Source organism: Bordetella flabilis (assembly GCF_001676725.1).
Lineage (GTDB): Bacteria > Pseudomonadota > Gammaproteobacteria > Burkholderiales > Burkholderiaceae_B > Bordetella_C > Bordetella_C flabilis.
The window spans coordinates 167,667-223,594 of the sequence record NZ_CP016172.1 but is presented as its reverse complement, the minus strand read 5'-3'; the positions used below and the strand labels follow the sequence as shown (position 1 = coordinate 223,594).

51 protein-coding genes and 2 pseudogenes (1 of these 53 only partly in view) are annotated in these 55,928 nt (G+C 66.1%); 15 read left to right on the top strand and 38 right to left on the bottom strand.

Annotated elements, in window-relative coordinates:
* Positions 1-874, bottom strand: partial view of a tripartite tricarboxylate transporter substrate binding protein gene (locus BAU07_RS01055; protein ID WP_066664486.1) — the 5' portion only. 92 nt of this gene lie to the left of the window's left edge; only the first 874 of its 966 coding nucleotides appear in the window; the start codon lies at positions 872-874; its stop codon lies beyond the left edge, outside the window.
* A 216-nt stretch (positions 875-1,090) separates the two neighbouring features.
* Complete coding sequence (locus BAU07_RS01050) at positions 1,091-2,137, bottom strand: hydroxyacid dehydrogenase (RefSeq protein WP_066652848.1); 1,047 nt, start codon at positions 2,135-2,137, stop codon at positions 1,091-1,093.
* Between the two features lie 372 nt (positions 2,138-2,509).
* Between BAU07_RS01050 and BAU07_RS01045 the strand changes: the two genes are divergently transcribed.
* Positions 2,510-3,892 (top strand): MFS transporter, encoded by a 1,383-nt coding sequence (locus BAU07_RS01045; protein WP_066652846.1) that lies wholly within the window; start codon positions 2,510-2,512, stop codon positions 3,890-3,892.
* A 49-nt stretch (positions 3,893-3,941) separates the two neighbouring features.
* Here the strand turns inward: BAU07_RS01045 and BAU07_RS01040 are convergent, their stop codons facing one another.
* The 3 genes from BAU07_RS01040 to BAU07_RS01030 all read right to left on the bottom strand — a co-directional run bounded on the left by BAU07_RS01040 (position 3,942) and on the right by BAU07_RS01030 (position 6,955).
* Complete coding sequence (locus tag BAU07_RS01040; RefSeq protein ID WP_066652843.1) at positions 3,942-4,928, bottom strand: tripartite tricarboxylate transporter substrate binding protein; 987 nt, start codon at positions 4,926-4,928, stop codon at positions 3,942-3,944.
* A 304-nt stretch (positions 4,929-5,232) separates the two neighbouring features.
* On the bottom strand, positions 5,233-5,673 hold the full coding sequence (locus BAU07_RS01035; protein WP_066652832.1) for a GNAT family acetyltransferase: 441 nt from the start codon (positions 5,671-5,673) through the stop codon (positions 5,233-5,235).
* Positions 5,674-5,977: 304 nt separating this feature from the next.
* A complete protein-coding gene (locus BAU07_RS01030) occupies positions 5,978-6,955 on the bottom strand; it encodes a DUF2242 domain-containing protein (RefSeq protein WP_232338219.1) in 978 nt (325 codons plus the stop codon).
* A gap of 259 nt (positions 6,956-7,214) precedes the next feature.
* Here BAU07_RS01030 and BAU07_RS01025 point away from each other — a divergent pair, with 259 nt between their 5' ends.
* Complete coding sequence (locus BAU07_RS01025) at positions 7,215-8,204, top strand: Bug family tripartite tricarboxylate transporter substrate binding protein (RefSeq protein WP_066652827.1); 990 nt, start codon at positions 7,215-7,217, stop codon at positions 8,202-8,204.
* Between the two features lie 60 nt (positions 8,205-8,264).
* On the opposite strand, the gene BAU07_RS01020 is transcribed toward BAU07_RS01025, so the two are convergent.
* On the bottom strand, positions 8,265-9,452 hold the full coding sequence (locus BAU07_RS01020; RefSeq protein WP_066652824.1) for an alpha-hydroxy acid oxidase: 1,188 nt from the start codon (positions 9,450-9,452) through the stop codon (positions 8,265-8,267).
* Between the two features lie 85 nt (positions 9,453-9,537).
* Between BAU07_RS01020 and BAU07_RS01015 the strand changes: the two genes are divergently transcribed.
* On the top strand, positions 9,538-10,446 hold the full coding sequence (locus BAU07_RS01015) for a transcriptional regulator GcvA (RefSeq protein ID WP_066652821.1): 909 nt from the start codon (positions 9,538-9,540) through the stop codon (positions 10,444-10,446).
* 42 nt (positions 10,447-10,488) lie between these two features.
* Here the strand turns inward: BAU07_RS01015 and BAU07_RS01010 are convergent, their stop codons facing one another.
* A complete protein-coding gene (locus BAU07_RS01010; protein WP_066652819.1) occupies positions 10,489-11,268 on the bottom strand; it encodes an enoyl-CoA hydratase-related protein in 780 nt (259 codons plus the stop codon).
* Between the two features lie 191 nt (positions 11,269-11,459).
* Between BAU07_RS01010 and BAU07_RS01005 the strand changes: the two genes are divergently transcribed.
* The 3 genes from BAU07_RS01005 to BAU07_RS00995 all read left to right on the top strand — a co-directional run bounded on the left by BAU07_RS01005 (position 11,460) and on the right by BAU07_RS00995 (position 14,967).
* Entirely contained in the window at positions 11,460-12,740 is a 1,281-nt protein-coding gene (locus BAU07_RS01005) for a CaiB/BaiF CoA transferase family protein (RefSeq protein WP_066652817.1), read from the top strand.
* A 134-nt stretch (positions 12,741-12,874) separates the two neighbouring features.
* On the top strand, positions 12,875-13,840 hold the full coding sequence (locus tag BAU07_RS01000; RefSeq protein ID WP_066652813.1) for a tripartite tricarboxylate transporter substrate binding protein: 966 nt from the start codon (positions 12,875-12,877) through the stop codon (positions 13,838-13,840).
* Between the two features lie 128 nt (positions 13,841-13,968).
* Positions 13,969-14,967: a Bug family tripartite tricarboxylate transporter substrate binding protein gene (locus BAU07_RS00995; RefSeq protein ID WP_066652810.1), complete on the top strand. Its 999-nt coding sequence runs from the start codon at positions 13,969-13,971 to the stop codon at positions 14,965-14,967.
* A gap of 62 nt (positions 14,968-15,029) precedes the next feature.
* Here the strand turns inward: BAU07_RS00995 and BAU07_RS00990 are convergent, their stop codons facing one another.
* The 4 genes from BAU07_RS00990 to BAU07_RS00975 are packed head-to-tail and all read right to left on the bottom strand — an operon-like array spanning position 15,030 to position 18,238.
* The gene (locus BAU07_RS00990) at positions 15,030-15,419 is read right to left on the bottom strand and encodes a RidA family protein (RefSeq protein ID WP_066652808.1); all 390 of its coding nucleotides are present in this window, start codon (positions 15,417-15,419) and stop codon (positions 15,030-15,032) included.
* Positions 15,409-16,545 carry a DSD1 family PLP-dependent enzyme gene (locus tag BAU07_RS00985; RefSeq protein ID WP_415830249.1) on the bottom strand — a complete coding sequence of 379 codons (1,137 nt, stop codon included), beginning with the start codon at positions 16,543-16,545 and terminating at the stop codon, positions 15,409-15,411. Before BAU07_RS00985 ends, BAU07_RS00990 begins: the two co-directional genes overlap by 11 nt.
* A complete protein-coding gene (locus BAU07_RS00980) occupies positions 16,545-17,552 on the bottom strand; it encodes a tripartite tricarboxylate transporter substrate-binding protein (RefSeq protein WP_066652801.1) in 1,008 nt (335 codons plus the stop codon). The genes BAU07_RS00985 and BAU07_RS00980 overlap by 1 nt, the downstream gene beginning before the upstream one ends.
* Positions 17,549-18,238 carry an HAD family hydrolase gene (locus tag BAU07_RS00975; RefSeq protein ID WP_066652798.1) on the bottom strand — a complete coding sequence of 230 codons (690 nt, stop codon included), beginning with the start codon at positions 18,236-18,238 and terminating at the stop codon, positions 17,549-17,551. The genes BAU07_RS00980 and BAU07_RS00975 overlap by 4 nt, the downstream gene beginning before the upstream one ends.
* A gap of 70 nt (positions 18,239-18,308) precedes the next feature.
* Between BAU07_RS00975 and BAU07_RS00970 the strand changes: the two genes are divergently transcribed.
* Both BAU07_RS00970 and BAU07_RS27765 read left to right on the top strand, forming a co-directional pair.
* Positions 18,309-19,277: a LysR substrate-binding domain-containing protein gene (locus tag BAU07_RS00970; RefSeq protein WP_084025053.1), complete on the top strand. Its 969-nt coding sequence runs from the start codon at positions 18,309-18,311 to the stop codon at positions 19,275-19,277.
* 5 nt (positions 19,278-19,282) lie between these two features.
* Positions 19,283-19,402, top strand: a pseudogene (locus tag BAU07_RS27765) (HD domain-containing protein); the annotation flags it as partial.
* 75 nt (positions 19,403-19,477) lie between these two features.
* On the opposite strand, the pseudogene BAU07_RS27760 reads toward BAU07_RS27765, so the two are convergent.
* From BAU07_RS27760 to BAU07_RS00945, 5 genes and pseudogenes are all read right to left on the bottom strand, one after another.
* Positions 19,478-19,549 (bottom strand): annotated as a pseudogene (locus BAU07_RS27760) (hypothetical protein); the annotation flags it as partial.
* Positions 19,550-19,626: 77 nt separating this feature from the next.
* A complete protein-coding gene (locus BAU07_RS00960; RefSeq protein ID WP_066652792.1) occupies positions 19,627-20,604 on the bottom strand; it encodes a tripartite tricarboxylate transporter substrate binding protein in 978 nt (325 codons plus the stop codon).
* 165 nt (positions 20,605-20,769) lie between these two features.
* On the bottom strand, positions 20,770-21,579 hold the full coding sequence (locus BAU07_RS00955) for an N-acyl homoserine lactonase family protein (protein WP_066652789.1): 810 nt from the start codon (positions 21,577-21,579) through the stop codon (positions 20,770-20,772).
* A 45-nt stretch (positions 21,580-21,624) separates the two neighbouring features.
* Entirely contained in the window at positions 21,625-22,332 is a 708-nt protein-coding gene (locus BAU07_RS00950; RefSeq protein WP_066652786.1) for a GntR family transcriptional regulator, read from the bottom strand.
* A 67-nt stretch (positions 22,333-22,399) separates the two neighbouring features.
* Positions 22,400-23,443, bottom strand: a complete 1,044-nt coding sequence (locus BAU07_RS00945) for a TRAP transporter substrate-binding protein (protein ID WP_066652780.1) — start codon at positions 23,441-23,443, stop codon at positions 22,400-22,402.
* A gap of 149 nt (positions 23,444-23,592) precedes the next feature.
* Between BAU07_RS00945 and BAU07_RS00940 the strand changes: the two genes are divergently transcribed.
* Together BAU07_RS00940 and BAU07_RS00935 are read left to right on the top strand one after the other, a co-directional pair.
* Positions 23,593-25,689 carry a TRAP transporter large permease subunit gene (locus BAU07_RS00940; protein WP_066652778.1) on the top strand — a complete coding sequence of 699 codons (2,097 nt, stop codon included), beginning with the start codon at positions 23,593-23,595 and terminating at the stop codon, positions 25,687-25,689.
* The gene (locus tag BAU07_RS00935; protein ID WP_066652776.1) at positions 25,686-27,068 is read left to right on the top strand and encodes an MmgE/PrpD family protein; all 1,383 of its coding nucleotides are present in this window, start codon (positions 25,686-25,688) and stop codon (positions 27,066-27,068) included. Before BAU07_RS00940 ends, BAU07_RS00935 begins: the two co-directional genes overlap by 4 nt.
* Positions 27,069-27,187: 119 nt before the next feature.
* Here BAU07_RS00935 and glmS read toward each other — a convergent pair whose 3' ends face one another.
* Positions 27,188-29,020 carry a glutamine--fructose-6-phosphate transaminase (isomerizing) gene (glmS, locus tag BAU07_RS00930; protein ID WP_066652774.1) on the bottom strand — a complete coding sequence of 611 codons (1,833 nt, stop codon included), beginning with the start codon at positions 29,018-29,020 and terminating at the stop codon, positions 27,188-27,190.
* 160 nt (positions 29,021-29,180) lie between these two features.
* On the opposite strand from glmS, the gene BAU07_RS00925 reads away from it, so the two are divergent.
* Positions 29,181-29,663 carry an Lrp/AsnC family transcriptional regulator gene (locus BAU07_RS00925; protein WP_066652771.1) on the top strand — a complete coding sequence of 161 codons (483 nt, stop codon included), beginning with the start codon at positions 29,181-29,183 and terminating at the stop codon, positions 29,661-29,663.
* A gap of 87 nt (positions 29,664-29,750) precedes the next feature.
* Here the strand turns inward: BAU07_RS00925 and BAU07_RS00920 are convergent, their stop codons facing one another.
* The 6 genes from BAU07_RS00920 to BAU07_RS00895 form a co-directional block, all read right to left on the bottom strand.
* Positions 29,751-30,839 (bottom strand): glycosyltransferase family 4 protein, encoded by a 1,089-nt coding sequence (locus BAU07_RS00920; protein ID WP_066652769.1) that lies wholly within the window; start codon positions 30,837-30,839, stop codon positions 29,751-29,753.
* The gene (locus tag BAU07_RS00915; protein WP_066652766.1) at positions 30,836-32,158 is read right to left on the bottom strand and encodes a UDP-glucose dehydrogenase family protein; all 1,323 of its coding nucleotides are present in this window, start codon (positions 32,156-32,158) and stop codon (positions 30,836-30,838) included. The genes BAU07_RS00920 and BAU07_RS00915 overlap by 4 nt, the downstream gene beginning before the upstream one ends.
* Positions 32,159-32,324: 166 nt before the next feature.
* Positions 32,325-33,764 (bottom strand): MFS transporter, encoded by a 1,440-nt coding sequence (locus BAU07_RS00910; protein WP_084026007.1) that lies wholly within the window; start codon positions 33,762-33,764, stop codon positions 32,325-32,327.
* Complete coding sequence (gene glmU / locus BAU07_RS00905) at positions 33,761-35,131, bottom strand: bifunctional UDP-N-acetylglucosamine diphosphorylase/glucosamine-1-phosphate N-acetyltransferase GlmU (protein WP_066652763.1); 1,371 nt, start codon at positions 35,129-35,131, stop codon at positions 33,761-33,763. The genes BAU07_RS00910 and glmU overlap by 4 nt, the downstream gene beginning before the upstream one ends.
* A 53-nt stretch (positions 35,132-35,184) precedes the next feature.
* Complete coding sequence (locus tag BAU07_RS00900) at positions 35,185-36,177, bottom strand: PhaM family polyhydroxyalkanoate granule multifunctional regulatory protein (protein ID WP_066652762.1); 993 nt, start codon at positions 36,175-36,177, stop codon at positions 35,185-35,187.
* 107 nt (positions 36,178-36,284) lie between these two features.
* Positions 36,285-36,989 carry a glycine zipper 2TM domain-containing protein gene (locus tag BAU07_RS00895; protein ID WP_066652760.1) on the bottom strand — a complete coding sequence of 235 codons (705 nt, stop codon included), beginning with the start codon at positions 36,987-36,989 and terminating at the stop codon, positions 36,285-36,287.
* 175 nt (positions 36,990-37,164) lie between these two features.
* On the opposite strand from BAU07_RS00895, the gene BAU07_RS00890 reads away from it, so the two are divergent.
* Complete coding sequence (locus BAU07_RS00890; RefSeq protein ID WP_066652758.1) at positions 37,165-37,407, top strand: DUF3717 domain-containing protein; 243 nt, start codon at positions 37,165-37,167, stop codon at positions 37,405-37,407.
* Between the two features lie 55 nt (positions 37,408-37,462).
* On the opposite strand, the gene BAU07_RS00885 is transcribed toward BAU07_RS00890, so the two are convergent.
* The 5 genes from BAU07_RS00885 to BAU07_RS00865 form a co-directional block, all read right to left on the bottom strand.
* Positions 37,463-38,068: an SCO family protein gene (locus tag BAU07_RS00885; protein WP_066652752.1), complete on the bottom strand. Its 606-nt coding sequence runs from the start codon at positions 38,066-38,068 to the stop codon at positions 37,463-37,465.
* 20 nt (positions 38,069-38,088) lie between these two features.
* Entirely contained in the window at positions 38,089-38,982 is an 894-nt protein-coding gene (cyoE, locus tag BAU07_RS00880) for a heme o synthase (protein ID WP_066652750.1), read from the bottom strand.
* A gap of 24 nt (positions 38,983-39,006) precedes the next feature.
* Entirely contained in the window at positions 39,007-40,035 is a 1,029-nt protein-coding gene (locus tag BAU07_RS00875) for a COX15/CtaA family protein (RefSeq protein WP_066652747.1), read from the bottom strand.
* Between the two features lie 4 nt (positions 40,036-40,039).
* Positions 40,040-40,666 carry an SCO family protein gene (locus BAU07_RS00870; protein WP_232338218.1) on the bottom strand — a complete coding sequence of 209 codons (627 nt, stop codon included), beginning with the start codon at positions 40,664-40,666 and terminating at the stop codon, positions 40,040-40,042.
* 85 nt (positions 40,667-40,751) lie between these two features.
* The gene (locus BAU07_RS00865) at positions 40,752-41,546 is read right to left on the bottom strand and encodes an SURF1 family protein (protein ID WP_066652744.1); all 795 of its coding nucleotides are present in this window, start codon (positions 41,544-41,546) and stop codon (positions 40,752-40,754) included.
* A 36-nt stretch (positions 41,547-41,582) separates the two neighbouring features.
* On the opposite strand from BAU07_RS00865, the gene BAU07_RS00860 reads away from it, so the two are divergent.
* A complete protein-coding gene (locus BAU07_RS00860) occupies positions 41,583-41,783 on the top strand; it encodes a twin transmembrane helix small protein (protein ID WP_066652741.1) in 201 nt (66 codons plus the stop codon).
* A gap of 42 nt (positions 41,784-41,825) precedes the next feature.
* Here BAU07_RS00860 and BAU07_RS00855 read toward each other — a convergent pair whose 3' ends face one another.
* The 5 genes from BAU07_RS00855 to coxB all read right to left on the bottom strand — a co-directional run bounded on the left by BAU07_RS00855 (position 41,826) and on the right by coxB (position 46,014).
* Complete coding sequence (locus BAU07_RS00855; RefSeq protein ID WP_066652739.1) at positions 41,826-42,701, bottom strand: cytochrome c oxidase subunit 3; 876 nt, start codon at positions 42,699-42,701, stop codon at positions 41,826-41,828.
* Positions 42,702-42,735: 34 nt separating this feature from the next.
* The gene (locus tag BAU07_RS00850; protein WP_066652737.1) at positions 42,736-42,960 is read right to left on the bottom strand and encodes a DUF2970 domain-containing protein; all 225 of its coding nucleotides are present in this window, start codon (positions 42,958-42,960) and stop codon (positions 42,736-42,738) included.
* Between the two features lie 12 nt (positions 42,961-42,972).
* Positions 42,973-43,095 carry a cytochrome oxidase small assembly protein gene (locus BAU07_RS27445; RefSeq protein ID WP_232338217.1) on the bottom strand — a complete coding sequence of 41 codons (123 nt, stop codon included), beginning with the start codon at positions 43,093-43,095 and terminating at the stop codon, positions 42,973-42,975.
* A 36-nt stretch (positions 43,096-43,131) separates the two neighbouring features.
* On the bottom strand, positions 43,132-44,745 hold the full coding sequence (gene ctaD, locus BAU07_RS00845; protein ID WP_066652735.1) for a cytochrome c oxidase subunit I: 1,614 nt from the start codon (positions 44,743-44,745) through the stop codon (positions 43,132-43,134).
* Between the two features lie 111 nt (positions 44,746-44,856).
* Entirely contained in the window at positions 44,857-46,014 is a 1,158-nt protein-coding gene (gene coxB, locus BAU07_RS00840) for a cytochrome c oxidase subunit II (RefSeq protein WP_066652732.1), read from the bottom strand.
* 273 nt (positions 46,015-46,287) lie between these two features.
* Here coxB and BAU07_RS00835 point away from each other — a divergent pair, with 273 nt between their 5' ends.
* Positions 46,288-47,118, top strand: a complete 831-nt coding sequence (locus tag BAU07_RS00835; RefSeq protein WP_066652729.1) for an NUDIX hydrolase — start codon at positions 46,288-46,290, stop codon at positions 47,116-47,118.
* Between the two features lie 87 nt (positions 47,119-47,205).
* Here BAU07_RS00835 and BAU07_RS00830 read toward each other — a convergent pair whose 3' ends face one another.
* The 4 genes from BAU07_RS00830 to BAU07_RS00815 are packed head-to-tail and all read right to left on the bottom strand — an operon-like array spanning position 47,206 to position 51,908.
* On the bottom strand, positions 47,206-48,990 hold the full coding sequence (locus BAU07_RS00830) for an IlvD/Edd family dehydratase (protein WP_066652726.1): 1,785 nt from the start codon (positions 48,988-48,990) through the stop codon (positions 47,206-47,208).
* 9 nt (positions 48,991-48,999) lie between these two features.
* Positions 49,000-50,019 carry a TRAP transporter substrate-binding protein gene (locus BAU07_RS00825; protein WP_066652724.1) on the bottom strand — a complete coding sequence of 340 codons (1,020 nt, stop codon included), beginning with the start codon at positions 50,017-50,019 and terminating at the stop codon, positions 49,000-49,002.
* A gap of 23 nt (positions 50,020-50,042) precedes the next feature.
* A complete protein-coding gene (locus BAU07_RS00820) occupies positions 50,043-51,326 on the bottom strand; it encodes a TRAP transporter large permease (RefSeq protein ID WP_066652722.1) in 1,284 nt (427 codons plus the stop codon).
* A 39-nt stretch (positions 51,327-51,365) separates the two neighbouring features.
* Positions 51,366-51,908 (bottom strand): TRAP transporter small permease, encoded by a 543-nt coding sequence (locus BAU07_RS00815; protein WP_066652721.1) that lies wholly within the window; start codon positions 51,906-51,908, stop codon positions 51,366-51,368.
* Between the two features lie 137 nt (positions 51,909-52,045).
* On the opposite strand from BAU07_RS00815, the gene gntR reads away from it, so the two are divergent.
* Positions 52,046-53,071: an HTH-type transcriptional regulator GntR gene (gene gntR, locus BAU07_RS00810; protein WP_066652719.1), complete on the top strand. Its 1,026-nt coding sequence runs from the start codon at positions 52,046-52,048 to the stop codon at positions 53,069-53,071.
* A gap of 73 nt (positions 53,072-53,144) precedes the next feature.
* On the opposite strand, the gene BAU07_RS00805 is transcribed toward gntR, so the two are convergent.
* On the bottom strand, positions 53,145-55,649 hold the full coding sequence (locus BAU07_RS00805; RefSeq protein ID WP_066652716.1) for a cation:proton antiporter: 2,505 nt from the start codon (positions 55,647-55,649) through the stop codon (positions 53,145-53,147).
* Positions 55,650-55,928 lie beyond the last annotated feature (279 nt).

Below are 55,928 nucleotides of genomic sequence, written 5' to 3'. Positions count from 1 at the left end.
GCAAGGGCGCGTAGAGCTCCGCCGCCTTCTGCTGGAACGCCGGGTCCTGCGCGGTTTTGCGTACCGCCTCGACCAGCTTCTCCCGTATGTCGGCCGGCAGTCCCTTCGGCGCCGCGAGCCCGCGCAGCGAGGCCTGTTCCAGCTTGTAGCCCTGCTCTGCGAACGTGGGCACATCCGGCGCCAGCGCAGACCGCGTCTTGCTCATCTGCCCCAGGAAAACCAGGGCGCTGCCGCCCTTGATGTACTGCAGGGCCTCGCCGACGTTCATGGCGCCCACGACGATCTGCCCGCTGTCCATCGCGCCGCGGACTTCACCCGCGCCCTTGTACGGCACGTGCGTGAGCGTCGTCCCCGTGGCGCGCTGGAACTGCAGCATGGCGATGTGGTCGTCGGACCCCGTGCCCGTCGTCCCCACCGTCACCTTGCCCGGATTCGCCTTGGCGTACTTGGCAAGGTCGGCCAGCGTCGTGATCTCGCTGCCCTTGCGCACGGTGAAGGCGCCCGGGTCATCCACGAGGTTGCCCAGCAGGTCGAAGCTCTGCCAGGTGAAGGTGGTTTGCCGCTCCATGGGCGCCGTCAGGACGTTCGGCGTATTCAGGAACCCGATCGTGTAGCCGTCCGGCGCGGCGTTCGCCAGTTCGGCGAAGCCGATCGCACCGCCGGCGCCGGGCCGGTTCAGCACCACGATCCGTGCATCGCCGCCCAGGTACTTCTGCAAAAAGGGTCCCATCATCCGCGCGACCAGGTCGGTCCCTCCCCCAGGGCCATAGGAAACGATGAGGTTGATGGGCCGTTCGGGGTAGACCGCCCACGCCGGGGCGCCCGCCGCCAGGGCCAGCCCCAGCAGCGCCGCCAGCCTTGCGAAGGGCCGCAGTCTCCGACCGGCCGCCGCGCGGCGTGACGATGACCGCGATTCGTCGCGGCCTGTTCCGGGCCGGGCATAGGCCGGCCGTGATGCCGCGCGGCCACCGGTCCGGCGCAATGGATCCAGCACGTTCCGCATTCCTGTCCGTATCATCCCTGCCTCCTTATCGGCGTCTATCCGCGCCTGTCCATGGAAATCCGTTTGCCGCCCACGCCGCTTCGCGTGTCACGACGCGCCGATGCGCGCCGCGTAGCGTCGCCTGAAGAACTCGTATGCGTCGGGATTGACGATGCGCGACGGGCGTTGGCCGCGCAGCAGGGCGACGATCTGCTCGGCCCCCATCGCGGCGACATTGCGCCGTGCCTCATGCGTCACGCCGGCCGTGTGATAGGTCGCCACCACCTGGGGAAGCGACAGCAACGGCGCATCCTGCGCCGGCGGCTCCACCGTCCACACGTCCAGCCCCGCTCCGCCCAGCGCCCCATCGCGCAGGGCCTCGTACAGCGCCACCTCGTCATGGATGCCGCCACGCGCGGTCGAGACGAACAGCGCACCGCGCTTCATCGCGCGCAGTCGCTCGCGGCCGAACATGCCGCGCGTTTCTGGCGTCAACGGGCAATGCAGCGACACCACATCCGATTGCGCCAGCAGCTCGTCGAGCGCGCACAGCCGTGCACCGCGTTCGGCCGCCTGGTCCGGCTCCAGGTAGGGATCGTAGGCCAGCACCGGCATCCCGAAACCCCGCGCAATGCGGGCGGTCTGCGTGCCGATCGCACCAAGCCCTACCAGCCCCAGCGTCTTGCCGCTCAGTTGGCTACCCATCAGGTCTTCACGCGTAAAGCCGCGCTCGCCGCGCAGGCGGACATGCGACTCGACGATGCGGCGCGTCACCGCCAGCATCAGGCCGAAGGCATGCTCGGCCACCGACACGGCGTTGGCACCCGCCTGGTTCACGACCAGCACGCCGGCGCGGGTACACGCCGCCACGTCCACCGTGTCGTAACCCGCGCCGCCGGAGGACACGCAGAGCAGGCGGGGACAGCGCTGCAACAGCGGCTCGCCCACGAACCACTGCGGCGGCAACTCGTCCTTCGCGGCCGTGACGTGATAGACATCGGCCTCCTGCAGTGTCCGCCACGTCTCATCCGCCGCGCCGTGTGCCGCGGCAACCTTCAAGACAATGTCCTGTTCCGCGGCGAAGCGCCGGTCGAACGCTGCATCGATCCAAAGGTCCAGCCGGCTCACCTGAAAAGGCGTGCGCGCATGGGTCATGTCTCCTCCCTGTTTTGTGGCCACTGTAGCGAAGGTCGGCATCCGACTAAAGCGAAAATTTCGCGCCGAGACGCTTTGCTTTTTTGCAACCTAATCCGTCCGCGGCCGCGATGCCATGGCAGAGCGGCGCATGTCCGGCACAGTATCGATGCTTCCCCGCGCATTGTCTGCCGCGGCCCTGCGCCGGGAGCGCTACGCCTGGGCACGTTGGCGTCTCGGCGCGGAAACATATCTTTGCATTAGAGCGCCGCCGCGTTTGCGCACGAACCGTCGGGGCCGATACCCTAAGGGCCCCCCAAAGGCTCCGCTTCGCCCAGCTGCTACCCGCGTATCGGCAGGCCGGAGCACACCGATCACAATCACGGAGAACCGATGGCGTTAACGAAAGCCACGCAACATCCCCCTTCCCATGTCCTGAACCGCGCCATCGCCGCATCGGCGGTCGGCAACGCTACCGAGTGGTTCGACTACGGCATCTATGCCTACGGCGTCGGCTATATCTCGGCGGCGTTTTTCCCCGGCGACACGCAGCAGGCGACGCTGTTCGCGCTGGCGACCTTCGCCATCTCTTTCCTGGTGCGGCCGTTTGGCGGCCTGTTCTGGGGCCCGTTGGGCGATCGGTTGGGACGCAAAGCCATCCTCGCGCTGACCATCCTGATGATGTCGGGCGCCACCTTCGCCATCGGCCTTATCCCTTCCTATGCCTCCATCGGCTTCTGGGCGCCGCTGCTGCTGGTGATCCTCCGCATGGTGCAGGGCTTTTCCACCGGCGGCGAATACGGCGGCGCCGCGACCTTCATGGCGGAATACGCGCCCGACAAGAAACGCGGCTTCTGCGGCAGCTTCCTGGAGGTGGGCACGCTGGGCGGTTTCTCGCTGGGCGCCTTGCTGATGCTGGGCTTTTCCCTGGCGCTCAGCGAGGAAGCCATGCATGCCTGGGGCTGGCGCATCCCCTTCTTCATCGCCGCGCCCATGGGGCTGGTGGGCATGTACCTGCGCTCGCGCCTGAAGGAAACGCCGGTATTCCGCGAAGCGGAAGCCGCGCTCCAGGACAGCCCCGTGGCCGAGGCCAAGGGCAGCGTCAGGGACTGCTTCGCCGGCTACAAGCGCCAGGTGCTGGCCCTGGGCGGCCTGGTCGTCGCGCTGAATGTCGTCAACTACACCCTGTTGAGCTTCGCGCCGACATACTTCGCGCGGCAGCTCGGCCTGAGCACGCACGAAGCGTTGATCGTCCCCATCATCGGCATGCTGTTCATGATGCTCTTCCTGCCCTTCGCCGGACGGCTTTCCGACAGGCTGGGCCGCAAGCCGATGTGGCGCGCGTCGCTGGCCGGCCTTTTCGTGCTGGCGATTCCGCTCTTTCACCTGATGGCGACCGGCCTTGCCGGCGCCATCGTCGGCTATGCCCTCCTCGGGCTGCTCTACGTGCCCCAGCTGGCGACGATCTCCGCCACTTTCCCGGCGATGTTCCCCACGCAGGTCCGCTTCGTCGGCTTCGCCATCGCGTACAACGTCTCGACCTCGCTGTTCGGCGGCACCGCGCCCGCGGTCAACGAATGGCTGATCGGCATGACCGGCAGCAACCTGGTCCCCGCGTACTACATGATGGCCGCCTGCGTGGTCGGGGCCATTGCCTTGCGCTACGTCGTGGAAACCGCCGGGCACTCGCTGCGCGGCTCGGAGATTCCCGGCACCAAGGCATCGCAACGGGAACTGAAGGCACTGGACGCCCATGGCGTGCCGGGCGTGCGGTGAGCCTCGCGCCCTGACACCGAGCTCGGAAAACAGGCCCTGCCCGGTCGGGTCAGGGCTTGATGTTCTGCATCAGACGCGGCATCCGCTCGCCCTCCTGGGCATAGGTGTTCTTCGCGTAGTCGGCATAGGCCTGCGGCCCCAGATAACGCACTTCGATCGCGTTGTCCTTCGCGATGCGCCGGAACCCGGGGTCGCTCATTGCCTTGTCGAAGAGGTCGGCGATCCGCTGTACGCGCTCGGGCTTCATGCCGGCCGGCCCCACCAGGCCGAATGGCGCGCTGGCCACGATGGGGAAGCCTTGCTCTTTCAAGGTAGGCCACTCCGGATGCAACGCGCTTCGCGGATCGCTGATGGCGGCCAGCACCCGCACGCTGCCGTTGGCCACATACTGGTCCAGCGTCGAAGACCCGGTACCGGCGATAACGTCCACCTGTTTGCCCAACAACGCGGTAACGATGTCCGAAGCACTCTTGTAGGGAATGTGCGTCCACCTGATCCCCGCGCGCGTGCCCAGTTCGTCCATGGAAAGATGCGGCGTACTGAAGGCGCCAGGCGTGCCGTAGCTATATTTGCCGGGGTGGCTTCTGGCATCGGTTATGAAATCATTGATGTTCGTCCACTTCGAGTCCGCGCGTACGGCGATCATGTAGCTGTAATCGACCAATGCGCTGATGAAGGTCAGGTCCCGGAGGGGATGGAAACTGGTTTTCTGGATATAAGGCTGTCTGAAAATGCCGACCGGCGCGATGGCCAGTTCATAGCCGTCCGGCTTGGCTGTCGCCACTTGTATCGCGCCGAGCGTCCCGTTCGCCCCCGGCCGGTTCTCCACGACGAATGGCTGCGCGATTTCCTTTTCCAGCGCCCGGCCGATCGCTCGCACCACGATATCGGACGGTCCGCCAGGCGCGTAGGGCACGATGATCCTGATCGGCTTGTCCGGATACGACTCCGCATGGACTACTCCCACGCACATCGCTGACGCGACGCAGGCAAGCAGGACCCTTCCACTCAACGTGGCGTTTTTCCATGTGCGCATGATGTCTCCTTCGCCGCGACGGCCGCGGCCGTGCCCGCTCTGTTGGAGCGGATCGATCTATTTGTGGACAAGCGTGGAGCGGTGAAGCGGGTGGATTGCCGTAGCGGGGTCAGCGTCTCCGTCATAGGCCCAGCCCGCTCGGATCACACTTTGCACCCGGGACGAAACGACAGGGATCGGTAGAGGGCCGATATCTCGTTATATGGACGCATTTTTAGCGTGTACCGGCCCACCGCGCAGTCGGAAGCGCGATTGGCGCTGGAGGACGAGTGTCGCGCGCCCACCGCGCACAAGGGCCAGTCGCCTATCCCTGTGTATCCGGAATCAGCCGCTTGCCGAAGCTCAGCACATCGTCCTGGCTGAACCCCAGGCCGCGATAAAAGTGCTGCACCGCCGTGTTGTCGCCTCGGATCAGGAGATTGATTTTGGGACAGCCTGCATCGATGAAACACCGCTCCGCGTTTGCCACCAGCGCCTTCGCATAGCCGCGCCGCCGATGCCGGGGATCCACCGAAAGATAATTGATCCATCCGCGATGGCCGTCATAGCCCGCCATGACGGAAGCCACCACCCGGCCACCGACCTCGCCGACCAGGAACCATTCCGGCTGCACCGTGGACTTGCGGGCGATATCCTTGCGCGGGTCATTCCACGGCCGCGTCAACCCGCATTGCCGCCACAGCTCGATAACGGCCGCCTCGTCGGCGGTCCGATAGGGTCTTATATGGAGATCGGGATACTGCATGCTTTCGCTCCTTGCACAGGGATGGAAGCGAAGGCCTTGAAACACCTGCCCGATGGCGGTCCGGAAAAAACAAAGGCCACGACAGGAATCGTGGCCTTCGGTTGGAAACGCCGGGAATTCAGCGTTCGGACAGCGTCGAACCACTCAACATGGGCGTCGAGTGATTCGTCGGAAAGCGATGTTGGCGAAAATGCCGCGGGCGTGGGCAAACATGATTCGAAAACTATCACGCCAGGCATTGCACGGCAATAGATTCTTCATCGTGACGGCGAGGACGATGAAGGCCGCGCTCGGCGCGTGGAACCTACTTATCCGGAGACGGCGCAGATTGCGGCTCGGCGGCGTTCTGGCCGGCCGCCGCCGGACTGCCTGCGTCCGCCGGCGCCGGCGGTACGGCGGGCGCCGAGGGCGCTGACGAGGGTGTGGACGCTGGCGTGGACGTGGAGGCCGGCGCGGAGGTCGGCGCGGGCGGGGGCGTCGGGCCCGGCGTCGACGCCGCTGGCGCCCCCGACGTGCCCGGTGCTCCGGATGGCTGGGATGCCGCCGCAGGCGCGTCCGACTGCGCACCCGATGCCGGCGCGGGGCCTGCGCTCGAAGCCGGCGGCGTAGCGGCGGCGGGCGGGACCTTGGCAGGCGTACCGGGAGCACGGGATCCGCTTCCGGCATCCGCCGGCGCATTCTTTGGCAGGTAGCGCTGTATCAAGTCGAAGAAACCTTCGTAGAACGAAGGCGAGGAAATTGTCTCGCTGCTGATCTTGGCAAGCGAATCATCCGACGATCCGAAAGGCATCGAAACGGACCCGAGCACGCTCAGCCCGACCCCCGCGGAGCTGCTGACCTTCTTGATGATGTACCTGTCCTGCACCGCGCTGACGAACACCGACGTATTCGGCGAGGCCTGGTGGTCCGAGGTGCAGGTCACGTGGAAGGAAATCACCTGGTGCTTGTCTTCCTCGACCTGGAAGTTCTTCTGTCCTTCCACCCCATCGGCCTGCGCCTTTGCGATGGTATAGCCCTGGCTAAGCAGCGCTCGCCGCGCCGCTTCGCACGTGGCCTTGTCCGTGGCGGGATACGTGCGCGAATAGGTGCTCGTGTCGCTGAAGGTTTCCGGATAAGCCGGCGGGCGGTTGCCGGCGCATCCGGCCAGGACCAGCAGGGAAAAGGCGACTGTAACGATGCCGGCGAGCATATCGCCGCGGCGTCCATACCCGCAGGCCGGGGTATCGCCGGTGGCGCGCGCCGAAGGTGGGGTACGGGAAAGGACGGACTGCCTGGTTGTCATCGACGGTTTGCCATTTTGGGTTCAGGGACGTCTGGAAAGACGCGGCGACCTGCTCGGCCACCGTGGTTGCTCCGCAACATTATCCCCGCCCATCTCCGCTGCGTGCTTCTGATTGTTCCCAGCTTCAACGAACTGAAGCGGCCGATACAAGACCGATGCCGACCGCCATACCGGAACATGCGGCGCGGTGCGGCAACTCATCGGGCCACATCGGCCACGCACCAGCCTTTCCCACCCACAAAGGTAAACGGAGACAGTTATGTATCGCACGCGCATGCTCGCCGCACTCTCGTTCCTGGGCACTGTTCTGCCCACCGGCACGCCGGCTTCCGCCGCAGAGCTTCACTACCCGCAACGCGCCATCACCATCGTGGTCGGTTTTCCCGCCGGAGGAGGCGCCGATACCCTGGCCCGGCTGCTTGCGCAGCACATGGAACGGGCCTTCGGGAGAAAGGTGCTCGTGGAAAACCGCCCAGGGGCCTCAGGCAACATCGGAGCGGAATCCGTGGCGCACGCCCCGCCGGACGGCCATACCTTGTACATCAGCACCCGGTCGAACGCGCTTCACAAAGTGGTATACGGGCGCGCCGAGTTCGATTTCGCCAGGGACCTCGTCCCGGTCGGCCTGCTCGCAACCGTACCGAGCGTGCTCGTCACCGCGGCGCAAGCACCGATCGTCACGGTCAAGGACATGATCGCGCTCGCCAAGGCGCAACCCGGCGCACTGACTTGCGCCTCCACGGGCTTCGGCTCCGACACGCATCTTCTATGCGAACTGCTCCAGCGCGCCACCCATACCAAGCTGCTCCATGTGCCGTACCGTGGCGGTGCGGTTGCAATAGCCGATGTCATCGGTGGGCGGGTAGACCTGCTCTCCTTCTCGCTCCCCGGCGCGCTTCCTTACATAAAGGCAGGTTCGGTCCGCGCGATCGCCGTCATGGCGCGTAAAAGGCAGCCCGTCATCAGCCATATCCCGACGATGGAAGAGTCCGGCGTCCGCGGCGTCGACATGGAAACGTGGTTTGGCCTGATGGCCCCAGCCGGCACGCCGGCGCCCGTCATTGGGCAGTTGAACGCATGTCTCAATACGCTGCTGCCGGATCCGGCGCTACAGGAAGCGCTCATGTCGCGTGGCTTCGTCGCACCATCCGGACCCAATACACCGGATACCTTCCGCAAGCTGATTGCCGTCGAAACCGAGACCTGGACCCCGGTTCTCGTGGAAGCCGGGGTCAGTACAACACCGTGATGAAACCAACATCCAGGGTCGCGAGCGCGACCATACGGCCGTAGCCGCCGCACCATCACTTCAGGCAGCCCGGCGCAGCGCCAGGGGCTCTCCAAGCTCCGCCCGACGGGCCGGTCGCAGCACATCCGGCCCGACCTGCCGGATGTCCGTGTGGCCGCAGAAGGCCATGGTAAGGTCCAGTTCCTTGCGGATGATCTCCAGCGCCTTGGTGACGCCGGCCTGCCCCATCGCCCCCAGGCCGTACAGCATCGCCCGCCCGATGTAAGTGCCGCGCGCGCCCAGCGCGATGGCCTTGAGCACGTCCTGGCCCGAGCGGATGCCGCCGTCCATATGGACTTCCAGGCGCGTCCCGACCGCGTCCGCGATCTCCGGCAGCGCCACGATGGACGACTCGGCGCCATCCAGTTGCCGGCCGCCATGATTCGAAACGATGATCGCATCGGCCCCGACGTCGGCGGCCAGGCGCGCGTCCTCGACATCCTGTATGCCTTTCAGGACCAGCTTGCCCTCCCAGATGCGCCGCAGCCACGCGACGTCGGCCCAGTTCAGGCTCGGGTCGAACTGGCATGCGCACCATTCGGAAAGCAGTACGTTGTCGTCCAGGCCATCGATGTGTCCGACGATATTGCCCAGCGTCCGGCGCCGCGTCCGCAGCATCGCGGACCACCAGCGCGGCTTGGACAGGATATCGAACAGATTGCCAGGGGTCAGCCTGGGCGGCGCGGTCAGGCCATTCCTGATGTCCTTGTGGCGCTGTCCGCTGAAAGGCAGGTCCAGCGTCAGCACCAATGCCGACACATTGGCGTGCCGGGCGCGCTGCACCAGGCGTTCGACGAAACCACGGTCGCGCATCACATAGACCTGCATCCAGAACGGATGGCCGCCGGTTGCCTGCGCGACGTCCTCCATCGAGCAGATGCTCATGGTGGACAGCGTGAATGGAATGCCGAAGGCCTGCGCGGCGCGCGCGGCCAGTATTTCGCCGTCGGCGTGCTGCATGCCGGTCAGGCCGGTAGGCGCGATCGCCACCGGCATGGCGACGTCCTGGCCCAGCATGGTGGTACGCACGCTGCGTTGTTCCAGGTTGATGGCGACGCGCTGGCGCAGGCGGATGGCGGCCAGGTCCGCTTCATTGGCCCGATAGGTCGATTCCGTCCAGGAACCGGAATCGGCATATTCGTAGAACATGCGTGGCACGCGCCTGCGGGCGAGCTGGCGCAGATCCTCGATGCTGGTGATGGGTTTCATGCGGTCCTTTCCCTCCGTGCTATCGTTTTGCCATGCATTGCGACGTGTGCCTCGCACACGCGACAACCCCAGGTTCCCATCCGCCATGGCGCGCCACCTTCCGCCCTTGAACCCGCTGCGTGCCTTCGAGGTCGCGGCCCGCCACGCCAGTTTCACGCGCGCCGCGGACGAGTTGTGCGTGACCCCGTCGGCGGTCAGCCATCAGGTCAAGACACTGGAAGAGCACCTGGGCGTGGTGCTGTTCACGCGCGAGGCCAAGACGCTGTCGCTGACGGCCGCCGGGCGGGCCTATCTGCCCGCCGTGCGCCAGGCCTTCGGCGTACTCTCCGATGCGACCCGGCAGTTGCGCGCGCAATTGACGCCGACGCTGCGTGTCGACATTCCGCCGACCTTCGCCGCCAAGTGGCTGATCCCCCGGATGGACCGCTTCGTCAAGGCGCATCCGGAAATCGACCTGCGCGTATCCACCGTGTCCGACGCGCCCAACTTCTCGCGCGACGAGTTCGACATCGCGATCCGCTTCGGCAGCGGCGCCTACCCCGGGCTGCATGTAGAGCCCTGCCTGTCGGTGCAGGTCTTCCCGGTGTGCAGTCCGCGCCTGATGGAAGGTGACCATCCGCTGCGCCATCCTGCCGACCTGAAGCACCACACGCTGCTGCACGATGGCAGCGTCTACCAGGACGGCAGCAACCCGCACTGGTCGGCATGGCTGCGCCACGCCGGCGTGGACGACATCGATGCCTCGCGCGGACTGTCGTTTTCCCCCAGCCATCTGGTCATCAATGCAGCCATCGACGGCTTGGGCGTGGCGCTGACCAAGGACCGCTGGGTAGAGCTGGACCTGGCGGCGGGCCGCCTGGTGCGGCCCTTCGATATCTCGCTGCCAGTCGCCTACGCCTACTACATGGTCTTTCCGCCGGATCGCGCGGAGGACGTGCGCGTGGCGACGTTCATCGATTGGATCCGTGCCGAGGCGGCCACGCCGCCGCAATGACAGGTGCGACATCGCGCCGGGCTCCCGCGTTCGCAACGCGCCCTAGCGCCCGACAAAGGTCGGCCGCGTCTTGTCCAGGAAGGCACGGTAGCCGATGCGGAAATCCTCGGTATCGAAACAGTGATGCGCCTCGTCGCGCTCCGCGTCGGTGAGCGGCGCGGGATCCTCCAGGCGGCGCAGGAATTTCTTGTGCCAGCGCGCGACCAGGGGCGCGCCATGGCCGATGCGCCGGGCCGTCGCCGCGACTTCCTCATCGACGGCGTCGTCCGCCACGATGCGATTCACCAGCCCCATGCGCAGCGCTTCCTCCGCGCCGAACACCCGGCCTTCCAGCAGTATTTCCAGCGTGGCGGCCTTGCCCACCAGTGAAGCCAGCCCGCGCAATTCCTCGTACGAGACCACCAGGCCCAGCCGATTGATCGGCACGCCGAAGCGGCTGGACGCACCGCAGATGCGCATATCGCACAAGGTGGACATCTCCAGTCCGCCCCCCACGCACGCCCCGTGGATCAGGGCCACGGTGGGATGGCGGCACTCGCCGATCGCGCGCAACGCGGCCTGCGTGATCTCCGAATAGGCCCGCGATTGTTCGGCGGTGCTGCGCACACGCGGGAACTCCTCGATGTCCGCGCCGGCGCAGAATGCCTGTTGGCCCGCGCCGCGCAGGACAATGCAGCGCACGCTGTCGTCGGCCGACAGCGCGTCGAAGCGTTCCTTCAGCAGCCTCCACATGTCCAGGTCCAGGGCGTTCATTCGCTGCGGCGCGTTAAGCGTCACGGTCGCGATGCCGCCATCGCGCTGCAGCAGAATCGATTCGGACATGACGTTCCATCCTTTCCTGGTATGTGCGCCGGGCAAGACGGCGCGCGAAGTGGGAGCGCCAGTCTAGGTGGCATTCCCTGCACGGCCAAACGAAAAAATCTACGCCATCCTTCAAGAAAATGTCGGTTGCCCGCGTGCCGCGGCGGTCCATACACTGCCTGGCCTGACTCAAGCAAGCCGACGGAGGAAGCATGGCATCGGAACGAAGCGGGCCGGACAGGGCACTGCCGCTATCGCATCTGCGGGTACTCGACCTGAGTCATGTCATGGCCGGTCCGTTCTGCTGCATGTTGCTGGGCGATATGGGCGCCGACGTCATCAAGGTCGAGCCGCCCGGGACAGGTGACCAGACCCGACGCTCCATGGGCTTCCGGCTCAAGGGCGAGGACAGCGGCGGCTTCCTGGCGCTGAACCGGAATAAGCGCAGCATCACACTGGACCTCAAGACCGAAGCGGGCCTGGAGGCGTTCTACGCCCTGGTGAAGACGGCCGACGTGCTGGTGGAGAACAATCGCCCCGGCGTGGCGGCCCGCTTGAAGATCGACTATCCGACACTGCGGCGCATCAACCCGCGACTGGTCTACGCCAGCATCTCGGGCTTCGGGCAGACCGGACCCTGGTCGCGGCGGCCCGGTTTCGACCTGATCGCCCAGGCCATGAGCGGCATGATGAGCGTGATGGGCCACCCGGGCTCGCCGCCGGTCAAAAGCAGCGTCCCGGTCGGCGACCTGGGCGCGGGATTGTTCGCGACCTACGGGGTATTGAGCGCCCTGGCCGGCCGCGACCGCAGCGGCGAAGGCCAGTACGTCGACGCCTCCCTCTTCGAAAGCGCGCTGGGCCTGTCCATCTGGGAAGTCGCGGAGTTCTGGGGAACCGGCAACGTGCCCGCGCCCATCGGCAGCGCCAACCGCATGAGCGCCCCTTACCAGGCGCTGCGCGCGGCGGATCGCTATTTCGTCCTGGGCGCGGCCAATCAAAAGCTTTGGTGCCTCTTGTGCCAGGCACTCGATCGCGACGATCTGCGCGACGATCCGCGTTTCGTGGATAACGTGGCGCGCATGAGCCGCCGGGAAGAGCTGGCGCAGGAACTGGAACGCACCCTGGCACACCGTACGGCCGATGAATGGGTCGCGCTGCTGCAGGAAGCCGGCATTCCGGCGGCGCCGATTCTCGACTATGGCGAGGCGCTGGCCAGCGACCAGGCCGTCGCCCGCGATATGGTCCTGGAGATGCCGCACCCGGTGGAAGGCACCATCCGCCAGTTGGGCTTTCCGGTCAAGCTGCATGGTACGCCGCAGCAACTGCGGCATCCCCCGCCCCTGCTCGGCCAGCACACGGCGGAGATCATGGCGGAAGCCGGCCTGGGCGTGGACGCCCTGGCCTCCCTGCGGCAGCGCGGCGCCTTCGGGACGGCGACGCCGTCCCGGCCGCAGGCCGCAGCGCACATATCCCTCGCCAGCGAATCGCCGTAGTGGTCGCCGTAGTGATGGCAGCGCTGATAGTGCAGTAATGGTTTAGCCCAAGGCGCAGGCCGCCAGGCCGATACCCCCGCTTCGATGGAAGCGGATACTCATACGAATAAAACACAGATCAAGGAGACGACAACATGAAGCGCAGAGACTTCATCGGCGCCGCGGCGGCGATGCTCGCCGCGCCCGCGGTGAGCGCCCAGGCCATGCCCAGCGCCCCCATACGCATCGTGGTGGGCTTTCCTCCGGGCGGCGGAACGGACGCGGTCGCGCGGCTGCTGGCACAGAAGCTGGGCGCCCTATGGAATACCTCGGTCATCGTGGAGAACCGGCCCGGCGCGGCCGGCGTCATCGCCGCCGAGTACACGACCAAGCAGCCCGCCGACGGCACCACGCTGTTGATGGCGAACTTCAGCAGCCATGCCGTGGCGCCCGGCCTGTATCCCGACCTGGCCTACAACGTCAAGCGCGATTTCGCGCCCATCGTGCTGGTCGGCGTAACGCCGACCGTGCTGATCGGCAACCGCAAGCATGACGTGAAGACGCTGCAGGACGTGGTGGCCTTGTGCAAGAAGCAGTCCGGCCAGATCACCTTCGGCTCGGCGGGGCTGGGTTCCGTACAGCATCTGGCTCTGGAGATGTTCAAGCTGCGCGCCGGCGTAGACGCCGTGCACGTGCCGTACAAGGGCTCCGGTCCCATGATGACGGACCTGCTTGGGGGCCACATCGATTTCAGCTTCGAGACCGTCCCGTCGGCCATCCAGCAGATCCGGCATGGCGCGGTGGTCGCCATCGCACAGACCAACGCCGCCAGGTCGCGACTGCTACCGGATGTGCCCACGGTCGCGGAGTCCGGCTTCCCGGGATTCCAGGCCACGACCTGGTATGGCCTGGTCGGTCCGGCCAGGCTGCCCAAGGCGCTGGCCGAGCGCATGAACCGTGACGTGGATACCGTGCTGGCCATGCCCGACGTGGCCAAGGCCATGGATGGCTACAGCGCGGAAGGCGGCGGCGGCTCCGTAGAGAAATTCGCGCAGTTCATGGCCGACGAAGAAACGAAATGGGGCAAGGTCATCAAGGAAGCCAAGGTGACGGCGACCTAGTGTCCCATCCTCGTTGGGTTGGTCTTCTTTTCCTCCGCCCGGAGGAACCGACCTGGCCGGCGGCTGCACACTCCTCCGCTCCGAAGTCGCGAACCCGCAACTCGAAACACGGAACGGAGGAGACAAACATGGATTTCGGCAAACGAGAACTCGCCGCTGCCATGCTGCTTGGTAGCGCGGTCCCACTGGCGGCCGCCAGCGCAGGGGCCGAGCCGACATACCCCCAACGACCGATAACGCTCGTCGTCGGCTATCCCGTCGGCGGCGCGACCGACACCCTGGCAAGGCTGTTGGGCCAGCATATGGCGGAGGTATTCGGCCAGAGGGTCATCATCGAAAATCGCGCGGGGGCGGCAAGCAACATCGCCGCCCAATCCGTGGCCCGCACCCCGCCCGACGGCTACACCCTCTTCCTGAGCAGCCGACCGAACACGCTGCACAAAACGCTTTACGCCGGCCTCGACTACGATTTTGCGAAGGACCTGGTGCCGGTAGCCCTGGTGGCCACCATGCCCACCGTGATCATCACCGGCCCCGACTCGTCCATATCGAGTGTCAGCGACCTGATTTCGATGGCGAAGAACTATCCGGGTACGCTGACCTGCGCCTCATCGGGTTTCGGGACGACGGGCCATCTTCTATGCGAGCTGTTCCAGGAAGAAACCGGCGTCAGCCTGGAGCACATCCCATACAAGGGCAGTGCGCCAGCCCTCAATGACCTGATGGCCGGACGGGTCGATGTGCAGTTCGATGCCCTGCCCGCCACGATCGGCCAGATCCGGGCGGGATCGGTTCGCTTGATCTCGGCCATCTCGCGGCGCCGGCTGGCCATCGCGAAGGACGTCCCGACAGCGCGCGAATCCGGCCTTACCAGCGTGGACATCGAAGACTGGGCCGGCATCATGGTCCCGACCGGCACGCCGCCGAACGTCATTGCACGCCTGAACGCCTGCCTGAACGCGGCATTGATGAGGCCCGAACTGCAGAACGCATTCATTGACCGCGGCTACGTCGCCCCCGTGGCGCCCAACACGCCCGAGACCTTCCGCACGCTGATCGGGCAAGAGAACGCAAGGTGGGCGCCGCTGCTCCAACGCAGGACCTTGAAGCCCGTTTCGCAACCGTAGGCCGGGAGCCCCTTCCCGGCGGCCGCCTGGGTCCCGGAAGACCCAGGATCCCGGGCGGCTTTTCAAACAAGCGCGACGGCCTCGACCTCCACCTTCAAACCGAAGTGCAGGGGCCCCGTTGGAACGACCGCGCGCGCGGGCCTGGACATGCCCGCCCAGGCAGCATAGACGGAGTTGAATGCAGGCCAATTCTCCATGGCGTCGATATAGACACGCACCTGGACCAGCTTGTCCACGCGGCTGCCGCAGGCATGCAACGCCGCTTCCACATTCTTCAACGCCTGCCGCGCCTGCTGCTCGAACGGTGCGTCCACCAGCCGCGCGCCCTCGGCCGTGATGGGCAACTGCCCGGATACGAAGACAAAGCCGTTCGCGACAACGGCATGGCTGTAATGGCCACCCGGCGCGGCCAACCCTGCCACATGGACGGCGGCATTCGGTTCACCATCCATGGAACCGGCCCCACTCCTGCACGGAACCGTCAGGGGACAGCGCCTGGTATTTCTCGAACTGCGCGCCCGTGGCACAGGCGTGGTTGGGCAGGATACGAAGGCGTGTGCCGACCGGATAGCGCGCGACGATATCGGCGTCGGCCGACCCTTCAAGCGCGACAATGCCGTGCTCCTGGTTGGCGCCGCTCAGCAGATAGCCGGCCATGGGCGTGCCGTCGATAGCGCAGACCTGGCCATACTTGTAGTCGCGCTTCTGCTTCGATGTCCCGACGTCCCGGCTCATGGCCATCCATCCGGCATCCACGATGAGCCAGCCTTTTTCGGGCTGGTGGCCGATCACGGTCGTCAGGACGCTTAGCGCGATGTCGCCCATGGCGCATACGCCCACGTTATGCATGACCAGGTCGAAGAATACGTAGACCCCGGCGCGCACTTCCGTCACCCCGCGCAGATCCTTCGCACTCAGCGCGGTGGGCGTCGAACCTACGCTGACGACCGGGCACGGGACGCCAGCCGCGCGCACGCGTTCAGCGGCGGTCACGCAGCCCGCGCGTTCCTGCTCGGCCAGGGTTTCGAGTGCGTCGGGCGTGTCGAGCTCATAGCTGGAACCCGCATGCGTCATGACGCCCTTGACCTCCATGCCACCGTCATGCAACACGGCGGCCACTTTCAGGAGCTCGTCGCCTTCGGGATGCAAGCCGGAGCGGTGGCCATCCGTATCGACTTCGATCAGCACCGGGAATTTCTCGCCATGCGCGCGGCCGAAGTCGGCGATCTCCCGCGCGGAGACCACACTGTCGGTGATGATCGTCAGGGCGCATCCGCGCCTGCGCAGCTCAAGCGCGTGAGGCAACCGATGCGGCGCGATCCCGACCGCGTAGAGGATGTCCGTGATTCCGCTCGCGAAGAACTGGTCCGCCTCTTTCAAGGTGGAGACGGTGATGCCCCGGGCGCCCGCTCCAAGCTGTGCAAGCACGACCTGTTCGCACTTGCTCGTTTTCACATGCGGCCGGAAGGCGACCCCGAGTGCGTTCATATGATCCTGCATGCGCCGGATATTCTTCATTGCGCGCGGCACATCGATAATGGCGGCCGGCGTATCGAGGGTGTGCAGAGAGGAAGTCATCATTGGTCCAGTGTACCGACTTTGGTCTTCAGCGCCGGAACGTCATCGCGCAGACCGCGGGTTATCAAATCCGTCACGACTGCAGGCGCGGCCCCGCTTCCGGTGGGTAGATCGACGCCTACGGTATTCATCTGTTTTCGGAACTCGGGATCGGCGGCCGCCTCCGTCAACGCGGCGGTCAGCCGTGCCATCACCGGCGCGGGCGTTCCTCGTGGCGCGAAAATCGCATTCCATGCCCGCACGTCCAGCACATACCCGGCCTCGGCCACCGTGGCGACGTTTGGCAACTGCGGCAAACGCGATGCGGACAGCACGGCCAGCGCCTTGATCCTGCCGCCGGCGATCTGCGGCAATGCGGTCGTCGTCTGGTCACACATGAAGTCCGTCTGTCCACCCATCAAGTCGTTCATCGCGGGCGCCACGCCTTTGTACGGGACATGGGTAACGTTGGACTTGAGCGCCGCAAGCAGCAGGACACAGCCGTAATGCGAAATCGAACCCACGCCGGCACTGCCGAAAGAAGCCGTGTCTTTATGGGTCCCCAGCCAGGCGAGCAACTCCTGCAGATTATTGGCCGGCAAATCGGCCCGCCCGAGCAATACCATGGGCGCGGAGCCGGCCAGGCCCACCGGCTGGAAATCCGCCACCGGGTCGTAGGGCAGTTTCTTGTAGAGCGCAGCGTTCGCCACGTGCGTGCCTATCGTTCCGAAGCCCAATGTATAGCCATCCGGCGCGGACCTGACCACGCGTGTCAGTCCGATCGTGCCGCCGGCGCCCGCCAGGTTTTCGACAACCACGGCCTGGCCAAGACGCTTGCCCATCTGCTGTGCGAATCCCCGCGCCAGTGCGTCACTGGGCCCGCCCGCGGGAAAGGGGACGATCAAGGTAATCGCGCGACGGGGAAAGGTATCGTCCTGCGCCCGCGCCGGTAGCGCAGCGGCCAGCAAAGACGCTGAAACGAACAAACCGCCGAATAGTGCTGGAAGAATGCCGCGGGATTGGGTCATGGCCGCTCCTTGTCCACGGACGGTAGAGCCGGGTCATTGAAAGATTGCAGCCAGGGCAGCGCAGGCTCCAATCGCGCGGCCTGAAGTTCCGGTTCGGGGGCCGCCGCAGGCAGGGCCAGCCCTACGCGGTTGTGCCAGAACGTGCGCAAGCCGACAGCAGCCGTCCCGAACATGTCGTAGCCCGATCCTGCGATGAAGGCGGCGTCGCGGGCGTCGACGTTCAGCCGGTCGAGCGCCATACGATAAGGACGAGGATCGGGCTTATAAAAGCCCGCCTCTTCGGAGGTCACGATCACGTCCCAGTCGATACCCAACAGCGCAGCGGCCCGGACACCCAGCTGGCGGGAGCAGTTGGTCACGACGGCCAGCCGACAATGGGGGCGCAGCGCGTCCAGCAGCTCGCGCGCGCCATCCCAGGGCGGTAGCCGATCCCATTGTTCCTCCAGGAAAACCGGTGCAGAGGCAGGCAGGCCTGTATCCCGGGCGGCTCGACGCACCAGATCCTCATAGGGCTCGTAGGCGCCGCAGCCATACGTCAATTGCAGATATCGCGCGCGCCAGGCACGGCCTTGTTCAGCAGAACCGGCGGCTGCGTTCCATAGCGTCCAGGAGTCCAGCAGCGCGGTCAGCAGGTCGAACAGCACCGCGCGCGGATATGAAGGTTCGGGGAAAGGTGTCGGTTCCATGGCCGCACTCTACCTGCCGACCTTGGTGCTGTGTTTTAATCATTGGCCATCTATCGTTAAAGCCAATTTAATGGTCCAGATCGAGGATCTGCAGCTCGCGGCTACATTGCTGCGCGAGGCGTCGCTAAGCGCGGCCGCGCGTGCGCTGGATGTGACGCCTTCCGCGCTGTCGATCCGGCTGCGGAAACTGGAAGCGGCGCTGGGGGTCAGCCTGGCAACGCGAACCGCCCGGCGCCTGAGCCTGACGGCGGAAGGCGAACGCTTCGCCCGCGATGCCACAGCCCTGCTGACGCAGCTCGACAGCCTGTGCGATTCGCTGCAACGGGAGGCGCGCCAGCTCACCGGCTCTTTGCGCATCTCCGCGCCCTTCGGCTACGGTCGGCAATACATCGGGCCCCTGATCGCCGAATTCGCGCGCGCCCACCCGGGCCTGCGCGTGCAATTGGACCTGCACGAAACCCCGTGGCCGGACCGGCACGATGCGGATGCGGTGATACACATCGGCACCGTCCGGGATTCCTCCTGGATCGCGCGCACCTTGGCATCGAACGAGCGCTGGTTGTGCGCCAGCCCGATGTATTTGCATGAGCACGGCGTGCCTCTTGCGCCACGCGACGTGGTCAAGCACACCTGCATCTGTATCCGCGAAAACAACGAGGACGTGACCTTGTGGCACGTTCGCCCACGCAGCGTGCCACCCGGCCGCAAGAGCGGCGAACAGGAAACCCTGCGCATATCGCCGGCTTATTCGACCAACGATGGCGTGGTTGCGCGCCAATGGGCCGAACAGGGCCTGGGCCTGGTCTTGCGCTCGGAGTGGGATGCCGCGGAGGCCGTGGCGCAGGGCAAGCTGGTCCGCGTCCTTGCCGATTGGCAGTTCGACAGCGCGCCCATCATGCTGCTGGTGCCGACGCGCAATGGCCGCACCGCGAGGGTCCAGGCGCTGATCGAGTTCCTGGAGCGCCGTATCAACCGGGATGCCGCGCTCCAGGCCAAGCAGGGCGCGGTGGTGCCAAGGCGACCGGCACCGAAGGCATAGCCATCGTGCAATCGACCACATTGGAAAGGCAGCTGGGCTTCCCGAGGGAAATCGACCGCCTCAAAACCGTCATGCGGCAATCCCCCCTGCTGGACGGCAGCCGCAAGGAGAACTCCGCCGAACATCCGGGCGTAGCCATCGTCAGTCTTGCGGCCGACCTCGGCAAAGCCCAGCTTGGGATACAGCGCGATGTTCTCGTGCATCTTTTCGTGGGTGTAGAGGGTGACCGCGGCGAGGTTCCGTGACCTGGCCATTTCCTCCGCATATTCCATGAGGACGCGGCCATGGCCTTTTCCTTGCATCGCGGGCGCCACTGCCGAACACGACGAGTAAAGTCTATCCCCCCGTCCTATTCCAGCTTTATACCGGCGTCATCCACTACCTTGTGCCATTTCTCGATTTCCGCCTGCAGCGACAGGTCGAAATCCTGCGGCGTGCTGCCCACGGTTTCGATACCGTCCTGTGCCAACCGCGCCTTCAGGGCGGGGTCGGCAAGGACGTTGTTAATGGCGGCCCACACCTTCTGGATGACGGGCTCCGGCGTTCCGCGCGGCGCCAGTACGCCGTGCCACGCCGACGCCTCGTATCCGGGCACGCCCGCCTCGGCCACGGTCGGCACATCGGGCAGCAGCGGCGACCGGCGCGCACCTGTCACGGCCACGGCCTTGACGTTGCCTGCCTGTGCCTGCTTGGAGGCCGACGCGGCATCGCCAAAGGTCATGTCCACCACACCGCCTACGACGTCCAGCAGCGCGGGACCCGCGCCCTTGTACGGCACCGGGACCAACACCACATCCGCCTGGCGCATGAACAGTTCAACCGCCAGGTGGGCCGAACTGCCCTGACCGGCCGTCGACGAGGTAACCGTGCCGGGCTGCCGCCGGGCATACTTGATCAGTTCCCCGAGTGTGCTGACCGGCAACTGCTTCTTCACAGCCACGACATAGGGATAGCTGGTCAACTGCGTGATGGCCGCGAAATCCTTGCGTGCGTCGTAGGGCAGTTTGCTATAGACCGATGGATTGATCGCATTCGGTCCGCTCTGTCCCAGCAACAGGGTATAGCCGTCGGGTGCGGCCTTGGCCACGGCGTCGGCGCCGATGATGCCGCCAGCGCCGCCCCGATTGTCGATGATGAAGGGCTGCCCCAGTTGTTCGCTGACTCCTTTGAACACCAGGCGCGCGACGATGTCCGCTCCGCCACCGGCCGCGAATGGCACGATGACCTTGACCGGACGGTCGGGATAGGCTGCCTGCGCCCCGCTCACGCCAGCAAGGGCCGCGCAGAGGGCCAGCGCCGGCATAAGAGATTTGAATAGGTTACGCATGGGTGAAGTCTCCGTTTAATGTTCTTCTGCCGTGTCGCGTCCACCTGGGGCGGCACGCCGTGCGGCCCCGATTCCCGGGCCGGGATCTGCGTCAGGCGGGCAAGGGCAGCGGATGCAGGCTGTTGATCGACGCGACCGTCACAATGGGGCCCGCCCCACGGGCGCTCATCGCGCGGCTTGTGGCATGACGTCCAACTGGACGATCTTGCCTGCCAGATCCGGCGAGGGCGCAGGATAGCGATGCATGACCTGCGGATCGTGGCCGGGAACAATATGATCTTCGGAGTCGGCCAAGCTTCGCACGACGCGGTATCCCTCGAGCATGTCGCCCACGTGATAGACAGCGGGAAACGGCGCGTTGTTGCCGATGTTGCCGTAGAGGTGACTGGCATCGGAGGCCAGCACCACCCACCCGCGGCGGGTCCACACGCGCACGATCTGCAGGCCCGCAGTGTGCCCGCCCACCAGATGCAGCGACAGGCCGGGCGCGAGTTCGCTGGAACCCCGGTGGAAGGCTACGCGGCCGGCATAGAGGCGCCGCACGTATTCGACTATGTCTTCCACGTCGAAAGGATGGCGCAGCGGCGCGTGGCACATGCAGCGCCCCGTCGCATAGGCAGGTTCGGCATCCTGGACGTGGAACGTCGCGTTTGGAAAATCGGCCAGCGTACCGGCGTGGTCGTAATGCAGGTGGGTGAGGATGACGTTGCACACGTCCTCTGCCTCGACGCCCAGCAAGGCCAGGCCTTGCGCGGGCCGCATGAACAGCTCGCGCCCGCGCTGCCGTGCCGCGGCCTCGCCGAAGCCCGTGTCCACCACATAGACTTCGTCATCGCGCCGCAATAGCCACACGTAGTAGTCCAGGTCGGACTCGGCGTCGTGGATATCCACATGGCCGAGATAGTTGTCGACCGCGCGACGGCCCGAATGGCGCGCGTAGCGGATGGCGTACACACTGAAAGGGGTGCAATCCAAGATGTCTCTCCCAGGGATCCAGACTATGTTTTTGTATAAAGGCGGTCAGTCCGCGGCCTCGGTCTGCAGCGATTCCTGCAGGATGCCGATTGCCGCGCTGGCGGCATTGCGCACGTGCAGGATGCCAGCGACGCGGGCGGCCTTGCCGTCGCGCCTTTCCAGGGCATGCAACAGCTCGGACAGTTCCGCCACGCTGTGCTTTGCGCGTCCCGGCGCCTGCATCGACGTCGACCGCAGCAGCATGACGCGCGAATTCAGCAATCGCAACGTGTTGGTCAGCGCCTCGTTGCCTGCGCCATCCAGCAGTTGCTGATAGAAGGCGTTCTTGGCGGCAATCTGCTCAAGCGCGGTGCCGCGGGTCAGGGCGCGCTTGAGCCCTTGGAACGCCTCGCACAGCGTCGCCAGTTGCGCCTCCGAAGCGTGTTCTGCGAACAGCTGGCAGGCCAGCCCTTCGAGCTCTTCGCGAACTTGGTAGATGCCTCGGGCCTGCTCGGGCGACAGGCGTTCGACCACCGGACCGCGATGCGGGATCACCAGGATCAGGCCTTCGGATTCCAGTTGGCGCAGCGCTTCCCGCACCAAGGTGCGGCTGACGCCGGTCATCTCGCACAGTTCTCGCTCCGGCAAGCGCTCGCCCGCACTGAACCGCCCCACCAGGATGGCGTTGCGGATGCTCTCGGTCACGCTGTGTCGCAGCACCGAAGCGACGCGCGGGACCTTGAAATCGTCTTGTGGCTCTGCCTGGGGAGTCATGGATGCAATGCAAAAAGGTGTGCGGGGCGTAGAGGGCGCCCCAAATCCCGCTGGGTACGCCCGTAAATTACTGGGTTTCTGTCTTGCCCAGAACCTTGCGGACACGGTCAAGGTAGGCGGGACCATCGAATCCAACTTGCTTGGCGCGCTTGTTCCAGGCGTCGTAAGCGGGCCCGACGTATTTTGGTTGCATCAGTTCAGCCCGTTGTTCATCCGTGGCTACCCAGAACGTCACACCGTTCTTCTCCATGGCATGGCGCGCATTGGCAACGAATTCATCGTATTTGCCGAAAGCCTCCTGCTGCACGGCATCCATGGCGCCTCGGACCTGCTTCTGCACGTCCGCAGGCAACTTTTGCCAGCTGTCCGGATTGACCAGGATCGCCCAGCCATTGATCGGACCCAGGCTCCAGTTCTGCACGTTCTTGGCGATCCGCCAGAACTCCAGCGCCCCGCCGACGCAGGTGGAAATGAACACGCCGTCGATAACGCCACGTTCCAACGCCGGGAAGATTTCAGTAGTCGGCATGGCTACCGGCTTGCCGCCCAGGGCATTGACCACCTCGGCGGTCTGCGGGTTATGCACGCGCAGGCGTTTGCCCTTGAAGTCCGCCACTTTCCGGATGGGATCTTTCGAGAACAGTTGCTGCGTGCACCAGGCGCCCTCGGCCAGCACGATCGCCCCCCACTTTTCCTTCCATATCTTGCGTGTGTCCTCGCACCAGAAGGCGTCGCAGACCTGCTTGTATTCCTTGATGTCGTTGATCAGCCCGGGCAGGTTGAAGATACCCATGCGCGGTTCGTCCGCCGCCAGATAGGTATGCAGGGCGGCGCTCAGATCCACGCGGCCTTCCCGTACGGCGGTCGCCATCTGCGCGGGCGGCACGAGCGAATCGCTGACCGTCACCTTGACCCTGCCGCCGGTGGCCTTCGCCACGCGCTCGGGCACCGAGGCGGTGAGGATCGAGTACCCATCGCCGGGCGCCGTGATCACCGCCATGGTCAGGTCGTAGGTCTGGGCCTGTGCCGCTCCCGTCAACAGGGCGGCGCCCAGGGCGATGGCAGCCACGAAGGATCGAAGCCGCGCGGACGGGCATATGGGTTGGTTCATGTTGCTCCTCCTGGATGATGCGCTTTGCGCTGTGCGTAATTATGAGCATGCAATCATACAATATGCCTATAATATCGCCACAATAACCGACGAATATCAATCTCGATCAGGGAAAACACCATCGCGCAGGACGCGTTGAGGAGACAACAATGAGCACCATCGAGATGCCGGCGCAAGTTCCGGCAGAGGCGGCCGCGTCGCCGGGCGCATCGCCCTATCCGCTGGGCGGCCGCGCGGATTTCGGCCTTATCCGGGCAATGGCCGCGGTGTCGCGCTGTTCCGGCGTGCTTGCCACGGCGGCGCTGCTGCTTATGGCGTTGTCGATGTGCTACGAGATCTTGTCGCGCTACGCCTTCAATTCGCCTACTTCATGGGCCACCGAGATCTCTGGCTATCTGCTGGTGGCCACCGTGTTCTTTGGGCTCGCGGCGGCGCAATCATCCAACGCGCACGTCCAGGTCGAACTCTGGATCGACAAGCTATCGGCGCCCGCGCGCGTGCAGGCAGAACTGCTGGGGCAGTGGATGGCGCTGCTGTTCAGCGTGGTGCTTGGCTGGCAGATGGCCAGCTTCAACATCCGCGAATACGTCAACGACACGCGCGACTGGGGGCTGTTGTCGACCCCGCAATGGATCCCGCAGCTGTCGGTATCGCTTGGCCTGCTGACGTTCTGCCTGTCCATCATGGTGGACATCCACCGCTTGCGGCCGCCAACCGGGGCCCTGCGGCGCTGGCTGGCGCCCGCAGCGCTGGCCGCGATGGCGCTAGCGCTTGTGGGCATGGGTCCGAACGCGCTGCCGATCGCCGGCACGCGGTTCGACTGGGGCATGGCTGCGATCGCCCTCGCCTTCATCATCGCCATCTGGGCCTGGAGCGGCGCCGTCACGCTAACGCATTCGCTTCTCGTGATCGGCGGATGCGCGGTGCTGTATGGACTGGCGCGCGGCCAGTCGCTGGGCTGGGTCGCGACCCTGCTGGTGGCGAGCATGATCCTGTTTCTGTTCCTTGGCGTGCGCATCGGCGTCGCGCTCGGCATGGTCGGCCTGCTTGGCGTGTATTTCCTGCTGTCGCGTCCCCAGCTGTCCCTGCTGGCCGAGCGCGCCTGGACCAGCACCAACACGTTCACGCTGACCGCGGTGCCGATGTTCATTTTCATGGGTGCCTTGCTGCTGCGCAGCGGCATCACCGCCGGCATGTTCGACGCGCTGGTGCGCTGGTTCGGCCGCGCGCCGGGCGGGCTGGCGCATGCCTCCGCCGGAGCGTCGGCGGTCTTCGCCGCCGTGTCCGGCTCCAGCCTGGCCACGGCCGCCACGCTGGGCAAGGTGGCCTGCCCGGACATGATCCAGCGCGGCTACAGCCCGCGGCTGACCTACGGCGTCGCAGCGGCCGGCGCCACGCTCGGCATCCTGATCCCGCCCAGCATCCCCATGATCATCTACGGCACCACCGTCGGCGCCTCGGTCACGCATCTGTTCCTCGCCGGCATCATCCCGGGCCTGCTGCTGATGGGCTTCTTCATGGCGGGCACGCTCGTGTGGGCCCTGACTGTACCGGGCGCGGCGCCGCCCGCGCGCGCCTACACCATGCGGGAGAAGTTCACCGCCTCGCGCAGCATGGTGCCGTTCGTGGGCATCATCGGGGCGGTCCTAGGCTCCATGTACGCGGGCGTCGCCACGCCCACCGAGGCAGCCGCTATCGGCGCGGTCAGCGCGTTCCTGCTTTGCCTGGTGCGTCGCAAGCTCACCTGGGGCGCCTTGATGGATATCGCCTTCGATTCGGCCAAGGTCACCGCCTTGCTGCTATTGATCGTGGTCGGCGCTGGCATTTTCAGCTGGGTCTTCGACTACCTGCGCCTGCCCCGCGAGGTCGTCAATCTGATACAGGGCGCCGATCTGTCGCCGACACTGGTGGTCGGAGCGATGGTCCTGATCTATTTGTTCCTGGGCATGTTCGTCGAATCGATCGCGATGATGCTCATGACGCTGCCGGTCACCTATCCTATCGCCATGGCGCTGGGGTTGGACCCGATCTGGTTCGGCGTCTTCCTGGTACTGATGATCGAAGTGGGCCTGATTACCCCGCCGGTCGGCATGGTGCTGTTCGTGCTGCGCAGCATGAACGAAAAGGCCCGATTCGACGACATCATTCGCGGCGCCTTGCCGTTCGTGCTGATCATCCTGCTCTTCCTTTGCCTGCTCTACGTTTTCCCGCAGATCGTGATGTGGCTTCCCGACCGAGTGAAATGACCATGCCCCAAGCAGCTGCCTCCGATGCCGCCCGTCCCTCCGTGGGACTGGCGCACTTCGTCGCCAATTCCACATGGGACGACATCCCCCAGCCTGTCCGGCACGCCGCCCGCCGCGCCCTGCTGAATTTCTTCGCGGTGGCGCTGTCGGCCGCGCATACGCCCTCGATGGATATCGCCGTGCGCACCTACGCGCGCTTCTCGGCAGGCCGGGACGCCAGCCTGGTGGGACGGCCCGATCGCGTCGACGCGTTGAACGCCGCAGCGCTCAATGCCATGGCGGCCAACGTTTTCGACTTCGACGACACGCATCATCCCACCATCATCCACCCGACCTCGCCGATCGCGCCGGTCCTGTTTGCGCTGGCCGAAACCCGGCCCCTGACCGGACAGCAACTGCTGCATGCCTTCGTGCTTGGCGTCGAAGTGGCCTGCCGCATCGGCAACGCCATCTCGCCCGAACACTACGCACGCGGCTGGCACATCACCTCCACCTGCGGCGTGTTCGGCGCGGCGCTGGCCGCCGCGCGCGCGCTGGGCCTGAACGCCGGGCAGAACCTGGACGCCCTCGGCGCCGCAGCAGTGCAGGCAGGCGGCCTGGTCGAAGCCCTGGGCACTGGCGCCAAAAGCATCAGCGTAGGCAACGCCTCGCGCAACGGCCTGCTGTCGGCTTTCCTGGCGGCCGAGGGTTTCGACGGCCCGTCCCTCCCGCTGGAAGGCGAGCGCGGGTATCTGCGCGTCGCCGGCGATAACCCGCGACTGGACGCCATCACTGGACAGCTCGGCCAGCGTTGGGAGCTGCTGAACAACGCCTACAAACCCTATCCCTGCGGCGTCGTGCTCAACCCCGTCATCGACGCCTGCCTGGAGTTGGCGGCCGATCCGCGCATCGCAAACGGCCGCTGGACCGGCATCGCGCGCATCGAGCTCACCGGCCACCCGCTGCTGCGGCAACGCACGGACCGGCCGGGCGTCACCAGCGGACGATTGTCCCAGGTCAGTGCCCAACATGCTGTCGCCGTGGCGCTGGTCCGGGGCCGCGCCGGCTTGCCGGAATTCTCGGATGAAGCGGTTGCCGACCCCGCCTTGCGCGACCTCGGCGCGCGGCTCGCCTTCCACGACGACCCCGCCATGTCGGTCGACGCCGTCAGGCTGCGCATCGACTTCGCCGATGGAGCAAGCCTGCACCGCGAGGTCACCAAGCCGCGGGGTTCTCTGGCCCGCCCGCTGGAAGACCGGGAGATCGAACAGAAACTTCGCGACCTGGCGCACCACGGGCAGGTCGAGATCGACATCGACCGGCTCATCGACTCCGTCTGGTCCCTGGAAACAGCCGCCGACGCTGCCCTGCCGATGCGCCTGTCGGCCTCCCGCAGATGAACGCGTCGCCTGCCGACATCATCGGGGACGCTGGTCGACCTCGATGCGCGGCCGACTTCAATCGTCCGCGACAGACTTTATGAAGGCAATATCAATTGCCGCGTGCACGTAGTCGCCGCTTACTCCACCGTCACGCTCTTGGCCAGATTCCGCGGCTTGTCGACGTCGGTGCCGCGCGCGCAGGCCGTGTGATACGCCAGCAACTGCAACGGCACCGTATGCAGGATCGGCGACAGCTTCCCATAATGCTCCGGCATGCGGATCACATGCGTGCCGTCGCCATTGGAGATCCTGCTGTCCGCGTCGGCGAAGACATACAGCTCGCCGCCGCGCGCGCGCACTTCCTGCATATTCGATTTCAGTTTCTCCAGCAGGGCATCGTTGGGCGCGATGGTGACCACCGGCATCTGCTCGGTGACCAGCGCCAGCGGGCCGTGCTTCAGTTCGCCCGCGGGATAGGCCTCGGCGTGGATGTAGCTGATCTCCTTCAGCTTCAACGCCCCTTCCAGGGCGATGGGGTAGTGCAGCCCGCGCCCCAGGAACAAGGCGTTTTCCTTGCTGGCGAACCGTTGCGCCCAGGCGATGATCTGCGGCTCCAGGGCCAGCACCGAACCAATGGCCGCGGGCAGGTGGCGCAGCGCCTTGACGTGGTCGGCTTCCTGTTCGTCCGTCATGCGGCCATGGGTCTGCGCCAGCGCCAGCGTCAGCATGAACAGCGCGGTCAGCTGCGTGGTGAAAGCCTTGGTCGAGGCCACGCCGATCTCCACCCCGGCGCGCGTGATGAAGGCGAGCTTGCATTCGCGCACCATGGCGCTGGTGGCGACATTGCAGATGGTGAGGGTGCGCTCCATGCCCATTGAACGCGCATGCTTGAGCGCCGCCAGCGTGTCGGCGGTTTCGCCGGACTGCGATATGGTCACGACCAGGGTGCGCGGGTCGGGCACGCTGTCGCGATAACGGTACTCGCTGGCGATTTCCACGGCGACGGGGATCTTGGCGAGCGATTCGATCCAGTACTTGGCGGTCAGGCCGGCGTAGTAGCTGGTGCCGCACGCCAGGATCAGGACCGACTCGGAATCCTTGAATATGCGATAGGCGCCGTCGCCGAACAGCTCCGGCGTGATGCTCTCGATATCCTGCAAGGTATCGCCCACGGCGCGCGGCTGTTCGAAGATTTCCTTCTGCATGAAGTGGCGGTAAGGGCCGAGCTCGGCGGCGCCGGTATGCACCTGCACCGTATTGACCTTGCGCTCCACCGCGCGGCCCTGCTCGTCGACGATCCAGACACGGGTCAGTTGCAGGTCGACGACGTCGCCGTCTTCCAGGTAGATGATGCGGTCGGTGGTCCCGGCCAGCGCCAGCGCGTCCGAAGCCAGGAAGTTCTCGTTTTCGCCCAGGCCCACGACCAGGGGCGAACCCTGGCGGGCGCCCACGACACGATGCGGCTCGTCGCGGCAGAATACGGCAATGGCGTAGGCGCCCAGCAGGCGGCGCACGGCCTGCTGCACGGCTTCGAACAGGTCGCCGGCATACAGGTGGTTGACCAGGTGCGCGATGACCTCGGTGTCGGTCTGGCTTTCGAAAACGTAGCCGGCGGCCTCGAGTTCGGCGCGCAGCTCGTCGTGGTTCTCGATGATGCCGTTGTGGACCAGCGCGATACGCGGCGCCTCGCGACCAAAGCTGGAGAAATGCGGATGGGCGTTGTGGGTGGCGGGCGCCCCGTGGGTGGCCCAGCGCGTATGCGAAATGCCCGTGAATCCGGTGAGCTTGTCGTGCGCGATCTGTTCGGAGAGTTCGGCCACCCGCTCGGTGCTGCGCGTACGCCGCAGCTCGCCGTCCGCGTAGACCGCGACGCCGCACGAATCATAGCCGCGATACTCCAGCCGCTTCAGGCCCTCGACCAGGATGGGGGTAATGTCGCGTTGGGCGACAGCGCCGACGATTCCGCACATGGCAAACTCCAGGAAACACTAGGAACGGCGGCCATTGTGTGCCGGGCTACAAGAAATTAAATTTCAAAATTTCGGTTGCTATCGTGCGTTATATCAACCGAACTCATTGTTGAATTTATATTTCATTTACACTACAGCTTCATCAAACTGATTTCGCATCATGGCCCACGCCGACAGCCCGACGGATCTGGATGAGCTGGACAGACGGATCCTCGCCCAGCTGCAGGACGACGCCTCCCTGAGCAATCAGGAACTGGCGGAACGCGTGCACACGTCCCCGCCCACCTGCCTTCGCCGCGTGCGCCGCCTGACGGAACTCGGGGTGATCGAGAAACAGGTCGCCATTCTCGACCCCGTGAAACTGGGGAGCACGCTGACGGCCCTGGTGGAGGTAACGCTGGATGTCCAGGCGGCCGAACGTATCGAGGAATTCGAGGCGCGCATGCAGGCCGAGCCGGCGGTCCTGCAATGCTACCGGGTCTCGCCGGGACCGGATTTCCTGCTGATCGCGCAGGTGAAGGATATGCCGGCGTATCACGCGCTGGTGCACCGGGCATTCACGGCGCAGGCGAATGTGCGCAACGTGCGTACGTTTTTCTCGGTGCATCGCGCCAAGTTCGAGACGCGTCTGGCCATCGACTGATGCCGGACCGACCCCGGAAGGAATTCCCGCACGTGCACGTTCGCGGGTACGCGCGTATGCGCCAACGGGCCAGCGCGCACGGCGGGATCAGGAGGCCTCGATGCGCGCCGCCTCGCCCCGGCGACGCAGCAGCTTGGCGAACTGCGCCAGATACCGGTCGCCCATTCCGCGCACGTCGTGCTCCGCCCTCACGTAGTCATACGCGCGCTGCGTCAATTGCTGGCGCAAGCCGGCGTCGTCCAGCAGCCGCGCCATGCCCTGCGCCAGCGCGCGGTAGTCCTCGACGGCGCAAAGTATGCCGCGTCCGTCGGCAAGGCTTTCCTTCAAGCCGCCCGCGTCGGTGGACACCACCGGCACGCGATGCAGGAAGGCGTCGAACACGCTGCTGCCCAGCGCTTCCTCGCGCGAGCTCATGGCGAAGACATCCATGGCGGCGTAGAAGTCCTCCACGCCCTTGCGGAAACCGGCGAACAGGTACACCGATTCCAGTCCCAGCTCCGCGACCAGCGCGCGCGCCTCGGCTTCGTTGTTCCCCCCCGCGCCGAAGTGCACAAAGATGAAATCGAGCCGCGTTTCAGCCAGTTCGGCCACGGCACGTATCATCGTCAGCGGATCCTTGTCATGGATCAGCGCTGCGGACGTGGCGACGATCTTCTTGCCCGGCAGCTTGAATTCCGATGACAGGCGCGCCAGGTTGCCGGCATCCACCGGCGCCGGCAGCACCGCGCTGCGGATGATGACCGGCTCGATGCCCAGCCGACGCGGCTCGCGCGCCGCCATGTCGCTGATGGCGACGAACAGGTCCACGCGGCGCCACTTGGCGCCGGTTTTCCATTGCTCCTGCGGCTTGACCACGAAGGACGTGCGGCGCGAGAACACCACGGGCCGGCCATGCAGGGTCTTGGTCAGGACGGCCCAGGTCACCGTGTTCGCGGTCTGCGCGTGGATGATGTCGTAGCGCCGGCCGCGCGTGGCCAGGAAACCCAGCTGCCCGGGTACATGCTTCACGGCATGTACTGTGAAGCCTTGTTCGGCGGCCCGCTGCGCCAGCGGCGCACCGGCGCGAGCCAGCAGTTCCACTTCATGTCCCGCGTCGCGAAAGGCCAGCATGCAGTACAGGGTTTGCCTCTCCCCGCCACGCCAGCCTTTCTCGAAATTGAGCTGCAGGATCCTCATGCGCGGCCGATACCCTCGTAGTCGAAGCCCAGGGCCTTCAGGTCGGCCGCGTTGTACTGGTTGCGGCCGTCCAGGATGACGGGCGCCTTCAGCAATTCCCGGACACGCTCGAAGTCCGGTGCGCGGAACGCCTTCCATTCGGTGACCAGCAGCAAACCGTCGGCGCCTTCCACCGCCTTGTACATGTCCGGCGCGAACTCGACGTTGCCGTTGGCCGCCAGCAGCTTCTCCGCCTCGTGCGCGGCCACCGGATCGTAGGCCCGTACGCGCGCGCCGCGGCGGGTCAGTTCCTCGATGACGGTCAGGCTGGGCGCCTCGCGCATGTCGTCGGTATTCGGCTTGAACGCAAGCCCCCACAGGGCGAAGGTGCGGCCCCGCAGGTCCTCGCCATAACGGCGCACGACTTTCTGCGTCAGACGGAATTTCTGCGCGTCGTTCGCCGTCTCCACCGCCTCGATCACGCGCATCGGCAAGCCGTGCTGCTCGGCCGTGCGGATCAGGGCCTGCACATCCTTGGGAAAGCACGAACCGCCGTAGCCGGCGCCCGGATACAGGAACTGGTAGCCGATGCGCGGATCCGCGCCGATGCCGCGACGCACCTGTTCGATATCGGCGCCCAGGGTCTCGGCCAGGTTGGCCATCTCGTTCATGAACGAAATGCGCGTGGCCAACATGGCATTGGCCGCATACTTGGTCAGTTCGGCCGAGCGCACGTCCATCACCATCAGGCGGTCATGGGTGCGCTGGAACGGCTCGTAGATGCGGCGCATGACGCCGATGGTGTAATCGTCATCCGCGCCCACGATGACACGGTCCGGACTCATGAAGTCCTGGATCGCCGCGCCTTCCTTCAGGAATTCCGGGTTGGACGCGACGCTGAACGGCAAGTCCACGCCGCGCTGCGCGAGCACCTCGGCCACGGCTTGGCGCACCTGGTCGGCGGTGCCCACCGGAACGGTGGACTTGTCGACGATGATCTTGCGGGCGGTCATGTGGCGGCCAATGTTGCGCGCCGCTTCGAGCACGTATTGCAGGTCCGCGGAGCCGTCCTGGCCGGGCGGCGTGCCGACGGCGATGAACTGCACATCGCCGTGGCTGACGCTCAGCGCGATGTCATCGGTGAAATGCAGGCGTCCGCCCCGTGCATTGCGCCGTACGAGTTCTTCCAGGCCCGGCTCGTAGATGGGAATGACGCCCTGGCGCAGCCGGGCGACCTTGGCGGCATCGACATCCAGGCACATGACGTCGTTGCCCATTTCCGCCAGGCACGCGCCCGAGACCAGACCGACATAGCCGGTTCCCACTACGGTAATTTTCATTGGGGATCGCCCTTCATTTACCCATGGCCGCCGCAATCCCGCGGCCTACGGCGGCATTATAGGAGGGGCAAGGCAAAAGCCGTGCCGCAAGGCAGAAGGGAAAACCGACCGCTGTTCCGCGGTATCGCCCCTATCGCCGGCGGATTTACCGCTCGCCGCCTGTCGCTCAGCGATCCGAGGCGGCCCGCCCCGCCCGCGTAAACCGCACGGTGTTGACCACCACCGCCAGGCCGGCGCAGATGGCCCCCAGTGTCACCGCGACCAGCGGCCCGTGCCGGGGAAACAGGCCAAAGGAAGTGGCCACCAGCGCGGTACCGAAGCTCTGCCCGAATACGCGCGTCGTCGCCTGCACGCCGCCGATCGCGCCGCTGCGCGTGCGCGGGGCGGACGAAATCATCGAGCGGTTGTTCGGCGTCTGGAAGAACCCGAAGCCCAGGCCGCAGACGAACATGCCGGCCATGATCCAGGGGTTGGACGCGCTGTGCGGAAGGACCGCCAGCCACACCAGCCCGACAGCCATGCAGCCGGCGCCCACGCCACTGAGCGTGGCGGCGGAAAACCTGTCCGACATGCGTCCCGCCACCGGCGCAATCAGGCCCGTGCCGACCGGCCATGCGGCCATCAGCATGCCCACCTCCAGATGCGAGCGGCCCAGCACGGACTGGAAATAGAAGGGCAGGGACACATAGGCCGACATCTGCGCCGCAAAGGTGCACGCCGAGGCCGCCACCGCGTAGGCGATCGGTGGAATGCGCAACAGGTCCACGGGCACGAGCGGCGCGGCCTGGCGTGTCGCGCGGCGCACCAGCAGGATGCCCGCGAGCACGGAAATGGCCACCATGCCCACGCCGCGCACCAGGTCGGCATGCAGGTTGTCGATACCGGTAATGAAGACACCCAGCACGACCATGCATAGCAGCGCGCTCACCACGTCGAAGCGGGTCTTTACGCGCGGGACGTCGGGCAGGAAGCGCACCAGGAACAAGCCGAACAGCCCTATCGGCACGTTCACCGCGAAGATCCACGGCCAATCCACCACGGACAGGATGACCGAACCCAGCGTCGGACCCAGCACCGACATGATCGCCACCGTGGTGGCGTTGACGCTGATGCCCCGACCCAGTTTCGATAGCGGGTAGATGTAACGCATCAAGCCGCCGAACATGCACATCAGCGATGCCGCGCCCACGCCCTGGAACATGCGCGCCAGCGTCAGGGTCGTGAGCGAATTCGACATCGCGCAGGCGAGCGAAGCCAGCGTGAACAGGCCCAGGCCCAGGCCGAACATGCGCCGAAAGCCGACCCGCTCGGCCAGGGCCGATAGCGGCAACAGCATCACCACGACCGACACGCTGTAGGCATTGACGATCCAGACCGCGCTGGCCGGGTCGATATTCAGGTCGACGGAGATCGTCGGCAAGGCCACGTTGGCGATGGTGCTGTCGAGCACCGCCAGGCTGATGCCCAGCAGCACCACGCCGGCCGCCCAATAGCGCCGCGGCGTGGGCAGACCGTCAGGCGTGGCGCACTTCGATGAACTTTTGTCCGGCCCGGCGCCTGAAGGGCCGGACTGCTCGCTGGCCGGACTGCCGCGGAGGTCTTTCACGATTTCCTGGTCGGGCGTTTCCAACCTTCGATCGTGGCCTGGCGCGCGCGCGACAGCGTCAACTTGCCGGCGGGCGCATCGCGGGTCAGCGTGGTGCCGGCGCCCAGGGTGGCGCCTTCACCCACGCGGATGGGCGCGACCAATTGCGTATCGGAACCGATGAAGACATCGTCCTCCACGATGGTGCGGTGCTTGTTCACGCCGTCGTAGTTGCAGGTGATGGTACCCGCGCCGACGTTGACCCGCGCGCCGATCTCCGCGTCGCCGATATAGCTCAGGTGGTTGGCCTTGCTGTCCGGGCCGATGACGCTGTTCTTCACTTCGACGAAATTGCCGACGTGCGTACGGTCGGCCAGCGCCGCACCGGGCCGCAGGCGCGCATAGGGACCGATGCGCGCGTCCGCGCCGATGGTGGCCTGTTGCAGGTGGCTGAAGGCTTCCACGACGGTGCCCCGGCCCACGCGCACGTCGCGCAGCACGCAGTGCGGGCCGATGCGCACGCCATCCGCCAGTTCGACCCTGCCTTCGAAGACGCAGCCGACGTCGATGTAGACATCGCGGCCGACCGTCATGCTGCCGCGCAGGTCGAAACGCGCCGGATCGGCCAGCGATGCGCCGGCCTCCAGCAGCCTGCGCGCCTGTTCCCGCTGCCACACGCGCTCCAGTTCCGCCTGCTGCACGCGGCTGTTCACACCCAGCGTTTCCCAGGCGGCGCCGGGCTGGGCGCTGCCCACCGGTACGCCATCGGCAACGGCCAGGCCGACGACATCGGTCAGGTAGTACTCGCCTTGCGCGTTGCGGTTGTCGATGCGCGTCAGCCAGTCCTTCAGGCGCGCCGTCGGCGCCGCCAGAATGCCGGTGTTCACCTCCGCGATGCTGCGCTCGGCGTCGGAGGCGTCCTTGTGCTCCACGATGCGGCGAACGCGCCCTTCGGCGTCGCGCACGATACGCCCGTAGCCGGTCGGATCGGGTAGCGTTTCGGTCAGGACCGCCATGCCTTCCCCACGCGCTGCCAGCAACCGCTGCAGTGTCTCCGACTGGACCAGCGGCACATCGCCGTACAGGACCAGCGTGGCGTCGTCCGCATCCCCGTCCAGCAACTGCGGCACGGCCTGGGCCACGGCGTGGCCCGTGCCCTGCTGCGGCCGCTGCAAGGCGAAGGCCAGGTCGGGCTGATCCTGGAACGCCGCCTGGACCTGTTCGGCGCCATGGCCGACCACGACGATGATACGTGCGGGCTCCAGGCGCCGCGCGCTGTCCAGTACATGGGACAGCATGGAACGGCCGGCCAGCGTATGCAGCACCTTGGGCAAATCCGACTGCATGCGCTTGCCGAGCCCGGCAGCGAGTATGACGACGTTGAGCATGGGAATTGACAAAATTGCGCCGCCTCGTGGGCGGCGGGATAGTGGGAAAGGACCTAGGACCTGTCTGATCCTGATTGTATTTTGTTTTTCCGCGCGGCCGTTTTACGGGCTGCCGTATTGTCGGCCGTCGATTTGCCCGCCGCCTTCTTGCCGGCCGCGGACTTTCCGGCGGGCGTGTGCCCCGCCGTCGTGCGAGCGGCGCCTGCATCGCCATGCGCCTCCTGCGTGCCCGCTGACCCCTTGGAAGACGCCCGGGCCCTGCCGGCGGACCCGCTCGGTCCGCCTGCGCCGGTGGCCGGCCACTGTGCGGCCGGTCCGCCTTGCGGCTGGCCGCCGGGCATGGTGGCCGCCGTCGCAGCGGCGAGCTGGTTGAATTGCTGCTGCAGCATCCCCCACCACGCCTCGGAGGCCGACTGCGCGGCCTGGCTGATGGCGTCCGCCGATCCGGCGGACGCGCCGGCGGCCTCACCCGGGGCGGCGCCTCCGGCGCCAGGGCCGGTGGTGCCGCCGGAGCCGCTTTCCGGCGCTTCATTGCGCGCCTCGCCGCCGGAGGCGGCACGGTCCTTCGCGGCATCCCGGCGCGCCGACGTGCCCCCCTCGTCGCTCCCCGATGCGCGCGACGGCGCGCTGCCACGCTGCCCGGCACCGCCGGGCGCGGGCTTCAGGCCCAAGACGACTTCCAGCGGCGACGCGTCGCCCCAGGCGGCGGGGTCGCGCGCCTGGCTGCCCAGGGTGTCGACGAAGGATCGCAAGGTGGCGATGGTGGAGCGCTGCACCTCCATGCCCTGGATGGTGCTGCTCAGCATGGACAGATTCATGCGCAGCCAGCTTTCCACGCTGCGCAGCTCCGCGATGCGCCGTTCGAGGTCGGGAAGATTCATGGGCGGCGTCATGGGCAGGGACTGGGCCAGTCCCCCAGGCCCTGCCAAGCCGGCCCAGGCTTGCCGCATCATTTCCATGCTGGCCAGCAGCGGGTTGCCGGCGGTGTCGGAGCCCCCCTGTCCCATGCCGGGCAGGACGAAGGGATTGCTGTTCTGGTCGGTCATGTCGTCCTCTCGTCCATTTCATGCCGGTGCGTCAACGATAGCGCCTGCCGGCGAGCCCGCTGCGCCGCTGCCCGGACGCATCGGGCCGCCCGACAGGCGGCACGCGCTCAGCGCGGCAGCAGTTGGTTGTTCTCCACGCGTATCGCCTGTCCCGGCGCGTATTGGAAAGGGGTGGCGCTGCGGAATGTGTGCGAGCGGCCGTCGTTGGTGCGCGCCACCAATTGATAGCGCGTCACGGTCTGTTGCTGCTTGATATTACGCTCGATTTCACGGCCTGCCAAAGCGCCGCCGACGGCGCCCAGCACGGTCAGCGCGGTCTTGCCGCTACCGCCGCCGAACTGGTTGCCCACCACGCCGCCGACCACGCCGCCGGCCACCGTGCCGATGATGGGCTCGTTATTGTTCTGCACCGGCACCTGTACCTGGTTGACCGACACGACCACGCCGCAGTGGGGGCACGAGGCCGCATCGGCAGGCGGCGGCGCCGTCTGTGCGGACGGCGCCTGGACGCCGGGCGGCGTTTGCGATTGAGACTGGGGCTGCGCCTGCGCCATGCGCGGCTGCGCGGGCACAGCGGGGGCCGCCGGCGTTGCGTTGCCGGCGGCATCGGCGGGCAGCGGCGCGCGGTTGGCATCCTCCGGGCCGGCGGCGGCGGCCTGGGCGGCTTCCTGCTGGGCGTTCGGCGTAGGCAGCCACCCCAGGATCGCGGCAATGGCCACGGCGCACAGCGCGATCACGCATACGGACGCGATCGCGACCAAAGGGTGCAGCGCGCGGCGCGGGGCGGCCGACAAGGGCGCTGGAGCATTCATGGCGAGTCTCCTTGGAAAAAGACGGCCCGATGTATAGCATCCGGCGCCGTTTTCCGCGTATTGCGAAGGTGACCGTTTGAAAGATTTGCAAAGCTCGCTGACCGCTCTCCCCGGGGCATGTCCCGGTCCGCCCGGGCCGACATGACTTTCCCGGCGGTTCTGGGACAATGGCCCCATGGACACCGTCATTCCAATCACACGCCTGGAAGAAGCCATCAACTACTGGCGCAACCGCTCCCCCGCCACAGGCGAGGAATCGCGCTTGTGCCCGGAGGCCGCCGCGCTGGCCGCGCCTTATGCCTTGATGATCATGGCCGGCCGCCGCGAATTGCCGGCGGCCGAGCTGAACGCCATCGCGCGCGGCGCCTTCGAGGCATGGCAGGCTGCGTCTGGAAGCGGTGCTGCGAACGCAGATTGAACGCCGTGCGCCGCGCTGCAGGCGCCGGATTGCCGGCGCCCGTTCGGGCGGGGTGTCAGGCCAGAAGCGCCTTGATGTCGTGCACCAGCGCTTCGCCGTCGGTACCGTTGCCCGCCAGCACCCGCGCCTCGCCGCTTCCATCCAATAGATAGAACGCGGCACTGTGGTCCATGCTGTAGTCGGCGCCGTCCTTCGCCATGACCTTGGCGTAATAGACCTTGAACGACGTCGCCGCCTGCTTTACTTGTTCCGGCGTACCCGTCAGCCCCACGAAGGCCGGATTGAAGGTCTGGACGTATTGCTTCAGCACCTCGGGGGTATCGCGTTCCGGATCGACGGTAATCATGATGACCTGCACGCGCGACGCGTCGCTGCCCAATGCCTGCATGACCTGCGCCAGCTCGGCCAGCGATGTGGGACACACGTCCGGGCAGTGGGTGTAGCCGAAGAACACCACCTTCACCTTGCCCGCATAGTCGGCCAGGGTACGGGGACGCCCGTCCTGGTCGATCATCGACAGGTCCTTGCCCAGGTGCGTCCCGGTAATGTCGCTGCCCTTGAAGGTCGGCGTGCCCTGGCCGCAGGCGGCCACCAGGGCCGCGACCGGGGCAGCGGCCAGGATGCGCAGCAGGGCGCGGCGGTCGTTCGGAAATGCTGGCATGGGGGTGTCTCGAGGCGGGGTCAAATCAGCAGTTGGGCCCAGTGATCCACCAGCAGGGCACCGAACAGCAGCGCCAGGTAGACGATGGAATAGCGGAACAGCTTGCGCGCCAGGGCGTCCGAATACTCGCGGTACAGCCGCCAGGCATACCGGACGAACATCGCCCCCAGCACCAACGCGGCCACCAGGTAGATCACGCCGCTCATGCGGATGGCGTAGGGCAGCAAGGTCGTGGCCAGCAGCGCGACGCTATACAGCAGGATATGCAGGCGAGTGAACTTCTGCCCGTGCGTGACGGGCAGCATGGGCAGCCCGGAATTGGCATAGTCGTTGGTACGGTACAAGGCCAGCGCCCAGAAATGCGGCGGCGTCCAGATGAAGATGATCAGCACCAGCACCCAGGCTTGCGCGGGCGCCGCATTGGCGATGGCGGCCCAGCCCAGGGCGGGCGGCATCGCGCCGGACAAGCCGCCGATGACGATGTTCTGTGGCGTGCGCGGCTTGAGGATGACCGTATAGATGACGGCATAGCCGACAAAGGTAGCGAAGGTCAGCCACATCGTGAGCGGGTTGACCAGGTTGTACAGCACCAGCATCCCGGCGCCGCCCAGCAGCCCGGACAGCGCCACGACCTGCTGCGGCTGGATGCTGCCGCGCGCAGTGGGACGCCGGGCGGTGCGCAGCATGCGTGCGTCGACTTCCTGCTCGATCAGGCAATTGATGGCGAAGGCGGCGGCAGCCAGCAACCAGATGCCCAGCGTCGCGAAGGCGACCCGCTTCAGGTCGGGCAAGCCCGGCGTGGCCAGGAACATGCCGATCACAGCGCAGAACACGGCGAGTTGTGTAACACGCGGCTTGGTCAGCACCAGGTACTGGCGCAGCAATCCGGAATCCGGGGCGGCATAGCTAGTCATGGCGGCTATTTTAAACTGCCCGCGCTAAACCGGCTGCGGCGCGAGGCTACGGAGGGCGGGACGCCCCGCCGTCGCCAGCCGTACCCGCAGCGTCACCGCCGCCAGGACCAGTCCGGCGGCGCCGCCGTTGTGCAAGACAGCGATCGCCAGCGGCCACTCGAAGAAGATCGTAGTGAGCCCGGTCAGCAACTGGGCCAGCAAGAGCGCCAGCATCAGCGAGGCCGGGCCACGCAAGCCCGGCTCGGACCGCAGCCGCGCACCCAGAATACCCAGGTAGACGAACACAACGAACGCGAAATTGCGATGGACCCAATGGATGGCAGTCAGCGCGTACTGCGAGATCATCTCGCCGGACGGCAGCTCACCCAGGCCGCGGATGATGGAATAGCCGCCGGCGAAGTCCATGGGCGGGACCCACTGCCCTTGGCAGGTGGGAAAGTCCATGCAGGCCAGGGCGGCGTAGTTGGTGCTTACCCAACCGCCCAGGGCAATCTGCAGGACCAGCAGCGCCAGTCCGCCTGTCATCCAGCCGCGCCAGCGCGCGGCGCCGGCCCCCAGGGAGGCATAGGGTCTTTCGCGGGCTGCCAGCCAGGTCATGACGGCCAGCGTCAGCATCCCGAACAGCAGGTGGGCCGTCACGACCGCAGGCATCAGCTGGTGCGTCACGGTCCAGGCCCCGAAAGCGCCCTGCACGCACACGGTAATCAGCGCCACCGTGGCCAAGGCCGGGGACCGGCCCAGGCGGTCCCGATGGCGCCATGCCATGTACACGATGGCGATGATCAGCATGCCCAGGATGGAGCCCACGTAGCGATGGATCATCTCGATCCAGGCCTTGGATAGCGAAACCGGCCCGAAAGGCATGGCGCGATTGGCGTCGTGGATGTCCGCCAGGGAGCCCAACGGCGTCACGCTGCCATAGCAGCCGGGCCAGTCGGGGCAGCCCAGGCCGGAGTCCGTCAGGCGCACGAAGGCGCCGAACATGATGAGATCCAGCGTCAGGAACCAGGTGAAGAACACCAGCTTGCGATAGCGGCGAATAACGGGGTCCATGCGATCAGCCAATGCGCGAGTTACGGACCAGCTTGCTGACGTCCTTGCGTACCTTCACCGGATCCGCCTCGGCGGGAAACTGCAGCATCAGGTGCCCCAGCGGGTCCGCCATCCAGATCGGCCCGGACAAGGCCTGGGCCGGCGCGGCGGACGGCGCGCCGAGCAGGAAGGGGGCGAGCTGCTCGGGCCGGCCGCGCACCATCACCGTGCCGCGATACGCTTCCAGAACCTTGTCCGGCACCGGGGCGTCATCCGTGATGAACCAGACGCGCGCCAGGCGGTCGACGTTCTTGCCCTGGCTGGCGTGCGTATTGCGGATGATGAACAGCTTGCGCGCGCAGGACTCGGGGCAGGCGCCGCCGTCGGCGGCCATCAGCAGCCATTTGCCCTTCAGGCTGGCCAGGTCGAATGGCTGCCCATCCAGGGTGGCGAGGGGCAGCGCCCCCGCGGAAGGCATGTCGCGCTGCGGTTCGATCAGGTCCCCATAGTTGCTGCCATCCTGGGGCCACCACTGTGGGTTCAGGTAGACAATCACGGCACTCACGATGGGCGCCAGGGTGATGATGAAGATCACCAGCATGATGGGCACGACGCTGCTGCGCTTGGCAGGCGAGGCGGGCGGATAAGTCATGGCGGTTCGAACCAAAATAGTGTTCCCGATCAGAGTGTTCGCATCGCATCCAGGTTCGCGATGTCCGAAGGCCTGTGCGCGGCCCTCATGGCCGCGCCCGCGCCTCGGGCCGGCCGCCGCGCCGCGCGCGCACGGCCACCACGACAAAGGCCACGCCGGCGATGCAGGCAAAGCCAAACCACTGCATGGCGTAGCCCAGGTTCTGGTTATAGTCCACCGACGGCTGCGGCCAGTCGCGTACCAGTCCATCCCCGGCCGGTTGCAGTTGCTCCATCACGGCAGGCATCAGCCGCAGGCCGGTGGCGCGGGCATAGCTGTCCAGGTCCAGGTTCTGCACTGTCGGCAGGCCGCCGGGAGCGGGCCACGTTGCCGGAAGCGCATCGCCCGACGGGCCGCCCGGGTTCCATAATTCGAACAGACGCGGCACGCGTTCCACCAGTTCGCCGGATACCGTCTGCACACCAGGCGGCAGCGCGGGCGGCCGGGGCGCGGCCATGCCGCCCCCCACCGCGCCGGGCAAGGCGCGCGGCATCCAGCCGCGCAGAACCAGCACGGCCATACCCGGACCACCGCCTTCCAGGACCAGCGGAGTCGCCACCCAATAACCCGGACGGCCGTCCTGGTTGCGGTTGTCCAGCAGCACCGTCAGGTCGTCGCGCCAGTTTCCCTGCGCCGATACAGGGCGCCAGGCACGCAGCTCGCTGGCCGGCGTGGCGGGCGCCAGGGCCAGCGGCGCTTGCCGGCGGCCGGATTCGATCGCGGCAAGGATCGCGCGCCGTTCGTCGGCCCGGCGCAACTGCCAGCGGCCCAGTGACGCGAGCAGCACGACCGCGATACCGAGCAGCACCAAAGCGGTCACGGTGCGATGCGCACGAGCCATGTCTGCAATAATTCCGTTTTAAACCCGGAGGCCGCCATGCGCGTTCTCGTCGTCCTCGCCTTCATCGGGATCCTCGGCAGTCTTGCTTCAGCCCTGATCTATCTGATGAAGGACAAAGGCAGCACCAACAGAACAGTCAATGCCTTGACCGTGCGCATCGGCTTGTCCGTCGCGCTGTTCCTGTTCGTGCTGCTCGCGCACTACCTGGGCTGGATCCAGAGCACGGGGTTTAGATGACCGTGCGGGGCGCGGGTTCCATGAACCCGCGCCGTGGTTGTATCAGAACCAGTATACGAACAGGTACAGCCCCAGCCAGACCACGTCGACGAAGTGCCAATACCAGGCCGCGCCCTCGAAACCGAAGTGGTGGTCCGCCGTGAAGTGCCCACGCATCAGGCGGAACAGGATCACCGTCAGCATGGTCGCGCCCATGATGACGTGGAAGCCGTGGAAGCCGGTCAACATGAAGAACAGCGAGCCATACGCACCCGAGTTGAACTTCAGGTTGAGCTCGGTGTAGGCATGGTGGTATTCGAAGGCCTGGCAGCCCACGAACAGCACGCCCAGCAATACGGTCGCCGCCAGCCAGAAGATCGCCTTGCCGCGATGATCGGCACGCAACGCATGGTGCGAAATCGTCAGCGTCACGCCGGAACTGAGCAGCAGCGCGGTATTGATGGTCGGCAGCGGGAAGGGGCCGACCGTCTGGAAGTGTTCCACGATGCCGGCGGGCCCGAAGTTCGGCCATACGGCATTGAAGTCCGGCCACAGCAGCAGCTTGTGGTCCAGGTCGCCCAGCCAGGGCGTGGTAATGGTGCGCACGTACCACAGGGCGCCGAAGAAGCCGCCGAAGAACATGACCTCGGAGAAGATGAACCAGCTCATCCCCCAGCGGTACGACACATCGACGCGCTTGCTGTTCAGGCCGCCTTCGGATTCACCGATGGCATCGCCGAACCAGCGGAACAGCACCGCGATCAGGCAGACCAGGCCCAGCAGGACCAGCCACTTGCCGGCACCGACGCCGTTGATCCAGGCCGCCGCGCCCACGGCGGTAATCAGCAGCGCGATCGCGCTGCGGACAGGATGCCCGGAGTCGGCGGGCACATAGTAGTAGGGCGCCTCTTTCGCTTGAACCGAGTGTCCTGCACTCATGGTCTTCTCCCTGGTCTTATACGTTGAATAGTGTTCAGCTCAGGCTGGCGACAGCCCAGCGCACGATGGCCACCAGGACCACCACGAAAATCACGCCCGCCAGCACCCCGGCGATGATCAGGTGCACGGGATTCAGTCGCGAGGCGTCGTCCTGGTAGCCCGCGCCCTTGCGTATGCCCAGCATTCCCCACGCCACCGCCTTCAAGGTCTGCAGGAAGGTGAATTTGCGTTGGGATGCGTCGCGCAGATCCTGGCTCATGGTTCCGCCCTGTCAGGTGCCGCTGCCGGCGAACAGGCTGCCGCCCTTGAACATGGCCCAGGCGAACACCGCCACCACGAAGACCAGCAGCGTCAGGCCGATGATCCGGTTGCGGCGGCGTTGTTCGGGCGTCATGGTCGGTCCTGGGGACATGGTCGTTGCGGCACCGGCTTACTTCACTTCCGGCGGCGTTTCGAAGGTATGGAAGGGCGCCGGCGACGGCACCGACCATTCCAGCCCTTCAGCGCCATCCCAAGGCTTGGCCGAAGCCGGCTCGCCCTTGCCGGAGAAGCAGCGCATCATCGCGTACAGGAAGATCAGTTGCGACAGGCCGAACCAGAAGGCGCCGATCGTGGCGACCTGGTGGAACGTGGTGAACTGCGCGGCGTAGTCCGCATAGCGGCGCGGCATCCCCGCCAGGCCCAGGAAGTGCATCGGGAAGAAGGTCAGGTTGAACGAGATCAGCGACGACCAGAAGTGCCATTTGCCCAGCGTTTCGCTGTACATGCGGCCGGTCCACTTCGGCACCCAGTAGTAGGCGCCCGAGAACAAGCCGAACAGCGAGCCCGCCACCAGAACGTAATGGAAGTGCGCCACCACGTAGTAGGTGTCATGGACCTGGATGTCGATGGGCGCAACGGACAGGATCAGGCCGGTGAAGCCGCCGATGGTGAACACGAAGATGAAGCCGATCGCGAACAGCATGGGCGTTTCGAAGGTCATGGACCCGCGCCACATCGTCGCCACCCAGTTGAAGATCTTCACGCCCGTGGGGATGGAGATCAGCATGGTGGCGTACATGAAGTACAGCTGCCCGGTCACCGGCATGCCCGTGGTGAACATGTGGTGCGCCCAAACGATGAAGGACAGCACCGCGATCGCGGCCGTGGCGTACACCATGGACGCGTAGCCGAACAACTGCTTGCGGGCGAACGCCGGCACGACGGCGGACACGATGCCGAAGGCCGGGAGAATCATGATGTAGACCTCGGGATGCCCGAAAAACCAGAACACGTGCTGGTAGAGCACCGGGTCGCCGCCAGCGGCCGCGTTGAAGAAGCCCGTACCGAAGTGGCGGTCGGTCAGCACCATGGTGATCGCCGCGGCCAGCACCGGCATGACGGCGATCAGCAGGAAGGCGGTGATCAGCCAGGTCCAGCAGAACAGCGGCATCTTCATCAGCGTCATGCCGGGCGCGCGCATGTTCAGGATGGTCACGACCACGTTGATCGCGCCCATGATGGACGAGGCGCCCATGATGTGCATGGCGAAGATGGCCAGGTCCATGCCCGGGCCCATCTGCAGCGACAGCGGCGCATACAGCGTCCAGCCGGCCGCGGTCGCGCCGCCGGGAACGAAGAACGAGGCGGTCAGCAGGATGGCCGCCATCGGCAGCAGCCAGAAGCTGAAGTTGTTCATGCGCGCGAAAGCCATGTCCGACGCGCCGATCTGCAGCGGAATCATCCAGTTCGCGAAGCCCACGAAGGCCGGCATGATCGCGCCGAACACCATCACCAGCCCGTGCATGGTGGTGAACTGGTTGAACAGCTCGGGGCGGAAGAACTGCAGTCCCGGCTCGAAGAGCTCGGTACGCAGCAGCAGGGCCAGCGTGCCGCCTTCCAGCAGCATGACGAACGAGAAGATGAGATACATCGTCCCGATGTCTTTGTGATTCGTGGCGAACAGCCAGCGTCGCCATCCGGTCGGGATGGCGTGATGATGGTCATCGTGACCGTGGCCGTGCTCTTGGCCCGGCGAGACGTGGTCTACAGTGACGCTGCTCATGGTCTCGGCTCCTTCCTGCATATTGCCAAGCCGGTCCACGGCCTGGCAGAGGTATTCGGTATATGGCTGACGCGGGCCAGGTCCGGATCGGCGTCCGGACCGGCGGCGGCGCTAGTGCAACGCCTTGATGGCGGACGGCTGTACGGTCGGCTCCTGCCCCTTGCCCGCGTTGCTCCATGCGTGGCGGGTATAGGTGACCACCGCCGCGATTTCGACATCGTTGAGCTGGTTCATGAAGGCCGGCATCGGCGTGCCCGGACGGCCGTGCAGCACCGTCTTGACCTGCTCGGCGTGCGGACCGAGGACGATTTTGTCCCCGTCCAGGGCCGGGAAGGAGCCAGGCACACCCTTGCCGTTGGCCTGGTGGCACGCCACGCAGTGGCTGCCGTAGACTTTCTCGCCGCGGGCGACCAGCTCGGCCTCAGCCCACTCCTTGGTGGGATCGTCGGCCTGGGCGGCCAGCTTCTTCTTCTGGTCCTCGGCCCACTTGGCGTAGTCTTCCTTGGACTTGACTTCCACCACGATGGGCATGAAGGCGTGGTCCTTGCCGCACAGTTCGGCGCATTGGCCGCGGTAGGTGCCTACCTTTTCGGCGCGGAACCAGGTGTCGCGCAGGAAACCCGGGATGGCGTCCTGCTTGATGCCGAAGTCGGGCACCATCCACGAATGGATGACGTCGCCGGCGGTCAGCACGATGCGGACTTTCTGGTCCACCGGCACGACCAGCGGATTGTCCACTTCCATCAGGTAGAACTCGCCCTTGGGCTCGCGGTTCTCGATCTGCGCGCGGGGCGTGGCCAGGGTGGACAGGAACTTGACGCCCATGGCGGGGCCGTCCACGTATTCGTAGCCCCACTTCCATTGGTAGCCGGTGACCTTGACGGTCAGGTCGGGGCTGGAGGTGTCTTTCATCGCGACCACGGTACGCGTGGCGGGCAAGGCCATGGCGATGATGATGAAGAAGGGGATGACGGTCCACGCCACCTCCACGCCCACGTGCTCGTGGAAGGTCGCCGGCTGGTAGCCGCGCGACTTGCGGTGCGCCCAGATCGAATAGAACATCACGCCAAAGACGCCGATGAAGATCACCAGGCAGATGGCGAGCATCATCCAGTGCAGCCACATGACCTCATGGGCAATGCCCGTGACGCCTTCATGCAGGTTCAGCTGGTCGACCTTCGGGCCTCCGGGCATGTCCTTTACTTGAGCACAGGCAATGCTGCTGACCAGCAGTGCACAAGCCCCCAGTATCCCTCTCCACTTCTTCATGCTGACCCTCGATCATTGCGCGTCGGGGCCGTCCTGATGTGGCAGGATGCCCCCGCCGACGCAAGCACGGAAACGCGCGATTGTTGGACGGCAGATTTCGATGCGGGCAAAAATGGATGCCCGTCGGTTCTGCTCGAATCACAAAGAAACCGCCGGATTATAGCGGAGCCCGCTTCCCCTCGTAACGAAGACCTTCGGGGCAAGCCCCAACCTGCCATCGCCTGCGTGCCGACAAGGCGTCTTTCGACACCAACAGGGCCTAAAATCCCCGCCATGCCGCCGAACGCACTCCATCCGTCCACGCCGCTTTCCGCCGAGAACCTTTACGCCGTGCTGCGCGATCACGCGCAGGAAGCGCCGCCGCCCCTGTCGCGCGCGCTTCATATCGCGGGCAGCGCCTGCGGCCACGCCACCCTGGCGGCGTGCGATGCCCTGCGCGGCCAGCCCGGTGTCAGGCTCGACGCGGACGCCTTGCACATCGGAGAGGGCATGGCGCCCGGCCCGGCCTTGAACGGCGTGCTCGCCAGCACGGCGCGTGCCTTGCGGGAAGCTGACTGCCTGCGCGGCTGGCGCGATGAACTGCTGGACATCACGGCGCCGGATGGGGGGCATCTCGGCGTGATAGAACGCGCCGCAGTGCGGCCCCTGGGCATCCTGACACGCGCGGTGCACTTGAATGCCTGGACCCCGGACGGCCTGTTGTGGGTGGCGCGCCGCGCGCTGGACAAGGCCACCGATCCGGGCATGTGGGACACGCTCGTGGGCGGACTGGTCGCCGCCGGCGAAACGCTGGACGTCGCGCTCATCCGCGAATGCGACGAAGAGGCCGGCTTGTCCCCGGCCGATGTACGGGCACGCAGCGCGCTGCGCACGGTGCTGCGCATGCACCGGCGGCTGCCGGAGGGCTACCAGGTGGAGGACCTGCTGGTGAGCCGCTGCGTCCTGGACGCGGCGGTCCAGCCCCGCAACCGAGACGGCGAAGTCATGGAAATCGCCACCGTCAGCGCGCAACAGGCGCTGGCCATGGTGGCCGCGGGCGAATTCACGCTCGAAGCGGGCCTGGTCGTGGTCGACGACATCGCCGCGCAGGCCGGGCGGCGCTAGCCGCCCATTGCCGGGAGAGCACCATGCGCGTGCCTTCCGGCAAGGGCGGCATGCCGCGCCACGGCAAGGGGGGGACGCCGCGCGGCCTTAGTGCGAATGCCGCGGGTCGCCGCGCTGCTCCACGACCTTGAGGTAGAGCGTCGCCGGCTCCAGGCACATGCCGGTGGACAACTGCCCCGTCATGCCGCGGAAGATCTCCTGCCACGGCGTTTGCGGCGGGGCAATCTCGAACGAGGCCTGCGCGCGGCGCGCTTCGAGTTCTTCGGCGTCGACCGCCAGCGTCACCGTGCGCGCATTCAGGTCCACGCGGATGCGGTCGCCGGTGCGCAGCCACGCCAACCCGCCGCCGACCGCCGCCTCGGGCGACATGTTCAGGATGGACGGACTGGCCGACGTTCCGCTCTGGCGCCCGTCGCCCATGCACGGCAGCGAGTCGATGCCCTGCTGGATCAGGCGCGCAGGCGGCGCCATGTTGACCACCTCGGCGCCGCCGGGGTATGCCACCGGGCCGGCGCCGCGTATCACCAGGATGCAGCGCTCGTCGATATTGAGCGCCGGGTCGCCGATGCGCGCGTGGTAATCCTCAGGGCCGTCGAACACGATGGCGCGCGCTTCGAACGCATTCTCGTGGCCCGGCTCGGACAGATAGGCGCGGCGGAAATCCTCGCCCACGACCGACATCTTCATGATCGCGCTGTCGAAGAAATTGCCCGACAGCACGATGAAACCGGCGCGCTGCTTGAGCGGCGCCGCACATGTCCGGATGACATCGCGGTCGCCGGTGGCCGCCTGCGACGCGATCTCGCCCACGGTCTTGCCGGACACCGTCAGGCAATCGCCATGCAGCAGGCCCGCGGCAAGCAGCTCGTGCTGCACGGCCGGCACGCCGCCGGCGCGGTGGAAGTTCTCGCCCAGGTACTCGCCGGCGGGGACGCAGTTCACCAGCAGGGGAACGTCCTCGCCGAAGCGCTGCCAGTCGTCCAGCGTCAGGTCCACGCCCATGTGGCGCGCGATGGCGATGAGGTGGGGTGGGCAATTCGTGGACGCGCCCAGCGCCGAGGCCACCACGATGGCGTTCTCGAAGGCGCGACGCGTCAGGATGCGCGAAGGCCGCAGGTCCTCGCGCACCATGTCGACGATGCGCAGGCCGGTGGCGTAGGCCATCTGGCCGCGCTCGCGGTAAGGCGCCGGGATGCTGGCGCAGGTGGGCAGCGACATGCCGAGGGCCTCGGCCAGCGAATTCATCGACAGGGCGGTGCCCATCGTATTGCAGTGCCCGACCGACGGCGACGACGCGGTGGCCAGCTGCATGAAGCCTTCGTAGTCGATCTTGCCGGCCGCCATCAGGTTGCGCGCATGCCAGATGATGGTGCCCGAACCGACCCGCTTGCCCTCGTGCCAACCGTCCAGCATGGGGCCCCCGGACAATACGATGGCCGGGATATCGACCGTGGCGGCCGCCATCAGGCAGGCCGGCGTGGTCTTGTCGCAACCCGTGGTCAGGACCACGCCGTCCAGGGGATAGCCATGCAGGATTTCCACCAGGCCCAGGTAGGCCAGGTTGCGGTCCAGCGCGGCCGTGGGCCGGCGCCCCTGCTCAGCCAGCGGGTGAACGGGGAACTCCATCGGGATGCCCCCCGCATCCCGTATGGCCGCCTTGGTCCGCTGCGACAGCTCCAGATGGTGCCGGTTGCAGGGCGCCAGGTCGCTGCCGGTCTGCGCGATGCCGATGATGGGCCGGCCCGATTGCAGCTCGGCGCGGGTCAGGCCGTAGTTCAGGTAACGCTCGACATAGATCGCCGTCATGTCGGCGTGGGAAGGATCATCGAACCATTTCTGGCTGCGCAGGCGGCGCGGAGATGCGGAAGACATAAACGGAACCTACCCTTGCCGTACTTTGTTGATCTCGTCCTGCAGTTGCTTGACCAGGTCGGGTCCCAGCTCCTGCGTGTACTTGTCGACGACCGGCTGCGCCTTGGCGCGCAACCGCTTCAGTTCCTCGTCGGAGACCTTGTTGATCTTCATGCCGGACTTCTCCAGCATCTGCATGGACTTCTGGGAATCGGCGCGGCTGTCCTTGCGTTCGAATTCGCGCGACTTCACCGCTGCCTCGCGGATCAGCTTCTGCTCGTCCGGCGACAGCGTATCCCACCACTTCTTCGAAGCCAGCACCACCCACGGGGTATAGACGTGGTGGGTCAGGCTCAGATAGGGCTGCACTTCGTAGAACTTGCTGCTCTGAATGGTCGAGACGGGATTCTCCTGCCCATCCACCGTGCGAGTCTCCAGCGCGGTAAAGAGCTCGGAAAAGGGCATCGGCACGGCGTTAGCGCCCAGTGCACCGAATACGCCCAGCGCGATCTGGTTCTGCATGACGCGCAGCTTTATGCCTTCCATGTCCTCGGCCTTGGCGATGGGCCGCTTGGAATTGGTCACGTCGCGAAAGCCATTCTCCCAATAGACCAGGCCCACCAGGCCCTTGGCGTCCAGCATCTTCAGCAGTTTCTCGCCGAAGGGGCCATCGAGCACGGCGTCCGCTTCCTTCTCGTTGTTGAACAGGAAGGGCAGGTCGTAGACCCCGAACTCCTTGACCATGGTGGCCAGCGGCGCGGTCGAACCCACCATCATTTCCTGCGAGCCGCCCACCAGCGCCGCCTGCATCTGCTCGTCCGAACCCAGGTTGGCCGAACCGAAGGTGCGCATCTTCAGCTTGCCGCCGCTGAGCTTGCCCAGCTCTTCGGCCAGGTAGCGCGCGGCGCGCCCCTGCACGCTCTCGTCGTTCAGCCCGTAGCCGAAGCGGATGATGCGCGTCTTGACGTCCTGCGCGTGGGCCATGCCTGCGGCGGTGCAGGCCGATACCGCCGCCAGCGCGACGACGAGTTTTTTCATTGAATTCAACATGGTGGTCTCCTTTGGGTTTATTCCTAATGTATCCATTTCGCCGGGACGGTAATCAGCTCGGGAAAGATCACCATCAGCACAAGCAACAGCGTATAGGCCACCACATAGCGCCACGCGCCACGGATGATGGTTTCCATCTTGATACGGGCGACACCCGCCACTACGTTCAATACCGTCCCGACCGGCGGCGTGAGCAGGCCGACGCAGCCGACCATGACGAACATGACGCCGAAGTACACCGGGTCGATGCCGGCCTTGGTGACCACCGGCATCAGGACAGGCGCGAGGATCAGGATGGTGGGCGTCAGGTCCATGGCGGTGCCGATCAGCGTCAGCAGGATCAGCAGCGCGAACATCAGCCATTTCGGGTGATCTAGGATGGGCTCGAGCAGCGCGACCAGGGCCTGCGGCATGTCGGCCAGCGTGATCATGTACGAGGACACCATCGCCGCCGCGACCAGGAACATGACGATCGCCGTGGTCATGGCCGCCCGCATGAACAGCGGGCCCAGGTCCTTGAAACCGATCTCGCGGTAGACAAACAGGCTGATCAACAGGGCATAGACTGCCGCGACGACCGCGGCCTCGGTCGGGGTGAAAATGCCGCCGCGCAGTCCGCCGATGATGATGACGGGCAACATCAGCGCCCACACCGATTCGCGCACGGCCCGCAATCGTGCGCTCCACGGTTGGCGCGGCGACGGCAATACATTCTTGCCGCTGCGCCGCACGGTCCATGACCAGACCGCGATCAGGGTCAGCGCCATCAGCAGGCCGGGGGCGATGCCCGCGAAGAACAGCCGGGTGATGGACACATTGGTCGCCACGCCGAAGATGATGAAGGAAATCGAAGGCGGAATGATCGGCGCGATAATGCCGCCCGCGGCGATCAGGCCCGCGGAATCGCCGGCTTCGTAGCCCTTGTCCCGGAGCATGGGGATGAGCAGCGATCCCAGCGCCGCGGCATCGGCTACCGCCGACCCGGACAGGGCAGCCAGCAGCACGCTGGCGAAGATGGCCACATAGCCCAGCCCGCCGCGGATATGTCCCACGAACATCGAGGCCAGGTTGACGATGCGGCGCGAAATGCCGCCTTCATTCATCAACTCGCCGGCAAGCATGAAGAGAGGTACCGCCATCAGCGTGAAGCTGTTGGCGCCGGACAGCATGTTCTGCGCCAGGATCTGCGGGTCGACGAAGTCCATCTGGAACATCATCGGCACGGCGCTGATCAGCAGCGCGAAGGCGATCGGCATGCCCAGCGCGAGCAGGCCCAGCAGTACAACCAGGAAAACGGTGAGGATCATGGCATCGGGCGTGGAGTTGACCGTGGAAGGCGCATGCCCTCAGGTAAGGGGATCGACGGCGCTGGCATCCAGCGGAGGTTCTGCGCCGGCCAGGGTCAGGATGATGTCGGCCAGCGTCAGCAAGGCCATGGCGACCCCCGCATACAGGCAGGCGGCGGCGAAGGTGGCGGCCGGCATGCCGGTGACGGGCAGGCGCGTTCCCATGGCGATCACGGTTTGTTCCCAGCTGCCCTTGATGAACATGCACAGCACGGCCAGGATCAGCACCTGGCAGAACAGGTGCGACGCCCGGCGCGCGCCGGGCCCGAAGCGTTCCACCAGCATGGTCACGCCCATGTGGGTATGGCTGCGCACGGCGAGCACCGAACCGATGAAGATCAGCCATACGAAGGCCAGGCGCGACACTTCGTCGGAGACATTGATGCCGGAATTGAAGGCGTAGCGCAGGGCCACGTTGCCGAACAGCAGCACCACCATGACCGCCAGGCAGCCGACCATTAGCCATCCCTGGACGCGGAAAACGAAATCGAGCGCGCGCCGCAAGGCCTGCGGTGCCGCCGGTGGCGGGGGGCGGGTCTGCATCGATGTCTCCTGATGTTTTGGCGTATGCCGATGCGAGACGCGATGTTAGCGCTATCATATAGCGCTTGCCAACCCCTGCCCGGGTTTGTACGGAGTCCCGCTTTGGGTCAGACTACGGGCTTTTCTCCTGCGCAGCCATGACGGTCCGGAAGTCCAGAACCTCGCGCCAGTCCGGCGTCACGATGGCCGATGTGGCCCGCTCGGCGGGCGTCAGCGCAATCACCGTGTCGCGCGCGCTGCGTACACCGGAGAAAGTGCAGCCGGCGGTGCGCGCCCGCATCGAGCAGGCCTGCGAGCAGCTCGGCTACGTTCCCAACCACGCCGCCAGCGCCCTGGCCTCGGCACGCTCGCGCACCGTCGTGGTGTTGATTCCTTCGCTCAGCAATATCGTCTTCGTCGACATCCTGGCCGGAATCAAGGAAGTGCTGGACGCCCACTCGCACCATATGCATATCGGCCTGACGGGCTATTCGGCGGAGTCCGAGGAGGCGCTGTTGCGGACGTATCTGCAGCACTCCCCCGACGGCCTGATCCTGACCGGCGTCGACCATCGTCCTGGCGTGTGGAAGCTGCTGGAGGCGCGCAGGATACCCACCGTCCATACGATCGAAACGCTGCCGGACGGCCCTGGCCTTAGTGTGGGGTTTTCCCAGTTCGACTCGGGCTACGCCGCCGGCCGGCATCTGGTGGAACGTGGCTATCGGCGCATCGCGGTGGCCGGCGCCCAGTTGGACCCTCGCTCCCTGCGTCGTTGCGAGGGCTGCCGCCAGGCGCTGCGCGACGCCGACCTGTACGACCCTGCGCTGGAAATCATGACGCCCAGCAAATCGTCCCTGAGCCTGGGCGCCGAATTGCTGGACGCGCTGCTGCGCGACCATCCCGACTGCGATGCGATTTTCTTCTGCAATGACGACCTGGCGCAGGGCGCCGTCTTCCAGTGCGGCCGGCTGGGAATCGCGGTGCCGGGCCGCATGGGCCTGATCGGTTTCCACGACCTGAACGGCACGGCATGGACCACGCCGCCCTTGTCCACCATCGCCACGCCGCGCTACGAGATCGGCCGTTCCGCGGCGACGCTGCTGATGAACGAACTTGAGGGCCGGCCGAATCCCCAGCGCCACCTGGACCTGGGTTTTCGCCTGGTCCAGCGCGAAACCACCTGAGCCGGGCGAGCGCCCGGGAAAGCCGGCAGCCGCTCGGCGCCGCCCTGAGCGCGGACGTCGCGTTCCGATCGGCTCAGGACGGCGCGGTCGCGGAAAACTGTCGCCACACCTCGATCGCGCGCAGGCGCTGGCGCGCAACTTTCTCGATGCGTTCGCGCAGTTCGGCGTCGCGGGCCAGCAGGGCGCGGAAATCGCGGGCCGACATCATGAGCAGCTTGCTATAGCCCAGCGACGTCACATCCGGCATAAGCTCCTGCTCGCCCAGCAGGGCCAGTTCCCCGAAGAATTCGCCGCTGCCCAGCTCGAACGTGGTCTGGTCCGGCAGGTGCACGGCCACCGCGCCCGAGGCCACGAAGCACATTTCCTCGCCCGCGCGGTCCTTGCCCAGGACGGGCTGGTCCGGCAATGCGAGACGCGGCTTGAGCAGGCGCGAGATCGCGCGCAGCGAATCCGGACTGAGGTTTTCGAACAGCGGCACGCGCTTGATCAGTTCGGCCGCGCCCAGCTCGATGTCCAGCGGCGGATGACGATCGATGTGCTCCCAACGCTGCTCCAGCTGGGCGACCAGGTCCGCATAGACTTCCCCGCTGATCAGGGATTGGTCCAGCATGTCGCGATAGCGCATGCGTTCCAGTTCCCGTGCGACCCGCCCCAGATAGCTTTCCTGCAGCCACAAGGCATAGGAAGGGTACTGGAGGTTCAACGCCTGGAGAGCATTCTCGATGGCCTCCAGCCGGCGCTGGTGTGCCGCCACGATGCGTTGCGTGGCTTCCTCGCCCAGCAACGGCCTGATCTGCTGGTTGGCGAAAAGAATCAGGCGCTGCGCCACGGACCGCTTGCTCATCAGGGCGGCGAAACGCAATCCCAGTTCGTTGGCCAGCCAGCGCTGGAAACCGAACAGATAGTGCAGCCGCAGTGCCGCGCGGAACGAACGGGAATACCGCACGTCGGCGGCGATGGCGTTTTCAAAGCCGGCCAGCCCACCGGCGCGCACGGCGTCTTCCAGCCGCTCGGACCGCGCCAGCAGCGCTTCGGCCATGCGCCAGTCGACGAGTTGCGCCTTCAGCACGTCGAAGAACATTTCTTCCTCGCGACGCGCAAGGATCGCCAGGCCGACATCGACCCGCTCCTCGATGCTCATGTGGCGGACCTCGCTGTCGCGCAGCCGCGTCAGGCTCTGGTCGAAAACCCCGTGGATACGTTCGCGGACTTCCGGGCCGATATGTTCGGCGGTGGCGACCTCGTCGGTTTTCTCCTGCAGGTCGCCGAGGGCCACCGTCAAGGCCTGGTCGCGGATGGTCGCTTCGCGCCGCGACAGTTCGTTCAGCTTCAGCATGCGTATCAGCGGCCGCAGGCTGATGCCGTTGAGGAACAGCGTGATCAGCACAAACCCGGTCGTCGCGACGGCGATGAACTGGCGGGCCTCGTAGGGAACATCTTCACGCTCGGTCACGGCCAGGGCCAGGGCCAGGGACACCGCCCCGCGCAGCCCTCCCCACAGCATGACGGTCTGGTAGGCGCGGCTCACCCGGGTCGCCAGCCCGGTCAGGCGCAGGAGGGGCAGCAGGCCGAATACGGCGACGGCGCGCGCGACCAGCGTCGCCACGAACAACACGATGAGCAGCGCGATGTCGCTGGGCCGTGCGTCCGCCATGAGCCGCGGGATCAGCATGGCCGCGAACAGGAAGATCAGCGAATTGGCCCAGAACCCGAACTGCCCCCAGGCGCTGGTCAGGTGTTCGAAGGTGGTGGGCGCCATGCGGGTGCGCCCGGTGGATCCGACCACGAGTCCCGCGATTACCGTCGCAACGACGCCCGACACGTGCAGGTAATGGTCGCTGATGTAGAAGGTCAGGTAAGCCAGCGTCAACGTCAGCGTGATCTCCGCCGTGCGGAAACCGCGCAGGACGACGAAAAGCATGCAGGCCAGGCGTCCCATGGCGTAGCCGGCCAGCCCCCCGCCGACGAAGCTGATCACGAAGCTCGTCATGACGTTGCCCAGCGACATTTCGCCATGGCCCGCAAGCACGCCCACCAGCACCGAATACAGGGCGATGGACGCCGCGTCGTTGAACAGGCTTTCTCCCTCCACCAGGGTGGTCAGCCGCTTGGGCGCGCCCACTTCGCGGAAGATGCCCACCACCGCGGCCGGGTCCGTGGTGGCCACGATGGCGCCCAGCAGCAGGCAGGCCGCCAGGCTGTAGGACGACAGGCTGCTCAGGGCGAAGCCCACGACGATGGTGGAAAGGAACACGGCCACGATCGCCATCATCAGGATGGGGCCGATGTCATCCATCAGGCGCCGCACGTTCATGGACAGCGCCGTCTCGAACAGCAGCACAGGAAGGAAAACGGTAAGGAAAGTTTCCGAGGAGATCTCGAACTTCTCGAGCGAATCCAGCATGCCGCCCAGCCCCGGCGGCGCCCAGCCATGCAGATGGAGCACGATGCCCAGCAGACAGCCGACGATGGCCAGCAAAACGGAATACGGCAGCTTCAGCCGGCCGGCCAGCGGCGGCATGAAGCAGACCAGCGTGAGCAAGGTCGCCAGGCCGAAGACCAGTACCCCTACATCCATCTTGTTCTATCCCCGTCATCTCGTTGTGGTGTACCGGCAAGGATAGCGGGTTTTCACCGTTTATCGGCATGTGCAAGCATGAAGGGCGAGCGGCCCAGGGCCCTGCTTGGAATGCGCGCGGCATCGCACGTTTCGTTACGGGCAGCACGATTTGGTGGATGCCGGCGCGAGCGCGTTTTCGCTAACGTAGGCACGCCCCTACGCAAACCCTCCGGAGCCGCCGTTGCACACCATCCCACAGCATTCCTCCATACGGCAGGCCCGCACCGGCGCGGACGG

Coding starts and splice junctions, on each gene's coding strand:
- BAU07_RS01050 (WP_066652848.1), bottom strand. CDS start 2,137: ATGACCCATGCGCGCACGCCTTTTCAGGTGAGCCGGCTGGACCTTTGG.
- BAU07_RS01045 (WP_066652846.1), top strand. CDS start 2,510: ATGGCGTTAACGAAAGCCACGCAACATCCCCCTTCCCATGTCCTGAAC.
- BAU07_RS01040 (WP_066652843.1), bottom strand. CDS start 4,928: ATGCGCACATGGAAAAACGCCACGTTGAGTGGAAGGGTCCTGCTTGCC.
- BAU07_RS01035 (WP_066652832.1), bottom strand. CDS start 5,673: ATGCAGTATCCCGATCTCCATATAAGACCCTATCGGACCGCCGACGAG.
- BAU07_RS01030 (WP_232338219.1), bottom strand. CDS start 6,955: ATGACAACCAGGCAGTCCGTCCTTTCCCGTACCCCACCTTCGGCGCGC.
- BAU07_RS01025 (WP_066652827.1), top strand. CDS start 7,215: ATGTATCGCACGCGCATGCTCGCCGCACTCTCGTTCCTGGGCACTGTT.
- BAU07_RS01020 (WP_066652824.1), bottom strand. CDS start 9,452: ATGAAACCCATCACCAGCATCGAGGATCTGCGCCAGCTCGCCCGCAGG.
- BAU07_RS01015 (WP_066652821.1), top strand. CDS start 9,538: ATGGCGCGCCACCTTCCGCCCTTGAACCCGCTGCGTGCCTTCGAGGTC.
- BAU07_RS01010 (WP_066652819.1), bottom strand. CDS start 11,268: ATGTCCGAATCGATTCTGCTGCAGCGCGATGGCGGCATCGCGACCGTG.
- BAU07_RS01005 (WP_066652817.1), top strand. CDS start 11,460: ATGGCATCGGAACGAAGCGGGCCGGACAGGGCACTGCCGCTATCGCAT.
- BAU07_RS01000 (WP_066652813.1), top strand. CDS start 12,875: ATGAAGCGCAGAGACTTCATCGGCGCCGCGGCGGCGATGCTCGCCGCG.
- BAU07_RS00995 (WP_066652810.1), top strand. CDS start 13,969: ATGGATTTCGGCAAACGAGAACTCGCCGCTGCCATGCTGCTTGGTAGC.
- BAU07_RS00990 (WP_066652808.1), bottom strand. CDS start 15,419: ATGGATGGTGAACCGAATGCCGCCGTCCATGTGGCAGGGTTGGCCGCG.
- BAU07_RS00985 (WP_415830249.1), bottom strand. CDS start 16,545: ATGACTTCCTCTCTGCACACCCTCGATACGCCGGCCGCCATTATCGAT.
- BAU07_RS00980 (WP_066652801.1), bottom strand. CDS start 17,552: ATGACCCAATCCCGCGGCATTCTTCCAGCACTATTCGGCGGTTTGTTC.
- BAU07_RS00975 (WP_066652798.1), bottom strand. CDS start 18,238: ATGGAACCGACACCTTTCCCCGAACCTTCATATCCGCGCGCGGTGCTG.
- BAU07_RS00970 (WP_084025053.1), top strand. CDS start 18,309: ATGGTCCAGATCGAGGATCTGCAGCTCGCGGCTACATTGCTGCGCGAG.
- BAU07_RS00960 (WP_066652792.1), bottom strand. CDS start 20,604: ATGCGTAACCTATTCAAATCTCTTATGCCGGCGCTGGCCCTCTGCGCG.
- BAU07_RS00950 (WP_066652786.1), bottom strand. CDS start 22,332: ATGACTCCCCAGGCAGAGCCACAAGACGATTTCAAGGTCCCGCGCGTC.
- BAU07_RS00945 (WP_066652780.1), bottom strand. CDS start 23,443: ATGAACCAACCCATATGCCCGTCCGCGCGGCTTCGATCCTTCGTGGCT.
- BAU07_RS00940 (WP_066652778.1), top strand. CDS start 23,593: ATGAGCACCATCGAGATGCCGGCGCAAGTTCCGGCAGAGGCGGCCGCG.
- BAU07_RS00935 (WP_066652776.1), top strand. CDS start 25,686: ATGACCATGCCCCAAGCAGCTGCCTCCGATGCCGCCCGTCCCTCCGTG.
- glmS (WP_066652774.1), bottom strand. CDS start 29,020: ATGTGCGGAATCGTCGGCGCTGTCGCCCAACGCGACATTACCCCCATC.
- BAU07_RS00925 (WP_066652771.1), top strand. CDS start 29,181: ATGGCCCACGCCGACAGCCCGACGGATCTGGATGAGCTGGACAGACGG.
- BAU07_RS00920 (WP_066652769.1), bottom strand. CDS start 30,839: ATGAGGATCCTGCAGCTCAATTTCGAGAAAGGCTGGCGTGGCGGGGAG.
- BAU07_RS00915 (WP_066652766.1), bottom strand. CDS start 32,158: ATGAAAATTACCGTAGTGGGAACCGGCTATGTCGGTCTGGTCTCGGGC.
- glmU (WP_066652763.1), bottom strand. CDS start 35,131: ATGCTCAACGTCGTCATACTCGCTGCCGGGCTCGGCAAGCGCATGCAG.
- BAU07_RS00900 (WP_066652762.1), bottom strand. CDS start 36,177: ATGACCGACCAGAACAGCAATCCCTTCGTCCTGCCCGGCATGGGACAG.
- BAU07_RS00895 (WP_066652760.1), bottom strand. CDS start 36,989: ATGAATGCTCCAGCGCCCTTGTCGGCCGCCCCGCGCCGCGCGCTGCAC.
- BAU07_RS00890 (WP_066652758.1), top strand. CDS start 37,165: ATGGACACCGTCATTCCAATCACACGCCTGGAAGAAGCCATCAACTAC.
- BAU07_RS00885 (WP_066652752.1), bottom strand. CDS start 38,068: ATGCCAGCATTTCCGAACGACCGCCGCGCCCTGCTGCGCATCCTGGCC.
- cyoE (WP_066652750.1), bottom strand. CDS start 38,982: ATGACTAGCTATGCCGCCCCGGATTCCGGATTGCTGCGCCAGTACCTG.
- BAU07_RS00875 (WP_066652747.1), bottom strand. CDS start 40,035: ATGGACCCCGTTATTCGCCGCTATCGCAAGCTGGTGTTCTTCACCTGG.
- BAU07_RS00870 (WP_232338218.1), bottom strand. CDS start 40,666: ATGACTTATCCGCCCGCCTCGCCTGCCAAGCGCAGCAGCGTCGTGCCC.
- BAU07_RS00865 (WP_066652744.1), bottom strand. CDS start 41,546: ATGGCTCGTGCGCATCGCACCGTGACCGCTTTGGTGCTGCTCGGTATC.
- BAU07_RS00860 (WP_066652741.1), top strand. CDS start 41,583: ATGCGCGTTCTCGTCGTCCTCGCCTTCATCGGGATCCTCGGCAGTCTT.
- BAU07_RS00855 (WP_066652739.1), bottom strand. CDS start 42,701: ATGAGTGCAGGACACTCGGTTCAAGCGAAAGAGGCGCCCTACTACTAT.
- BAU07_RS00850 (WP_066652737.1), bottom strand. CDS start 42,960: ATGAGCCAGGATCTGCGCGACGCATCCCAACGCAAATTCACCTTCCTG.
- BAU07_RS27445 (WP_232338217.1), bottom strand. CDS start 43,095: ATGACGCCCGAACAACGCCGCCGCAACCGGATCATCGGCCTGACGCTG.
- ctaD (WP_066652735.1), bottom strand. CDS start 44,745: ATGAGCAGCGTCACTGTAGACCACGTCTCGCCGGGCCAAGAGCACGGC.
- coxB (WP_066652732.1), bottom strand. CDS start 46,014: ATGAAGAAGTGGAGAGGGATACTGGGGGCTTGTGCACTGCTGGTCAGC.
- BAU07_RS00835 (WP_066652729.1), top strand. CDS start 46,288: ATGCCGCCGAACGCACTCCATCCGTCCACGCCGCTTTCCGCCGAGAAC.
- BAU07_RS00830 (WP_066652726.1), bottom strand. CDS start 48,990: ATGTCTTCCGCATCTCCGCGCCGCCTGCGCAGCCAGAAATGGTTCGAT.
- BAU07_RS00825 (WP_066652724.1), bottom strand. CDS start 50,019: ATGTTGAATTCAATGAAAAAACTCGTCGTCGCGCTGGCGGCGGTATCG.
- BAU07_RS00820 (WP_066652722.1), bottom strand. CDS start 51,326: ATGATCCTCACCGTTTTCCTGGTTGTACTGCTGGGCCTGCTCGCGCTG.
- BAU07_RS00815 (WP_066652721.1), bottom strand. CDS start 51,908: ATGCAGACCCGCCCCCCGCCACCGGCGGCACCGCAGGCCTTGCGGCGC.
- gntR (WP_066652719.1), top strand. CDS start 52,046: ATGACGGTCCGGAAGTCCAGAACCTCGCGCCAGTCCGGCGTCACGATG.
- BAU07_RS00805 (WP_066652716.1), bottom strand. CDS start 55,649: ATGGATGTAGGGGTACTGGTCTTCGGCCTGGCGACCTTGCTCACGCTG.